Source organism: Bradyrhizobium sp. UFLA05-153, assembly GCF_054185185.1.
Genome location: NZ_JBBIAM010000005.1, coordinates 1 through 54953, shown reverse-complemented (window position 1 = coordinate 54953; position 54953 = coordinate 1). Strand labels below are relative to the sequence as shown.

Sequence of the window (54953 nt, the reverse complement as noted above, 5' to 3'; positions counted from 1 at the left end):
ACCAGCTCGGACGGCTCACCGCGATGGATGTTGCGACCATCAAGGGCGTGATCGACCGGCTCAGCGCCCGCGGGCTGACGGAGACAAGTCAGGATCCGGAGGATGGACGGCGGCTGCTCGTGAGCCTCACGCGCGCCGGTCAGCAGCTTGCGGAGAAGGTCGCGCCGAATGCGCTCGCGATCACCCGCGAGACGCTGGCACCGCTCGACGCCAGGGAGCGCGAGATGCTGATGGCGCTGTTGAACAAGCTGCGCTGAGGCGCGACTAACCTCGATGAGGGTTTTGTCGAGGTTTCCGGCATGAGAGCGGCGACGCGGTTTGCGATGATTTTGAGTCTTGCTACGGCGCTGGCGGGCGGGTGCGCTCGTGCCTGGGCCACGCAGCCTTACGAAGGGTTCTGGGCGTCGACCAAAATGGACTGCCGCGACGAGGACAGTGCCAACCGCATGAGCATCGAAGGCGGCAATCGCCTCTTTTGGTACGAGACGCGGTGCCGCGCCAGCGAGATCACTGCCGATGGGAGGCTGAGCTGGAAGATGCGGCTTGCCTGTGAAGGCGAGGGCGAGAAGTTTCGCTCCAATCCGCGCGTCTCCATCGCTGCGGATGGCAGGCTGGTGATGGACAATGGCCCGGTTGGACAGGCCAAGCGCCAGACCTATGTGCGCTGTGAGATACCCAAGTCTCGCTGATCTTCAGCGCATTACGTCTTCCCCGGCCATTTGGCGCGGTAGCGGATTTCGCTGCCGTCGCTGAGCCGCCGCCACGTTCCGAACTCCGGCGTGTGCGGCGCCCAGGCAGATAGTCCGATCGGATAGACCCGGCTCGGTTGTCCCGCGATGGTGATGGCGAGCTGCCGGTGCGAGGTTCGAAACGCGAGCTCGACTTCGCCTGCGATGACAGGCTGGTCGCCATCGCGATAGAAGGCGGCCGGTGTCACTTCGCCCGGCATGGTGTTGAGGTCGGTCTGCAGTTCGATGGCAATGCCTTGAGCTGAGGTCGGCACCATGACGCCGGCTGGCAAACGAACTTCGAACACGAGCAAGGGGGTGGCGCCGTTCCGATTGAGCCAGGGCGTGGCGGTCATGTACGCGACGGCCAGGTAAGTGGCGCTGGCGCCGACGCAGAGGAGGGCGACGACACCGAGCGACTTCAGGCTGTTGCGGGTGAGGATGCCAGCATTGGCGTCCTTGTGTGTCGTCAGCTTGGTCGCGAGCACCAGGCCTGCAATCGCACCGGCAGGCGCGATGACGAACACCGCAAGCAGGCCCGTCGTGATCGGGTCCGCGCGATTGCCGAAGCCGGTAAGCTCGAGCAGCCCGATCGTGCCGATGAATCCAGCCACCGCACCAGCGACGCCGGCGGCAATCCGTAGTGAACTCTTCATGTCTCCCTCGATGGTCCAGCATTGAACTGCCGCCACCAGGGGCTGCCTGCGTTAGACGCAGCAGGCCCGCGACTTGTTCAATGCTGTCGAGGGACGATGCGGAGCGGCGCGCCGCTCCGGCTGCGTCACTTCGCCACCACCTCCGGCACCTTCCCCGCCGGCGGAGTGTTGCGGCTGCGCTGGGTGCGGACGATGCCGTCGATAATAGTCATGCCGATGCCGGGCAGGTCGCCGAGCTGAACGCTCTCCAGGATGTTCTTGCCCGGCGAATGTTGCGCCTTGTCCATGATGACAAAATCGGCCGAGCGGCCTACTTCAATGAGGCCGCAATCGAGCTCGCGCATCCGCGCGGTGTTGCCGGTGGCGAGGCAAAACGCGATCTCGGCCGGCAGCTCGCCGAGCGAGGACAGCATCGAGACCATGCGCAAAATGCCGAGCGGCTGCACGCCGGAGCCGGCCGGCGCGTCGGTGCCGAGGATGACGCGGTGGAGGTCGCCCATCTCGCGCGCGGTGCGCAGCGTGAACAGCGCCGAGCGCTCATTGCCGTTGTGCACGAGCTCGAGCCCGCGCTTGCAGCCCTCGCAGATACAGCGGATCTGGTCGTCGGGCAGGGCGGTGTGGCCGCCATTGATGTGACCAACCACGTCGGTGTCGGCCTCCAGCACAACATCCTTGTCGATCAGGCCGGAGCCGGGAATCGACGGGCCGCCGGTATGGATCGTGCTCTGGATACCGTATTTGCGCGCCCAGCCGACCATCTTGCGCGCGGTGGGGCCGTCCTTGACGCCGCCGAGGCCGACCTCGCCGAGCAGCTTGACGCCGGCAGCGGCCATCTCCTTGAAATCCTCCTCGACCATCTCGCACTCGATCACGGGCGCACCGGCGTGAACCTTTACGCCGCCCGGACGCAGCGTCCAGAACGCGCGCTGGGCGAATATGGCCATCGCCTTCAACCCGACGACATCGCGGGGCCGGCCGGGCATGTGCACCTCGCCGGCCGAGATCATGGTGGTCACGCCGCCGTGGAGGTAGCTGTCGATCCAGTTGATCTGGTTCTGGCGCGGCGTCCAGTCTCCAGCGACGGGGTGGACGTGGCTGTCGATCAGCCCCGGCGCGACCGTGGTGCCGTTTGCGTCGACGATGGTGGTTGCTCCTTCCGTGTTGACGTCCTTGAATCGGCCGATCGCGGTGATCTTGCCGTTCTCGGCGACGATGGTGTCGCCATCCAGGATCGGCTTCTCCAGCGCGCCCGACAGAATCAGGCCGATATTGCGGATCACGAGCTTCGAAGGCCCGGTGGCCTGGGGTGCGTCATGCGCCATGGAAAGGCTCCTTATTCCTAACTGCAACACTCGCGATCTTGGGCAGCCTTGACCAAAGGATCAAGCCGGATTATTCATTTGTATACGAACGATCGTATACGAATGACGCATAGCTGACAATCGCCTGCGCGCCGGCAAGGGAAGGGTGAGATGAGCAATTTCAACCAGGAAAGCGTCCTCAGCGTCCACCACTGGACCGACACGCTGTTCAGCTTCAAGACCACGCGCAGCCCGACCTTCCGTTTCCGCAACGGCGAATTCACGATGATCGGGCTCAAGGTCGGTGAGAAGCCGCTGCTCCGCGCCTACAGCGTCGCCAGCGCCAATTACGAGGACACGCTGGAGTTCTTCTCGATCAAGGTACCGGATGGCCCGCTGACCTCGCGCCTCCAGCACCTGAAGGAAGGCGACGAGATCATCGTCAGCCGCAAGGCGACCGGCACGCTGGTGATCGACAATCTCGAAGCGGGCCGCAATCTCTACCTGATCGGCACCGGCACGGGTCTCGCGCCGTTCCTGAGCGTGATCAAGGATCCCGAAACCTATGAGCGGTTCGAGAAGGTGGTGCTCCTGCACGGCTGCCGGCACGTCAAGGAGCTCGCCTATGGCGAGATGATCACCGAGACGCTGCCGAAGGACGAGTTGCTCGGCGACTACATCCGCAACCAGCTGATCTATTACCCGACCGTCACCCGCGATCCCTTCCGCAACCGCGGCCGCATCACCGATCTCATCACCTCGGGCAAGCTGTTTGCCGACATCGGCCTGCCGCCGATTGAGGCGGCCCACGACCGCGTCATGATCTGCGGCAGCCCGGCGCTGGTCACTGATACCCGCCTGCTCCTGACCGAGCGCGGCCTCGTCGAGGGCAATCATGGCGAGCCGGCGCAATTCGTGGTCGAGAAGGCCTTTGCCGAGCGCTGAACAGGCTCTTGTTTGGGGCATGATCTTCTCGGAAAACCGCCGTACACTTTTCCGGATCATGCCCACCGCGCAATAAAGCCGCATTTTTGCCGCCCGGCGCCCGTTGCGGCGTCGATTCGGCAGGCGATATTATGGGAACGCCGAATCAGCGGAGTTCCTAAATGGTTGCGGACAACGACAGCAACATCGCCTGGCACCGAGTTCAGGTGAAGAAGAACCGCGCCGAGTTGAAGGCGCTCGAGACGGCGCGCTTCACGATGGGCGAGGTCGCATCATCCAAGCGCAACGGACAGACCCAGAAGGCGATCGTGGAACTCAAGCGCAAGATCACGCAATCCGAACGCGCGATTGCCGACTACGAGAAGCGCACGCGCCGCCCGCTCGCGACCGACCTGCAAAGCCTCAGCAATGGGAGCTGGAGCCATTGGGACGCCTACACCAACCAGCGCAAAGCGGGGCCACGCTCGCCCGGGCGCGGCTGATCGCCTTCTTTTGATCGACGTTCCAGCCCTTGCGCCGGCGACTGCGCACACCATCTGGTTGAGGCGCCATCAACAAGGGCGGTGACCCATGACACCGCGCATCGACTTTACCAGCGACGCCTTTTTTCGCGACCCGCCCAAGGGAATCGCGACGCTGCGCGCCTCCGGGCCCGTGGTCGCGACTCGTTTTCCCCTCATCGGCGACGTCTGGGTCACCACCACCCACGATGCCACGGCGGAAGTGCTCAAGGACAGCGCGACGTTCACACTGCGCAAGGAGGACGGCAAGGTTGCAGGCCTGCGGTGGTGGATGCCGAAACTCGTCACGACCATCGCCAAGAACATGCTGACGATGGACGAGCCGGATCACACGCGGCTGCGCAGCATCGTCGACGAGGCCTTCCGCCGCCGCGCCATCGTCGCGATGGAGCCGCGCATCCGCGCCATCGCCGATGGACTCGCGGGCGAGCTGTTCGCGGCAGGAAGCCCCGCCGATCTCGTCCAGCGCTACGCCCGGATCCTGCCGCTGTCGGTGATCTCCGAGCTGCTCGGCCTGCCGATGGCCGATCGACCCCGATTCATCGCATGGGCCAATGCGATGTCCTCGCTGACGAACGTCGTCAGCTTCTTTCGGCTGCTGTTCGCGTTCCGCAAGATGCGCGCCTATCTCGAAGAGCAATTGCGGATCGCACGTGCGCAGGGCGGCGAGGGTCTGATTGCCGAGCTCGTGCAGGTCGAACGGGAAGGCGGCCGTATTTCGCCGGACGAGATGGTCTCGATGGTGTTCCTGTTGCTGGCCGCGGGCTCGGAAACCACCACGCATCTCATCAGCGGCTCCGTTTATGAGCTTCTCAAAAATCCCGGCCTGCGCGATTGGCTGGAACAGGATTGGTCTCGCGCGGGCCTTGCCGTCGAGGAATTCCTGCGCTTCGTCTCGCCGGTGCAATTCTCAAAGCCGCGCTATGTGCGGCGGGATCTCGAGCTCGAAGGTGTGCGTCTGAACAAGGGCGACCGCGTCATGGTCATGCTCGCGGCCGCAAACATGGATCCTTCGGTGCATGATGCTCCCGAGCGGCTCGATCTCGAACGCAAGCCCAACCGGCACATCTCTTTTGGCACCGGAATCCATTTCTGTCTCGGTCACCAGCTCGCGCGGATCGAGGCGGCCTGTGCGCTTGAGGCCTTGTTCACGCGATGGCCGCGGCTTGGTCTCGCCATCGATGCGTCGCAAGTTCATTGGCGCAAGCGCCCGGGCATCCGCGCCATCGCGAAACTGCCGGTCGTGGCCGACGACGGCGGGAACCGCCCGGCCAAATCCCACTCGGCCGACGTCGAGCAATTGGTTGCAAATTGACATCGCCCTGCCGGTGTATCGGAACCGCGTCGCGACGATCTTCCCGCGTGTTCACGAAACAATCATTGCCGGGCAGGCGTTGGCCCTCATGCGGACAGCAAGGGAGCAATCCATGCCGCACGGAGGCAAGACGCATATTGGATCGGGTACGCATGGCAAGGGCGCGGGGAACGGCGCTTTCACGGAGGTTTCGAAAGACAAGATCGGCGACAACATGATCCTGTCGAACCGCGACAAGGCGCAGCATTCCGACATTCGCGGCATGGACGGAAAATATATCCAGACCGAGCAGTACCAGGACCACTCGGCAAACCGCCTCGCGGAGGACAAGGACGAAGGCGAAGGTTAGGCGGCTTACGAGCCGGTCAGCTTCTTCGAAGCGAGGAGATCGCGCTCCCAGCCGAACACGGATCGGCCGTCGAGCTCCGGTGAAGCCGCGCGTTCGGCCGCAATGAAGGCTGCGACCGATGGACCGCGCGCGGTGCGCTCCAGCCGCCGCGCCTGGTCGTCAAGGCGCTTGATCGCCTGCATTTCCTCCTCGCGCCCGAGCCTTGCATTCTCGATCGCGCCCTTGAGCACACGAATGGTCTCGTCATAAACCTTGATCGGCACGGGGTAAGGGTGGCGGTCCTTGCCGCCATGGGCGAGCGAGAAGCGCGCCGGGTCCTTGAAGCGATAGGGCGCGCCGTGCACGACTTCGGCGACCATCGCGAGTGAGCGCACGGTGCGCGCGCCGACACCGGGCGTCAGCAACAGCTCCGGAAAATCGACCGGACCGCGTTCGGCGGCTGCAGCCAATGTGCCGTGCAGGCGCCGCGCGAAGACGTCCTTCGGCCTTACGTCGTGATGCGCGGGCATGATGAGGTGCGGCAGCATGGCCTGCGCGGGTTCGACGCCGCTCAGGCGTTCGAATTCGGACACGATGCGATCGGGGCCGAGATCGAAGAGCAGCTCGAGCTGCGCCGAGCGCGAGACGTCGGCGCGGTGGTCGGTGAGATTGACGATCTCGCCTTGCACGGGGCCGTCGATCGCACTATGCGGTGCATCGACAAAGCTCTTCAGCGCCTCGGAGTGCCAATGATAACGGCGCGCTTGCCGCTTCTCGCCGTTCATGCCCTGCTGCACCACCGTCCATTTGCCGTCGGCGGTGACAAAGAAGCCATGCAGATAGAGGTCAAAGCCGTCCTGGACCGCAGCGCTGTCGACCTTCGCAACGAGGCGGCTCGCTCGCGTCAGCCTCGCGCCATCGAAGCCGACGCGGTCGCCGAGCGTCAGGAGCTCATCCGGCGTCTTGCGCGAATGCTGCCCACGCCCGCCGCAGACATAGATGCCGAGCTCGTTCTGGAGCGGGGCAAGCCCGCGCTTCAGTGCGCCGATCACGGAGGTGGTGATGCCGGAAGAGTGCCAGTCCATCCCCATCACGGCGCCGAACGACTGGAACCAGAAGGGATGCGACAGCCGCTGCATGAACTCGTCACGGCCGTAGTGGTGGACGATCGCCTGCGTGACGATCGCGCCCAGCGACGCCATGCGGCTTGCGAGCCACGGCGGAACCCGTCCGGTGTGGAGAGGAAGATCGGCGCTGCCGGTGCGTCGGGGCATTGCCCTTGATAGCCGGATTCTGTCCGGGTTGCACGACGGGAAATGCTGAACTCGGCGGCTACGCCGCGGGCCCGAACGATGCGGTGCCGCGCTCCTGTTGCCGGCGCGCCGAGGCCTAATTGCGCCTGGCGTTGACGGCTCCGCGCAAGCCCGCCTGTTGCTCGATCGTTTCGAGCGCGCCGCTGGACTTGATGTCCTGCACGAAACGATCGAGGAGAGGCAGTGCGCTCTCGCGTCCCTTCGGGATTGCGATCGCCATCTGCTCAAGCCCCCAGTTTCCCTCGAGGATGCGCGCGCCCGGCATCTGGTCGGACATCTCGAACAGCGTCGGCTTGTTGGTGGCGTAGAGATCGATCTCGCCGCGGACGAACATCGCGACCGCGATCTTCACGCTCTCGGCGGGAACGATGGTTGCGTTTTTGAACTTGGCCGGCAGCGTGCGCTCCGACGTCGAGCCCTTGGTCACGCCAATCTTCACGCCGGCCCGGTCGATGTCGTCTACCTCTGCGATCGGCGAGTTTGCCGGAACGAGGAATCCGAGCTCGATCGCGAGCACGGGCTCGCTGAAGCTGACGTCGTTGGCGCGGGCAGGGGTCGCGTTGGTGACGGTGAAATCGAGCTGCCCGTCGTGAATCGCGCTGACGATGTCGGCGACACGCTGATACCTGACGTAGTCGACGGGCACGCCAAGCCGCTTTCCGAGCTCCGCACCGAGGTCGTAGCTCAGGCCATGCGGCTTGCCGGCGGCGTCGGTCACCATCGAGGTTGGACTGCCCGGATAGACGCCGACGCGCAGCGTGCCCGACGGCGCCAGGATCTGCGCCTCGACGTCGGCCCTTGCTGTGGCGCCGGCAAGGCCCGACGCAACGACGGCAACGAGTACGGTGCGTGCAAGGCGCGCCAGGCCAAGGCCGGTCATGTCATTGCGCCCGGATGTTCGCGGCCTTCAGCACCGGCTCCCATTTGGTCGCCTCCGCATGCATGTAGGCATCGAACTCCTTCGACGACGAGCCGACCGGCGTCGCACCGATCTTGTCGAGGGTCGACAGCACGCTCGGGTCTTGCAGCGCCGTCTTCAAGTCGGCTTCGAGCTTCGCCACGATCTCAGGCGGCATTTTCGCCGGCGCCAAAAATCCCCACCAGACCGAGACGTCGTAGCCTGATACGCCTGCTTCGGCGACGGTCGGAACATCGGGCAGGGCCTTTGACCGCTGCGTCGAGGTCACGGCGAGCGCACGCACCGGGCCGCCTTCGATCTGGCCGATCGCTTCGGCAAGCGGGTTGAGGCTGAGGGGGATTTCGCCGGCGATCACGGCGGTCAGCGCAGGCGCGCCGCCCTTGTAGGGAATAGAGACGATCTTCACGCCGGCCATGTATTTCAACAGCTCGCCGGCAAGATGCGCGGAGGTGCCGTTGCCGGACATGCCGTAGGAGAGCTTGTCCGGCTCCTTCTTCGCAGCAGCCAGGAGATCGCCGAGGCTCTTGTACGGGCTGTCCTTGGCGACGACGATGGCAAGCGGCGAGGAGGCGATCTCGCTGATCGCGGTGAAGTCCTTGAAGGTGTCGTAGGGCAGGCTCGGATAGATGAACTGGTTGAGCGGATGTCCGCTGGCGACCAGGATCAGCGTGTAGCCGTCGGGCGGCGCCTGGGTCAGCGCTTGCGAGGCGATAATGCCGCCGGCGCCGGGGCGATTGTCGATCACCGGCTGCTGGCCCCAGCTCTTGGCCAGCGCCTGGCCGATCGTGCGGGCGAGCACGTCGACCGCCCCGCCGGCCGCATAGGGCACCAGGATGTGGACCGGCTTGCTCGGGAAATTGTCGGCCTGTGCGCCGCTCGCGGCCAGCAGCAGGCCCGTGCCCAGCAGTAAAGTTGTGATTTTCTTGTTCAAACCCAGCATGTTCCAGCGCTCCTCGGGGCGCGTATCCGGGCGCCCGTCTCGGACCGCCCAGGCGCCGCCCATCGTTTTTGTTGACGAGACCTTATCTTTTGTACGATAGTACAAATAACATGGTACGCAAGCCCACCAGCAAAGAGACGGCCCGCAAGCCGAACATGCGCGAGGCGATCCTCGCTGCAGCAGAAGAGTTGTTCGCGACCAACGGCTTCAACGCCGTGTCGGTGCGCGACATCGCGCAGGCCGCCGGGGCCAACCCCGGCAGCGTCACCTATCATTTCAAGACCAAGGACGGTCTGCTGCTTGAGATCTATCGCCGCCACTGCGGGCCGATGAATCTCCGCCGGTCCGAGCTGCTCGCGGCCGCCAAGCGCGTGCGCGATCTCCAGGACCGGCTGGAAGCGATCGTGCGTGCCTACGTCGTGCCAGCCTTCACCTCGGGCAGCGATCTCGCCGGCGGCGGGGCCCGGTTCACGCGGCTTCGCGCCGTGATGTCGGCGGAGGGTAACGAGGTGGCGCGGCGTATCATCGCGCAGACCTTCGACGATACCAGCCACGCCTTCATCGACGCGATCCACGAGAGCCTGCCACATGTGCCGCGCACCGAGATCGTCTGGCGCAGCCATTTCCTGCTTGGCGCACTCTATTACTCGCTGGTGACGCCGGAGCGCGTCTCGCGCCTTTCACGCGGCGAGGCCGACGGCAGCGATGCGGCCGCTGCGATCGAGCAGCTCGTTCAGGCAACAGTGGCCTCGTTCCAGGCGCCGGCACTCGATCAGGCCGCGCCGGCACGTCGGCGCGCGGCAGCAAGCAACAAGACGTAGACGACCGCCTACGGACAGGGGGCGTAAGGCTCGCCTTGTCCGCAACCGGCGGCATTTGACTGGGGATGCGGAATGAACAGGCGGGCCTGCTTGCAACTCTTGACGGGCGCTTCGATGGCCGCCTGGGCTTCGAGCGCGTGCGGGCAGGCGGCCGAGCCGGCCAAGGCGATCCCGACCATCGATCCGCCGGACCCAAATCCAAAGGTGCCGGCATTCAAGCTGCCGCCGAAATCCTGCGACTCGCATACGCACATCTTTGGGCCGGCCGCCCGCTATCCGTTCGCCGAACACCGTCCCTACAACACCGCTGATGCGCCGCTGGAGGCCTTCCGTGCCGTGCACGAGAAGATCGGTGTCGATCGCTGCGTCATCGTCAATGCCACGGTGCACGGCACCGACAATCGCGTGGTGACCGACGCCATCGCTCAAAGCGAGGGTGCCTACAAGGGTATCGCCAACGTCAAGGACGAGATGTCCGATCACCAGCTCGAGGCGCTGGACAAGGGCGGCATCTGCGGCTGCCGCTTTGCCTTCCTGAAGCGGCTCGGCGGCGTCGGCGACATGACCAAGTTCCAGCGCATCGTGCATCGCGTCGCCGAACTCGGCTGGCACGTCGACGTCTATTTCGAGCCGGGCACGATCGCGGAGTTCGCGCCGATCCTGACCGCGCTGCCGACGCGCTATGTCATCGACCACATGGGCACGGTGCAGGCGGCCAAGGGGCTCGACGATCCAGGCTTCACCGCACTGCTCGATCTCCAGAGGAAAGACGAGAAGTGCTGGGTCAAGATCACCGGTCTTGAGCGCGCGTCCGCCGCAGGCAAGCCGTTCCACGATGCCGTGCCGTTCGCAAAGAAGCTCATCGACAACGCGCCTGATCGCGTGATCTGGGGCACCGACTGGCCGCATCCCAACGTCAAGGTCATGCCCAATGACGGCGAGATCGTCGATCTGATCCCGCTCTATGCGCCCGATGCCGCCATCCAGCAGAAGCTGCTGGTCGACAATCCCGCGCGCCTGTTCAAGTTCACCTGAAGAGACCAGATGTACAAGCCGACCATTCCGCCGCCCGATCCGAACACGCGCAAGCCGAAGTTCAGGCTGCCGCCGCTCGCATGCGATGCGCACTGCCACATCTTCGGTCCGGGCTCAAAATACCCGTACGCGCCGGACCGTTCCTACACGCCGCCCGACGCGCCGCTGGAGGATTTCAAGGCGTTGCACGCCAAGCTCGGCGTCCAGCGCGCCGTGATCGTCAATGCCAGCGTGCACGGCACCGACAACACGGTTGCGCTCGATGCGATCGCGCAGAGCGATGGTGCCTATCGGGCCGTCGCCAATATCGATGATACCATCACCGAGCGGGGCCTGCGCGAGCTGCACGAGGGCGGCTTCCGCGGTTGCCGCTTCAATTTCGTCCGTCATCTCGGCGGCGTCCCGGACAAGGGCGTGTTCGACCGGGTGATTGCCATGGTCGCGCCGCTCGGCTGGCACATCGATCTGCATTTTGACGCGATCGATTTGTCGGAATATGCCGACATGCTGGCAAAGCTTCCGGTGCGTTACACGATCGACCACATGGGACGGGTGAAAGCGTCGGAAGGGCTCGACCAGCTTCCGTTCAAGATCCTGATCGAGCTGATGCAGCGTGACGAGAAATGCTGGGTGAAGATTTGCGGCTCCGAGCGCGTTTCCTCCTCGGGCCCGCCCTTCACCGATGCCGTGCCGTTCGCACGCAAGATCGTCGAGACCGCGGTCGACCGCGTCATCTGGGGTACGGATTGGCCGCATCCCAACGTCAAGCTGATGCCAAACGATGGTGATCTCGTAGACCTCATTCCGCTGTTCGCGCCGGAGGCGGAGTTCCAGCAGAAGATCCTGGTCAGCAATCCCGCGCGCCTGTTCGAGTTCGGGGAATGACGGCGCTCTCGATAGACAAGCCGCGCAGCCGCGCCTGGTGGAAGGAGCTCTGGGTCCAGGTTCTCCTTGCCATGGCAGCCGGCACCGTGCTCGGCATCGTCAATCCCGAACTTGGCGCAAAAATGCAGCCGCTGGGCGATGCCTTCATCAAGGCGATCCGGATGCTGATCGCGCCGATCATCTTCTGCACGGTGGTGCACGGCATCGCGCATATGGCCGACATGGCCCGGGTCGGCCGCGTCGCCACCAAGGCGATCATCTATTTCGAGATCATGACGACGATCGCGCTGGTGATCGGCCTTGTCGCGATCAATCTCTTGAAGCCCGGCGTCGGCATGAATATCGACGCTGCCAGCATCAACACCAGCGCCATCGAGCCCTACGTCAAGCAGACCGGGGCGATCGGCTTTGTGCCGTTCCTGATGAACATCCTCCCCGCCACCTTCGTCGGCGCATTTGCCGAAGGTAACATCCTCCAGGTGCTGTTCATCTCGGTGCTCTGTGGTTTTGCCCTGGTGCAGCTCGGCGAGCGCGGAGCACCACTCGTCAACCTGATCGACGTCGCGGCGAAGATGGTCTTTGCCATCGTCGGCTTCGTGATGTGGGTGGCGCCAATCGGCGCATTCGGTGCCATCGCGTTCACGGTCGGCAAGTTCGGTGTCGGCTCGCTGGCCTCGCTCGGCAAGCTGCTCGGCGGCTTCTATCTTACCTGCCTTGTATTTATCGTGATTGCGCTCGGCCCGGTCGCGCGGCTCTGCGGCTTCAGCCTGCTCAAGCTGATCCGCTATATCTGGGAAGAACTCCTGATCTGCATCGCCACGACGTCGTCGGAGACCGTGCTGCCGCGGATGCTGTCAAAGCTCGAGAATGCCGGCTGCGAGCGCAGCGTGGTCGGGCTCGTGATCCCGACCGGCTACTCCTTCAACCTCGACGGCACCTGCCTTTACCTCGCGGCCGCCTCGGTGTTCCTGGCGCAGGCGACCAACACGCCGCTCGGCCTCACCGAGCAGATCGAGCTGCTGCTGATCCTGCTCGTGACCTCCAAGGGCGCGGCAGGAATTGCGGGCGCCGCCTTCGTCGTGCTGGCGGCAACGCTGTCGGCCACCGGAACCATTCCGGTCGCCAGTGTCGCGCTGGTGCTCGGAATCCACCGTCTGATGTCGCAGGGACTGACGCCGACCAATCTCATCGGGAACGCGGTGGCGACCATCGCGATTGCCAGATGGGAAGGTGCGCTCGATGCGGACCGGCTGAAACGCGTGCTCGATGGCGAGGCGCTGCCGGCCGCAGTGGTGTGATGAATTGGCTGCTTGCGCTTCGCTAGCAGCGGGTCAAGCTTTGAAAAGATGAAAGGGGAGTTTGTCCCATGAAGACAGGTCTTGTGATTACCGCCCATCCCGGCGATTTCGTCTGGCGCGCGGGTGGCGCGATCGCGCTGCACGCCAAGAAGGGCTACCGGATGAAGATCGTCTGCATGTCCTTCGGCGAGCGCGGCGAGAGCCAGTTCGCCTGGAAGGAAAAGGGCGCAACGCTGGAGTCGGTCAAGGCGGGCCGCAAGGACGAGGCCGAGCGCGCCGCCAAACTCCTGGGCGCCGAGATCGAGTTCTTCGATTGCGGCGACTATCCGCTCAAGCTCAACGAAGCGCATTTCGACCGCATGGTCGACATCTACCGCGAGCTCAATCCGAGCTTCGTGCTGACCCATGCGCTGGAGGATCCCTATAATTTCGATCACCCGAATGCGGCGCATTTCGCGCAGGAGACCCGCGTGGTCGCGCAGGCCATGGGCCACAAGCCGGGCGCGCAGTACAAATATGCGGCGCCGCCGGTGTTCCTGTTCGAGCCGCATCAGCCCGAGATGTGCAATTTCAAGCCGAACCTGATCCTGAAGATCGACGAGGTCTGGAAGGAGAAGTACGAGGCGTTCCAGATCCTCGCCGCGCAAAAGCACCTCTGGGGCTACTATGAGCGCGTCGCCCTCAACCGTGGCATCCAGGGCAGCCGCAACACCGGCGTGCCCATGACCTATGGCGAGGCCTATCAGCGCCTGTTCCCGACAGTCGAGGAGGTCCTGGCATGAAGCCCGTCGTCGTCCGCAACATCGAGCGCGCCGATCACGGCGGCATGTCGGTCTATGGCGTCTCCACCGTGCACGAGGCGATGGGGCGCGTCGGCCTCATGAAGCCCTATATGCGTCCGATCTGGCCCGGCGCGCAGATCGCCGGTCCCGCGGTCACCGTGCTGGCGCAGCCCGGCGACAACTGGATGATCCATGTCGCGGTCGAGCAATGCAGGCCGGGCGACATCCTCGTGGTTGGCTGCACCACCGACAATACCGACGGCATGTTCGGCGAGCTGCTTGCAACGTCGCTTCATGCGCGCGGCGTGCAGGGGCTCGTCATCGATGCCGGCTGCCGCGATGTGAAGGCGCTGCACGAGATGAAATTCCCGGTCTGGTCGCGTGCCGTCTCGGCCAAGGGAACGGTGAAGGCGACGCTCGGCTCGGTCAACGTTCCCGTGGTCTGCGCCGGCGTCAATGTCGAGCCCGGCGATATCGTGGTCGCCGATGACGACGGCGTCGTGGTGGTGCCGAAGCGGCTTGCGGTCGAGGTTGCGGAGAAAGCCCGGAAGCGCAATGCGGATGAAGGCGGCAAGCGCAATCGTCTCGCCTCGGGCGAGCTTGGTCTCGACATGTACAACATGCGCGAGGCTCTGGCGAAAGCCGGGCTCGTTTATGTCGACAATCCCGAGGACGTCTGAGCAGGCGAAAAGCGGAGCGGATTGATGGATCGTCTCAAGCTGCGGACCGTGCTCGGCAGTCATCCGCATGTGCTGGCATTGAAGAGCGGAGAGCTCCGCTCCGAGCGCTTCGATCTCGACTTCATCGAGTACACGCCGACCAACACGGCGTTCAAGCCGATGGTGCGCGAGCAGGCCTTCGACGTCTGCGAGATGGCGATCGTCACCTATCTGATGGCGAAAGCCCACGGCAAGCCGCTGGTGCTTCTGCCGGCAACCATGCTCGGCCGCTTCCAGCACGGTTACGCGCTGTACAACTCCGAGCGAGGCGCGCTCCGCCCGTCCAATCTCGAAGGTAAGCGCGTCGGCATCCGGTCGTTCACGACCACGACGGGGGCCTGGATCAGGGGCATTTTGGCCAACGACTACGGCGTCAACCTCGACAAGATAGGTTGGGTTACCTTCGAGGACCCGCACGTGGCCGAATATGTCGACACCACCGAGCGCGCGCCGAAGGACAGGAAGATCCTGCAAATGCTGCTTGACGGCGAACTCGACGCCATGCTCGGCGAGACCTCGAATGATCCGCGCCTCAAGCCGCTGTTCCCCGATCCGGCCGCGGAGGCCGCGACCTGGTACGCCCGGCGTGGCGCGGTCCCGGTCAACCATCTCGTTGTCGTGACCGAGGCTCTGGCAAAATCGCGCCCTGACATCGTCGCCGGCGTCTACGATCTCCTGAAGGCTGGCAAGGCTAAGGCAGGCGCGCCCGCATTACCCGATCTCCTGCCATTCGGGATCGAGGCCAACCGCAAGCCGCTGGAGCTGATCATCGACTACGCCTATCAGCAGGCCCTGATCCCGCGCCGCTATGCGGTCGAGGAGCTCTTTGACGACACCACGCGAAGGATGAACTGATGTCCGGCGATTCCAGGCGATGGCAGATTGGACTTGTCGGCTATGGCGAGGTCGGCAAGATCCTCGCGGAGGACTTGCGCCAGCAGGATATCAAGGTTGCGGCCTTTGACCTCAAGCTCGGGAACGAGCAGGGCGCGGCCTTGCGCAATCACGCCACGAGGCACGGTGTTACGTTAGCTGCCTCGCACGCTGATCTGACCGCAAGATCCGACTTCATCGTCTCCGCCGTGACCGCGAGCCAGGCCGTCTCGGTGGCAAAGGCTTGCGCGGCTGCGATCAACCAGGGCACATGGTTTCTCGACTTCAACTCGGCCTCGCCGGGCGCCAAGCAGCGCGCCGCGAAGCTGATCGACGACGCCGGCGGACGCTATGTCGAGGGCGCGGTGATGACCTCGGTGCCGCCTTATCGCATCAAGGTGCCGCTGCTGCTCGGTGGTCCCGGCGCACGCGAGCTCGAGCCCCTTCTCAACGCGATCGGCTTTGCCGCCAAGGTCGCGAGCGACAAGCTCGGTGTCTCCTCGGCGGTGAAGATGTGCCGCAGCATCATGATCAAAGGCCTGGAGGCTATGGTCATCGAGAGCTTCACCACGGCGCGCGCCTATGGCGTCGAGGATGCGGTGCTGGCCTCGCTCGCGGAAACCTTTCCCGGCATCAACTGGGAGAAGCAGGGCGCCTATTTCTTCCAGCGCGTGATCGAGCATGGCCGCCGCCGCGCCGAGGAAGTGCGCGAGGTTGCCGAGACCGTGCGAGAGGCGGGGCTTACGCCATGGTCGGCACAAGGTACCGGCGAGCGGCAGGCCTGGGTTGCCGATCTTGCCGACCAGGGTCTGTTCGGCGCAAAAGGCACCAAAGAGTTCGCCCGCAGCGCCGACTGGCGCACCGAGGCCGACCGCATCCTGGCAAAGATCAGGCGTGAGGGATGACGGCGCGCGGTTTGCACGAATCTGAGGGCGGAAACAGGACGGCTTGTTGCCGTTCAAAGACCGGCCGGCCGTTCTTGAAGCCCATCATGACATCAGGCAGTTCGGCGATCGCAAAGCGGCTGTCGCGCGTATCGAGCACGACGAGATCGGCCGGGTTGCTGATTTTGAAGCCGTAATTTTTCAGGTTCATCAGCCGCGCCGGCAAATCGGTGACGAGGTCGAGGCAGGTGTCGAACTCGCCGACTGATGCATGCGCGACGTTGGCGTAGAAATTCGCCATCCGCAGCAGCGAGGCATCGCCGAACGGCGTGAAGGGATTGAGCACGTTGTTGGTCGCAACGGAGCACAGCACGCCGTTTGCGACGAGCTTGTGCGCGACCGTGATTCCGCGGGGCACGTTGTGGGTGGTGTCGCGGCCCATCAGATAGAGATCGGTCGCGGGCAGCACCGTGACGGCGACACCGGTTCTTGCGAGACGCTCGACCACCGGTTTCAGTCGATCCGGCGGTAACGCGGAGAGCTTCGTCACATGGCCGATCGCGACACGCCCCTGGTAGCCGCGCTGTTCGGTTTGCCGGCAGACTTCGTCGAGATGCGACCAGGACGTATCGAGGTCGAAGTCGAGATGGAGATCGACATCGACGTCGAACTCCTGCGCGAGGTCGAAGATGCGCTTAAGATGCGCGTTCGGATCGGTGTCGGTATAGGGACAGCCGCCGATCACCTCGCCGCCGTCGCGCAGCGCCTGGATCAATAGCTCCTCGGCTCCGGGATCGTTGGTCAGCCCCTCCTGCGGAAAGACGCAGAGCGACAGATCGAGCGCCCAGGCGTAGTCGCGCTTCAGCGCCTTGATCGCCTCGAAGCTGCGCAGGCCGACCCGTGGGTCGATCTCGACATGGGTGCGCATCCGCGTTGTGCCGTGCACGATTGCGCGCTCCAGTACCCTGGCGCCGCGGGCATAGACGTCCTCGACCGTGAAATTGCGCTTCATCGGCGAGACGGCGCGGATGGCGTCGCTGAGACTGCCGTGGTCGTGCCCGCAGCGACCGAGCAGGCAGGCCTTGTCGAGGTGGATGTGGGTGTCGACGAAGCCGGGCAGCACGAGCCGCCCTTCGAGGTCGATCTCAACGGCTTCGGCCTGAAGGCACGGCTCGATTGCGGCGATGTTACCTTGGGAAATGCCGATATCCGCAGGAGCGGTGACGCCGCGCATCAGCGCGTTGCGAAAGATCAGGTCGAAGGCGGTTCGGCTCGTCATGGCACCAGCACTTTGCGGCGTAAGCGTACAGGAGCGTGCCCTGCGGGGCACCTCCAGATTCCCGGCAATCGAGCGCGGGAATGTTCAAAATATATGCATGCAATCCAGCCGCCCAGGGTTAGTATCCCGCATCTTTCGGAGAAGCGCCATGCCCGTTGCCGCAACTGCCCCAAGCAAAACCATGTCTGACGCCGAGATCGTCGAAGCCTATCTGACGGCCTCGATGATCCCCGATCCGGAGGCCGCGGCGGTCTACATGGCGCCGGGCACGGTGATCACCTTCACCGGCGGACGCGAGTTCGACCATCCGCGCGGGCCGGCCGGCTTCAACGCCAAGCGCTATCGCTGGGTCAAGAAGAAGATGGACCGGTTCGACGTCTGCCCGGGCGAGGGGGAGACCGTGGTCTACAGTGTCGGCACGCTCTATGGCGAATGGCACGACGGCACGCCCTTCGAAGGCAACCGCTACGTCGATCGCTTCGTGGTGCGGGGGGGCAAGATCACCAAGATGGACGTCTGGAACGACAGCGCCGAGCGCATCCTGGTTCAACGCGGCATCGACGCGTAGCGCACAGCCCTCGAGTCCGATGGCGGCGCCGTCGTGCGTGGCGTCATCTCGGATTGGGATGGCCGTCGAGGCGAAGCTGATAGACAAAATAGGTGGGGGTGCAGAACCCAAGCTTGCGGCTCTTCAGGATGCTGAGGGTCTGCGGGCTGACGCCGAACTTCGCGCCAGTCAGGAAATCCGGGATCGCCTGGCAGATATAGTCTTCCCGGCAAAATCGCGACGGCGAACATACGTTCAAGAGCCCGCGGCCGACGCCGGCCGCAAAGGCGGCGCCGTCGAAATAGCCCTTGGCCATCTGTTCGAAGCCCTTGCCGCCGACGACAGCGCAGATCTCGTCAGGCGTGCTGCCAGGCTGAACGGCCGCCAGTTTCGACTCTTCGGGTTTGCACGGACGGGTGATGCGGCCGAGCGGCACGCCGATTTTTGTCGGTCGGCAATTGTAGTCATAGCCGCTCAATTTGCCCTCGGGCACGTGATAGACTAATTCATCCGTGCTCACGCGATCGGCAAAAGAGCGCAGGCTGAAGCTCAACAGATCCTTCGCATTGTTCTTCGCCGTCATGTCCTCGATTGCGTTCGAGCGGCAAGAGAGGCCTGCGTAGATGTTCTGCTGGGGTGGCAGACATTGGCCGAGATGGGAAGAGGCCGCCGCGTTCGTCACCACGGCCTGGCAGGCGAGATGTCGTGCGGCATTGCAGCTCCACTTCGCGCCATCCGCGAGATCGCCGTTCAGGGGGCACGGCATGTTGTCGCCGGCGGCTGAATAAACCGGGCTCGCGTTCTGCCAGGCCGCTGCGGGCGCAGACGGATGCGGGCGGAACGTGTCAGGGGCCTGGCCTCGCGAAAGGCTTTCAACGTAGCTCTTCCGGCGGGCAAGCTCCGCATGGACGTGCGGCGAGAACGGAAGCTGCAGACTGTTGCCGTCGAGCGCGTCCTTGATTGCCCCACCGCCGCTGCCGAAATCGACCCGGTCCACGCCCAGGAAGTGAAATCCCGCCGTCGAGGAGGATTGATGGCAGCCCATGCAGGACGATGTGTTCAGCCGTTCGAGCAGACCTGCGCCGGAGCGCGCGAACTTGACCGACTTCGCGGTCTTTTCCAGCGCCGTGACGATCTGCCCGGCCTGGTCCTTGCTGACCAGCAGGTCGAACGGCCGGTTGGCCACACGCGCGCTTCCGGCCGTGGAAAAACTCAGAGCGATATCGGCCTCGAGGCTCTCCGGCAGATTGAACACGCCGTTGTCGATCTCCTCCGCGTGGCTCGCGAGGTAGTCCTGCAATTGCTTCTGCTTGGAGGGATCCTTCAGGATCGCCTGCACGTCGGGTGTGTTCTCGAGCTTGATGGGCTGAAATTTTCCGCCCCTCAAGGCGAATATCCTCATCCAGTAGATCGCCTGGCCGGCGAATTTGCGGCCCTCCATGTTTTCGAGATCGGAGGGAAAGCGCACCACTTGGGCGTTGATTTCCATCTGCTTGAAGGTCAGCCTCGACAAATCCAGCGGGCCCTGCAGGAGGCGCTGGGCAGTTGAGTGCGGGTCGCCGCCGTCGATGCCATCGATGCGCCAGAGCGCAGCCACATCCTGGCAGCGCTTGCCGTCGTCACGGTAGCTGAAGACCATGTTCACGGTGAGCGGCATGCGCGAGGCGTAGGTCTTGCCGTTCATCCGGACTTCGTATGCGAGCCGGTAGATGAAGCGAAGTTCGCCGCAGTGGGTGGGATCGAAGTCGCGGCGATCGATGCGATTGACCACACCCGCCAGGATGAACAGCCCGTCGCTCGAACCGAGCCATTTTTCGTTGAAGACGCGAGCGACGTTGCCGTTCAGCCGCAAGGTCTTTCCGGCCTCCGTCTTGGCCGATTTTGGATCGTAGGTCTTGAGAATTTCCTTTTCCCAGTCGATCCCAAGGCCCGAAATGATCCGCGTCATGTCCGCGGACATGACGGCCGCAAATTGTCCGTAGGTCTCGCCAAAGCGCAACAAGTCGCTGGCGCGCGTGGGGCCCGGCGCCGGAGCCGGCGACGTGAGCTTTTCCGCCGCGTGGATTTTCTCAAGAAGCGTGATCAGCGAAAGCGCGGATGAATTGTCATGATCGAGTAAGGCGAGCACGGGTGTCTGGTCGATCAGGACCGTGACCGGCGTGGAAGGCTGCAGCGACTGGGCGAAGCAGAGCGGAATTGAGAAGGTCAACCAACAGATGATCGAGACGATGCGCATCTGTGATTTGTACCGCGGCAAAGGACATTTCACAATTTGGAGATGAGCCGCGCTATGACGATACGGCACGTCACCAGGGGTCCGAGTTGGGCCAGCCCTGGATGGTGATGCCTGTACCTTCACCCCTGGCGGCGCAAGAAGCCGGTGATCGTGACTTTCTCCCAGATGCCGGCCGCGGCAAAGGGATCGGCGCGGTTGAAGGCCTCGACCTCGGCCCGTCCGGGGGCCTCGATCAGGAACAGGCTGCCGATCATCTTCTCGCCATCGTCGGAGACGAGCGGGCCGGACATCACGATTTTGACCCCGAAGCGCGAGGTGTCGCTCAGGAACGCCTTGTGCGCGTCGTAATTGGCGAGCCGGGTCGGCAGCGCGCCGGTGCGGTCGAGGGCATGGATGGCAAACAGCATGATGTCTCCGGACAATGTCTTGGGACGGCCGTATTAGACGACCGTCCCGATTTTCGAAGCAGCGAGCCTACTTCGTGCCGAGCTTTTGCGCCTCTTCCCAGGTCGGGCAGGCCCGCTGTTCCAGCGGCACGTCGAACGGCCCGAAATTGTCCTTGGTGATGACGGTGGGTTTCAGCACGATCTCGGCAACGACGGGCTGTTCGCGCAAGTTGCGGATCGCCATCATGGTGCCGAGGCATCCCTGCGCAAAACCACTATAGTCGCCGCTTGCGAGCAGCTTGCCGGACTTGATGGCATCGATGGCTTCCTTGGTGCCGTTGATGCCGATCACCTGCGCCTTGCGATTGGCGCCATCCAGCGCCTCGATCGCGCCGACCGCCATGGCATCGTTGGCGGCGAGCACGCCGTCGATCTGCGAGTTGGACTGCATCAGGTTTTCCATCACCTGGAGCGCCTGGAGCCGCTGGTAGTTGGCGGGCTGCGAAGCAAGCAGCTTTGCGCCCGGAGTTTCCTTCAGCGCATCGTTGAAGCCCCTGATACGGTCGACATTGGTCAGCGAGCCCTTGACGCCCTCGATGATGACGATGTTGCCCTTGCCGCCGAGCGTCTTCAGCAGGTAGCGCGCGGTTTCGAGCCCGAGGCTGTAATCGTCGGCGCCGACGAAGGAGACGAACTTGCCGCCGGCAGAGCGGTCGGTGATGTTGACCACCGGGATCTTGGCGTCGTTGATCTTCTCGACACCGGGCACCATCGCCTTGTAGTCGACGGGAATGAAGACGATCGCGCTCGGCTTCTTCACCACGACGTCCTCGATCTGGCTCAGCTGCTCGGGGATCGAGTCCGGCTTGGTCGGGATGTAGTGCAGCGTTTTGGCGTTCAGCGCCTTGGCCGCGACGTCGGCGCCGACCCGCACGGTCTGAAAGTAGGGGTTGGTCTGGTTCTTGGTGAAGACCGCGATGGTCTCGCCGTCGGCACGGGCCTGCGTGGTGAACGCTGCGGCCATCAGAATCGGCAGTGCAAGGTGGCCCAATTTCGATTTCATATGATCTCCATCCCTCATTTTGGTTTGTTGGATTTTGCGTAAGAACTCATTGCGAGCGGCGGCGGGTCTGCATGTCGAGCCAGACGGCGAGAATGACGATCACGCCGGTGACGAGCGGTTGCCAGTTGGCGCTGACGGACAAGAGGTTCATGCCGTTGAGCACGAGCGTCAGGATCAGCGCGCCGACGAAGGTGCCGAATACCGTGCCGACGCCGCCGAACAGCGAGGTGCCGCCGATCAGCACGGCCGCGATCGCCGGAAGCGTCAGGCTTTCGCCGATATCGGCCTCCGCGGAATTCAGCCGCGACAGGAAGATGATCGACGCAAGCCCCGCCATGGTGCCGGAGACGGCATAGACCAGCAGCAGCCGGCGCGCGACCGGAATTCCGGAGAGTCGCGCGGCAATCGGGTTGGCACCGATCGCATAGATCTCCTGGCCCCAGATCGACCGCTGCGCAAACAGCGTCCCGATCGCGAGGAAGATCAGGAGCAAATAGACCGGAATCGGCAGGCCGAACAGATAGCCGCTGCCGATCTGCCGGAAGCCCGCGGGGAAGCCGTGAATGGTGTCGCCGGCCATGTACCAATAGGTGAGGCCGTTCAGCACCCAGAGCATGCCGTAGGTGGCGATGAAGGAGGGGATGCGCAACGCCGTCACCATGACGCCGTTGAGGAGGCCAACGACGCCACCGACCACCAGCGCGGTGAGAATCCCCAACACCGGCGAGCCGGTCTGATGGATCACCGTGCCGGCAAGGCAGGCCGACAGCGCGACATTGGCGCCGACGGAGAGATCAAGGCCAGCGGTCAGCACCACCAGCGTCAGGCCCGAGGCAATGAAGAAGGTCAGACTCGCCTGCCGCAGCACGTTGAGGACGTTGCCGAGGCTCAGGAAGGAGTCGCTGAGGACTGCGAGCACGGCGCAGATCAGCAGCGCCGCGAGCAGGCGGTAGAACACCTGGATCGCATCCTGCGACAGGAAGGAGCGGGGCGGGGAGATGGCTTCCTTGGTGATGTCGGTCATGCGCGGCTCCTGATGCCGTCCAGGAACAGCGCGACAATGACGAGGACGCCGACGCTCGCGACCTGCACCGAGGATGGCAGCGAGATCAGATTGAGCCCGTTGCGCAGGACGCCCACCGCGATCACGCCGAGCACGGTGCCGAGCAGCCAGCCATTGCCACGCTCGAAGGACGTGCCGCCAACCGCAACCGCCGCGATCGCATCGAATTCGAGACCGAGGCCTGCAGTCGGGTGGCCGGAATTCATGCGCGCGGTCATCAAGAGGCCTGCGACGCCGGCCATGGTGCCGCCGATCGCGTACACCGCGATCAAGAGGCGGTTGGGTGACAGGCCGGCATATCTCAGCGCCTCGCGATTGCCGCCGAGCGCGAAGATGTAGGTGCCGAAGCGGGTGTGATAGAGCAGGGCATGAAAGAACGCGTAAGTCACGAATGCCATCACGATCGGGACCGGCACGCCAACGAGCGTGGACGAGTAGATGTCACGCACACTGTGGGGGATGCCGACCACGCTCTGGCCGTCGGAGACGATCAGCGACAGGCCCTGCGCCATGCCGAGCGTGCCCAGCGTTGCAACGAAGGGCGGGATTCCGAGGATCGCGACCAGCCAGCCATTGACGGTGCCGAAGGCGGCGCCGACCAGGACGCCGACGGCCAGCCCAAGCAGCATCGACTTGGTCGCGAGCGACACGATGGCAACGCAGAGTGAGGTCAGCGTCAGCACCGCGCCCATCGACAGGTCCAAGCCCTCGGTCATGATGATCAGCGTCATCGGCAGCGCCAGCATAGTCAGGATCGTCGACTGCACCAGCACGTTGGAGAGGTTCGCAACCGACAGGAAGCCGGGCGCGATCGTCCCGAACAACGCGATCAGGAGCGCCAGCACGATGGCGACGCCGGGGATGCGCTGGAGCGGATTTGGTTGCGAAACGACCGTGGCCTCACGCATGGTGCATCCCCAGTCGCACGATGTTCTCCTCCGTCAGCTCATTGCGGGCCAGATGTCCGGCGATACGGCCCTCGCGCATCACGTAGGCGCGGTCGCAGACATGGCAGATCTCGACCTGCTCGGATGAGATCATCAGTGCCGCGGCGCCTTCCGCCACCAACCGGTCGATCAGCGCAAAGATCTCGGACTTTGCGCCGATGTCGATGCCGCGCGTCGGCTCGTCGAAGATGAAGAGCTTTGCGCCGGCAGCCAGCCACTTGCCGATCACAACCTTCTGCTGGTTGCCGCCGGAGAGCAGCCCGACAGTCTGCCGCGCGCTCGGAGTCGCGATCCTGAGCTGCCGGATCAGGCTGTCGGAGGTGCGCTGCGCACGACGCGGATCGAACAGGCCGGTCGGAAACAGCTTTCGCAGCGCCGAGACCACGAGATTGTCGCCGACCGAGCGGAGCAGAGCGAGCCCCTCGCTCTTGCGGCTCTCCGGGATCAGCGCGATACCGCGGCGGGCGGCGACGTCCGGCTCGCCGGAGATCGTCTTGCCGTCGAAGATGATCTCGCCGCCTGTTACGGGATTCGCGCCGAAGATGGCGCGCGCGACCTCGCTCCGGCCCGAGCCGACGAGCCCGCAGAGGCCAACGATCTCGCCCTGGCGAACCTCGATGTCGATGTCGGAAATGCCGGTCGGCGAGGTCAGGCCCTTCACGCTGAGCAGCACCTCGCCGGGCTTGTCGGCGAAGTTGCGCGGATAGGTCATGTCGACGGTGCGGCCAACCATCATGCGGACGAGCTGGTCCGGCGTCACGTCGGCGGGCCGGACGCCGTCGATACGGCGGCCGTCACGCAGCACCGTGATACGATCGCCAAGCGCGAACACCTCGGCCATGCGGTGCGAGATATAGACGATGGCAACCCCATCGGCCTTCAGCCGCGCGATCAGCGCGACCAGGAGCTCGGTCTCGCGGTCCGAAAGCGCCGCAGTCGGCTCGTCCATGACCAGGATGCGCGCATTCTGGCTGATCGCTTTCGCAATCTCGACCATCTGCTGCTGGGCGACGCCTAGCTTGTCGACCGTGATGGAGGGATCGATATCGAAGCCGATGGTGTCGAGCACGCGCTTGGCATCGGCCAGGATCCTTCGGCGGTCGATCGTGCCGGGGATGCGGCCCTTCGGCTCGCGGCCGAGGAAGATGTTTTGCGCGATATCGAGGTGGGGAACGAGCGAGAATTCCTGGAAGATGACGGCGATGCCGAGCTTCTGCGCCTCGGTGGTCGATGAAATCGTGACCTTCTCGCCCTTGTAGTAGAACTCGCCGGCGTCGGCCCGGTAGGCACCGCACAGCACCTTCATCAGGCTCGACTTGCCGGCGCCGTTCTCGCCCAGCAGCATATGGACCTCGCCGGGAAACACGGCAAAGGACACCTCATCCAGCGCCTTGACGCCCGGAAATTCCTTGCTGATGCCGCGCAGCTCGAGCAGCGGTGTGTCGGCCTCCTCCATTGTCCGTCCTCTCCAAAAGAATCGGCTTGCCGGACTCTTGTCGGTCCTTTCAGCCGTGATCCGGCTTAAGCAGCTCTCACGCTGCTCGCAAGCTGCTTCAGGCCGAAATCATAGTTGAGATGAAAATAGTCGCCGTCCACCATGCGACCATCCGGCGCACGGCCGGCCGGGTGACGAACGAACGCGCGGATCAGGCTGTCCTTGACGCCGAACACCACGTCGGAGTCGAGGTACTTATCGCCGGCGACGAACACGTGCGTCACGAGCTGTTCGAAGCCTGGCGCGGAGATCATGAAATGCACATGCGCCGGACGCCAGGGATGCCGGCCCTGCGCCTCCAGCATTTCGCCGACCGGCCCGTCATGCGGGATCGGGTAGGCGGCGGGCTTGATCGACCAGAAATGAAAGCGGCCGTTCTGGTCGGTGTGGAAGCGCGCCCGCATGGCGAGATCGCCGATCTTGTCGAGCTGCTGCACGTCGTAATAGCCGTCGTCGTCGGAATGCCAAACATCGACCAAGGCGCCGGCGAGCGGCCGGCCGTCGACGGTCGAGACGGTCCCTGTGACCAGCATCGGATCGCCTTCCATGGCACCGGAGATGTCCTCGCCGCTGGTCTTCCCCGGGGCAGCCTGCACGAAGAAGGGGCCGAGCACCGTCGTCTCGGTCGCGCCCTCCGGCACCGGATGGTTGATGGCGTCGACCAGCATGGAGACGCCGAGCGTGTCCGATAGCAGGATGAACTCCTGGCGCTTGTCGTCGCACATGTGGCCGGTGCGGGTCAGGAAGTCGATGCCATACTCCCATTCCTTCTGGGTCGGCCGCACCTCGCGGACGAAGGCGTGAAGATGGCGCACCAGCGCCTCGCTGACCTGCTTGATCCGCGGATCGGTGGCGCCCTTGATCCGCTCCAGCACGGCATCGGTGATCGTGTTCTCGTTGAAGTTACGCAACGTTGCCTCCGTTGATCAGAGCTTTGGTTCGCCAAGCCCGGACAGCCGTTCCAGATGCTTGACGGTCGCGATGAAGTCGGTCTCGCCATCGCCCTGAGCAACCAGCGAGCCATAGGTCTCGCGCACCTGTGCAGCGAGCTGGAGCGGTACGCCGACGGCGTGGCCGGCGCCCAGGATGAGATCGAGATCCTTGGCCATCTGCTTGCACGAGAAGGTGGACTCGAAGTCCCGCGTCCTGAGCGGCGCAGTCTTGTACTTCACCATGGGCGAGGCGACCGCGCTGTCGTCGAGCACCTTCAGAATGTCGTGCCAGGCGATTCCGCCCTTGCGCGCGAGCGCGAGGCTCTCGGCCATCATGGCGGCCGACACCGCGATCATCAGGTTAACCGCGAGTTTTGCGTAGCGTGCTTCCTCGCCGGGCCCGAGATAGGTTTGCGCGCGGGTGAAGGTTGCGAACAGCGGCTTTGCGGCTTCGAAGACGTCCTTTGGGCCCGAAACGAAGCAGGTCAGCGCGCCCGTGTGGACGATGCTGGCGTTGCCGGAGACCGGCGCACGCAGATAGGCGACGCCGCGCGCCCGTGCGGCGGCGTCGACCTCAGCGGAGGCCTCTGCGCTGACCGTGCTGGTCTCGATCAGCACGGCTCCCGGCGCCATCGCGCCGATGAGGCCGGTTGGGCCGAGCATCACAGCGCGTAGCGCGGCATCGTCGGGCAGGGAGGTGATCACCGCAGCCTGGCCGCTGACCGCGTCGGCCGGCGACGCCGCAACAGGGATGCCCAGTTCACGCGCGGCAGCGATACGAGCCGCACTTGGATCGAAGACGGTCACGGCATAGCCCGCCTTGGCGACGAGCGCCGACATCGGCAGGCCCATCTTGCCGATGCCGATGAAAGCAATGTTTTTCGAAGCGTCTGTCATTCTTGTTGTCCGTTGGCACCTTTAGGCGGCGCGTCCTTGTCGTTCGATGTCCTGCACCAGCCGCCGCCCGGATTGCGCGAGCATCTCCTTCTTCCGCTCCAGCCCGTCAACCAGCAGTCTGCCGTTCCGCTTCTTCCAGACGCCGCCGATCATCACCGCCTCGATGTTGGCAAGACTGGTCTGCATCACGACGGTGGCGACGGGATCGTGAACCGGAAAGAGATTGAGATCGGAGGCATTGATGACCACGAGGTCGGCCAGCTTGCCCGGTGTGAGCGAGCCGATCTGGCTGTCGCGGCCGAGCATGCGGGCGCCCTCCAGCGTGACCCAGCGCAGCGCCTCTCGCGCCGGAATTGTCGTCGTCGCCGGAATGGTGCCGCTGGCCTTGCGCGACTCGGCATTGTCGAGCGCCCGCTGCATCGATAGCGCGACACGGGCGGCGGAGAAGAGATCGCCGGCCAGCACGGATTCGAGATCAATGCCAATCGTCGGCCGGACGCCGCGCTTCAGGAGCCGGCCGGTGATCGGAAAACCGTGACCCTGGATCATCTCGTTTTCCGGCGTCACCGAGAACGACGCGCCGAGATCGACGAGGCGTTGCAGGAGGTCGTCGGAAAGGTCGTTGCCGTGAACGATGTTGACATTGGCCCCGACGAGGCCGGCTTCGATCAGCTTCTCCCAGCCGCCGGGCGTCCTGGCCGGACCGCCGCCCTGGTGCATCGAGACGATCAGGCCATCCTCCCGCGCCAGGCGGAAATCGTGCATGGCGACGTCGAGGGTCGAATAGTGCGGGCCGAGGATGGCAAGTCCAAGCGTGACGAGTCCGTTACGATCGGCGAGGGGGCCCGTCAGCAACCGCTCGACCTCGCGGCGCGGATGCGGGATCTCCGAGAAATGCGGCTCGCCGGGTTTTGGCTCGGGTTTCGGCGAGCCGTGGAAGAACGCGGCGCGGATACCGCTCTCGATCAGGCCGCGCACGGCGGCGTCGGTGTGGTCAGGCGTCGGATTGTTGTGGCACCAGTCGACCAGCGTCGTGGTGCCGCAATTGATCTGGTTCAGTGCGCCGACGAGCGTTGCGATGTAGATGTCGTCGGGCCGGAACACGGTTGCCAGCCCCGCATGCATGCGTCGGAAATACTCGAGCAGCGTCCAGTTCGCGGCAAACCCTCGCAAGCCCGTCTGCCAGGTGTGCATATGGGCGTTGATCAGACCCGGGATGACGATGCGTCCGGTGCCGTCGATGACATCAGTCTCGGCCGTTCCGCTGCCAAGCTCGATGCCGGGGCGCACGTCAATGATCCGGCCGCCCTCGACCAGCACGTCGCCGGCACGGAGATCGCCAAGCGTATCATCCATGCTGATGATGGTTGCCGATTTGATCAGCGTGCGCCGCATCGCTTCAAGCCGCCGCTTTGGTTGCGGTCGGCGGCTCGCCCGCCCAGGCGCGCGCGATCAGGTCGCGGATGGCGTTGCGCTCGAGGGGGCGCGGATTCCAGTAGGCATTGGTGACCGCGAGATCCGCCGCCTTGTCAACGCCGCCCTCGGGCATGCCGATGTCGCGCAGGGCCAGCTTTGCATGCAGCCGCTTGGCAAGGTCGTAGAGTCCCTGCGATGCGTCGGCCGCGCCGATCGCGCGTGAGATCCGCATCATCGCATCGGGTACCGCGGGCGCGTTGTAGGCCAGCGCATGCGGCAGCACGATGGTGTGCGTCTCGGCATGCGGCAGATCGAAGGTGCCGCCGAGCGTGTGGCAAAGCTTGTGATGTAGCGCCATGCCGACGGTGCCGAGGCAGACGCCGCAGAGCCAGGCGCCATAGAGCGCCTCGGTGCGGGCCTCGCGGTCATCGCTCTTCGCGGCAATGGCGGGGAGGGCACGTGCGAGAAAGCGGATGCCTTCCTCCGCCATTAGCGAGGTCACGGGATTGGCGTCGCGCGCGTAAAGCGCTTCCACCGCATGCGCGATCGCATTGATGCCGGAGGTCGCTGCAAGGCCGACCGGCAGCGTCAAGGTCAAGTCGACATCGTAGATCACGGTCTCCGGCAGCACGGCCGCATCGCGCACCGTGGTCTTGAGGCCATTCTCGGTCTGGCCGACGATCGGCGTCATCTCCGAACCGGCATAGGTGGTTGGAATGCAGAGCTGATTGACGCCGGTGCGTAACGCCAGCGCCTTGCCGAGGCCCGTGGTCGAGCCGCCGCCGAGTGACACGACGCAGTCCGCCTCGCAGGCCTTCATCGCCGTGAGCGCCTTCGCGGTGACCTCGACCGGTGTGTGCATGGTGGCGCCGGCAAAGAGGCCGGCATAGAGCGGACCGAGTGCAGCGCCGAGGTTCTTGCCTTGCGCTTCCTGCTGCGGCGTCGTCAGCACCATCGCGCGCTTGCCGCCGAGCCGCTCGACCTCGGCCTTGGCCGCCGCAAGTGTTCCGCTGCCGAACACGACGCGGCAGGGGAGGTTTTCAAAGGTGAACGAACCGATCATGTGCCGGTCTCTTTGATGGGATAATCGACCTGGAAGCGGCCGATCCGCAAGTCGCCGAGCGCCTCGCGCACGCGCAGGTGCTCCGGATGGTTTGCATAGGCCTGCAGCGCGGCGCTGCTCGAGAATTCGGAGAACAGGACGACATCGCAGGCGTAGTCGACATCGCTGACGTCGAGACCGACCTCGATGTGGGTGAGGCCGTCGATCAGGCCTTTGAGGCCCTCGAAAAGGGTTTTGACCTTGAGCCGGGCCGCGGAGCGCTCCGCAGGCGTCTCCCCGCGCAGCCGCCACATCACGATGTGCCTGATCGGGCCCGACATTTCCTGAGTTCCTCGCCACTCATATTGCTTGTTGATGCGCATTTTGCCTTGCAGAAATCGGAAATAAAGGCCAAAAATCGCAAGTCTCTTTTCCGATTTATGCAAAAATGGACTGCCTTCTCCAGCTCGAGGTCTTCGCCAAAACGGCCGAACTCGGCAGCCTGTCCAAGGCCGCCGAAACGTTGCGGATGTCGAATGCGGCCGCGAGCCGTCATCTCAGCGCGCTGGAGGAGAGGCTCGCGGTCCGCCTGATCGAGCGCAACACGCGCCGGCAATGGTTGACGGAAGCAGGACAAGAGCTGTTGCAGCGTTGCAGCACGCTGTTGAACGAGCTCGCCGAGGCCGAAGACGCCGTCTCGGACCGTGCGCTGTCGCCGAAAGGCATGCTGCGTGTCACGAGCTCGCTGTCGTTTGCGATGATCTATCTCGCGCCGATGCTGCCGGCGTTCCGCGCGCTCTATCCAAAGCTCAACGTGCAGATCATCACCGCCAACCGCTATCCCGATTTCATCGAGGCGGGCATCGACGTCGCGATCCGCACCAGGGAGCACGAGCCGGACTCCAATATCGTCGTCCGTCGCATCGGCCAGATGCGGCGCGTGCTGGCGGCAGCACCGTCCTATCTCGCCAGGCAGGGACGGCCTGAGAATCCGGCAGATCTCGCCCGCCACGACATGCTGATCTACAACCTCGCCAACGATCCCTATTCGCTGCGGCTCAGCAAGGACAATGCGGCCCAGACCATCCGCATCGCGCCGACGCTCGACAGCAATGACGGCCAGGTGATCCGCGGCGCTGCGCTCGCAGGCCTCGGCATCCTCATCCAGCCGCTCTATATCGTGCAGGGCGACATTTCCTGCGGCCAGCTCGTACCGTTGTTGATGGATTGGGAGCTGCCCTTGCTCACCATGAACATCGCCTACCAGAACCGCGTCAGATTGCCTGCCAAGATCAGAGTGTTTTCCGACTTCCTGGTCAATCACATCCGCGAGCACTCGCCGGCGGGGATCTGGATGGACGCAAAGGAGCGCGCCCTCGATTCGTCAGGCGCGATATAAAGCACGATAAGCAGCGTCCCATCTGTGCTCGCTTGCGTGCCTGCCACAAGCGAGTGGCGCCGGTTTGGCGCCACTCCTTTGTCCGCGGCAAGCACTGATCAGCAAGCACTGATCAGAACGAGCAGCCATAAGCCGTGAGGGAGGCCTTCGTCGCATCGATGGTCTGCTTGCAAGCCGACTCCATGGTCGCCTTCGTCGACGGATTCTTGGCGAGATCGGTCCACGTCTTGCGCATCTGGTCGATCTGCGACTTGTACGTTGCGCGCTGCTCCGCAGGAATCTTGGAAGTGATGCAGGCGTCGTATTTGGTCAGAAACTCGTCGCAGACGGCGATGCCTGTGCCCTCCGCGTGGGCCGCCGTGACGCCGGCGAGCAAGGCGAGGCCCGTGATGCCCGGCAGTATCCGCCGCCAGTTCGCGCTCGAACCCGCCGCGGCCTTCGATGTTGCTTGACGCATATCTCTCATTTCCTTGTCACAACTCAGTAGCTTCGAACGCCGGCGTGCGCCCGGATTCGCCTTGTCTCCTCCGATCGATGCGCCAGACATCTCGCACCGGCAAATGGTCGGCGTTGCGGATGTAGAGCAGCTCGAGCGATGAGTATTCAGAGGCAAGACCGGGCACTATCTGCCGGCGGCGAACGAATGTTCCGTCAATCGGGCGAGATTGTGGGTGATGACGCAGTGACAATTGCGCAGGGCGCGACATCGTATGGCGAGCCGCGACAACGCAGTGTCGCGGCAAGAGAGCCGATGCACTAGGTGGTGGTGCGCAGGTCTGGGGCTAGCGCGCTCGCGGGAACGGCAGCAATTGACCAGCCAGCGTCGCGCCGCTGGCTGCGATGGCTGCCATCACAAGCGCCCAGACGACGAAGAGCCGATGACCGATCAGCACGCCGCTCAGGAGCGGTGCGGTGATGTTGGCGCCCGACATCAGCGATTGATTGAGGCCCATGATCATGCCTTGTCGATTGATCGCGGTGCTGCGCGACAGCTCCGCCGTCAGCGTGCTGCGGGCGAACATCGTGCCGACGATGATCAGCGTCAGGAATAAGGCGAGCAGGCTGTTGCTGTTTCCGATCGCGAGGCCGGAAAATCCGAGCGCCATGCACGCGAACGCCAGCAGCACGATGCCACGGTCGGATGCAAAGCGGTTCGCGCGCGTAATCAGCAGACCTTGAACGACCATGTTGATGAAGCCGGCATAGGCGAACACCCAGCCGAGCTCGCGCGCGCCGAAGGGATGTCCGTCCCACGAGAACCGCGCCGACAGGAACAGGCCGATTTGCGACAGGAACATCGAGTTGACGAAGAAAAACACGATCAGGAGACCGAGCACCCGCCACGCATGACGCATGCCGACGATCGCACGCGTCACCTTCGCTTGGGGAACACGGTGATGATAGAGCGGCTCGGAGGCGGGATGGTCGGGCGGCAGCAGGGCGACGGTTGCCAAAATGCTGATGAACGATAGTGCCGCGGCGGCCCGTACCGGCGCGGTGTCACCGTAATGGACGAGAAAGCCGGAGAGCGCCGGCCCCAGCAGCAGCCCCGTTCCGATCGCTCCACTGGTCATCCCGAGCGCCTGCTTGCGCGTCGACGGCGCGCTGTGCTCGGCCGCATAGGCATGCGCCACCGAGATATTGCCCGAGGTCAGACCGTCGATGATCCGGGCGAGAAAGACCAGGGTCAGGTTGGTTGCAAGCGCGAGCAGAGCAAAGCCGACGAACGTACCGATCTGGCTGACGAGCAGGACCTTGCGGCGGCCATAGCGGTCCGAGAGCATGCCCACCACTGGTCCGGCTACGAGCTGGCAGACGGCGTAGGCCGAGATCAGCATGCCCAGCACGAACGGTGTTGCACCGAGCCGCTGCGAGTAGAACGGGAGCAGGGGCAGGATGATCCCCAATCCCGTGGCATCCACGGCCACCACGACAAAGGTTGGCACGAGCGACAGGCTGCTGTCGCCCTGCAGCGCGTGGCCGGCCTCTGTCGTGGAACCCGCGCTCATGGTGCGTCGGTCTCGTTCGCTTTCCCGTGATCAGGTGCAATATCCCGGCCTATATAGTTGTCACCTAATAGTTTGCATCCTATCTAATTTGCATGGCTCCCTCGCAGTCGCATATCCACGCCGAGATTGGCCGGCTGATTGCGCGCCTTGGCCGCATCTGGCGTCGCGAGTCGGACCAGGCGCTGTCGGATCACGGCCTGTCGTATGCGACCGCGATTCCACTTCTGGTGCTGTCGCGGCAGGGAACTTCGGTGCGGCAGGGCGTGCTCGCCGAGGAATTGGGGATCGAAGGACCCTCGCTGGTGCGGCTGATCGATCTGCTCGCGGCCGATGGTCTCGTCGAGCGCCGCGAGGACCCGACCGACCGGCGTGCCAAAACGCTACACCTCACAGCAACAGGCGACGCCAAGGTGGAGGAGATCAACCGCGTATTGCGCCGGGTGCGGGCGAGCCTGCTCAAGGATATCGGAGCGGAGGAACTTGCGATAACCTTCGCGACGCTCCAGCGCATCGAGCAGCGCGCCAGCCGCCTGCATGACGCGAAGACTGGTTCAGAGGCGAAATAGTCATGCGCGCTGATGAGCCGTTCCTGGTCCGCCACGCGGACCTCATCTTCGCCTTGAAGACGTTTGCCGCGTCGATGCTGGCGCTCGTTATCGCCCTATGGATGGATCTGCCGCGGCCCTATTGGGCAATGGCGACCGTCTACATCACCTCGCAGCCGCTCGCCGGCGCCACCAGCTCCAAGGCATTCTTTCGCGTCATTGGGACGCTCGTTGGAGCCACGGCGACGGTGGCCATGGTGCCCAATCTCGTCGACGCGCCGGAACTGCTCTGCCTCGCCATCGCGGTTTGGGTCGGTCTTTGTCTTTACGTCTCACTGCTCGACGGCACGCCCCGCAGCTATCTCTTCATGCTGGCGGGCTATACGGTTGCGTTGATCGGCTTCCCCTCTGTCTCCGACCCCGGAAACATCTTTGACACCGCGCTTGCGCGCGTGGAGGAGATTTCGCTCGGCATCATCTGTGCGAGCCTGGTCTCGACCGTCGTGTTTCCCCGCAGCGTCGCGCCGGCCGTCGCGGCGCGTGTCGACAATTGGCTCAGGGACGCGCGCCGCCTCAGCCACGACACATTGCTCGGTCGCGGCACCGACGAAGCCCGCCGCGCGCTCCGGCTGCGCCTTGCCACCGACATCGTCGAGATCGACACGCTTGCGGTCCATCTCGGTTATGACCGCCTGGCGGACGCCGAGGCCGTGACCGGCCTTCGTGAAATCCGCGTACGGATGCTGATGCTCTTGCCGGCGATCGCCTCGATCGAGGATCGGCTGGCCGCGCTCGGCGAACGGGGTCTCCAGGCGCAGCCCGAGCTCAAGCGCCTGCTTGGGGATCTCGGTACATGGGTTTCGGAGAACGCGCGGCTGCCGCCCGAGCCGATCCGCGCCGCGATCGAGGCGCGGCAGGCGGCGCTCGACGGCAACGCCTCCTGGGAGCGGATCATCACGACCAGCCTCCTGTCGCGATTGCGTGAGCTCGTCGATCTCTCCTGTGACTGCCGCGCGCTCAGCGAGGCGATCGCCGCCGGCCGGAGGATTTCCACGGTCGATCTCGTCTTCCATCCCGAGGCTGGTGCTGCAGCCGTGCGTCATCGCGACCGCGGCCTCGCGCTGTGGTCGGCGGCCGGTGCGGTCATCGCCATCCTGATCTGCTGCGCCTTCTGGATCGGGACCGGCTGGCCGGATGGCGCATCGGCGCCGATGATGGCGGCAGTGGCCTGTTGCTTCTTCGCCGCCCAGGACGATCCCGCGCGCTTCATCCGCAGCTTTGGCTTGTGGTCGCTGGTCGCGATCGTCGTGGTCGCGATCTACCTGTTCGCGCTGGTGCCCGCGATCTCCCATATCGAGGTCCTGATCGTCGCGCTGGCGCCGACCTTCCTGCTCTATGGCCTCCTGATCGCGCGGCCCGCGACGACCGGCACCGGCATGGCGCTCGCCGCCAATACGGCGACGCTGCTCGCGCTGCAATCGACCTATAGCGCGGATTTTGCCGCCTATGCCAATTCCGCGCTTGCCTTCTTCGTCGGTGTCGGCATCGCCGAGCTCGTGACCCGGATCGCGCGCGGGGTGGGAGCAGAGTGGGTCGCCAAGCGCCTGGTGCTATCGAGCTGGAAGACGCTGGCGGTCGCCGCCGAGCGCCGCGGCAAGCATGATCGCGCGGAATTCGCAGGTCTGATGCTGCACCGGATGGGATTGCTCGTGCAGCGTATCGCCTTCGTCTCGGAGGCCGACCGTCGCGACACCGAGAGCCTGGCGCAGCTCCGCATCGGGCTCAACATCATACACCTTCGTCGGGCTCGCTACGGCCTCGCTGCATCCACGCTCTTCGTTCTCGACGACATGCTGGATCAGCTCGCTGCCGCATTCCGTCACTATACCGGCGCCGGCATGCCACCAGAGCTGCTCGCGCGCATCGACACCGCGCTCGCCGCGGCCGTCGAGGATCCCAACCCGCAGGCGCGGGAGGACGCCCTGCTCGGGCTCGTCGGCATCCGGCGCGGGCTGTATCCGCAAGCACCCGCCTATCGCCCGCAGCGAGGGGAGAGCTTTGCGGCATGAGGTATGAGATCGACATTTACGGCGTGCTCGTGCCGGCGCTGCTGCTGTGGCTGATCGTGGCCTTTGCGATCAGTGCCGTCTTGCGCCGGCTGATGCAGCGCTTCGGCCTCTACCGGCTGGTCTGGCATCGCGCGCTGTTCAATTTCGCGCTGTTCGTCTGCATTCTCGGCGGCATCGTGTATCTTTCGGAGTTTCTGCCATGAAGGGGAATTTCGCCTGGCTCGGCCGGGTTGCCTTGACGCTGCTTGTCGTCGTTGCGGCGATCGCCGTCGGCCGAGGGCTTTGGGCTTACTACATGGAGGCGCCGTGGACGCGCGACGGGCGCGTCCGCGCCGACGTGGTCCAGGTGGCGCCCGACGTGTCAGGTTTCGTGACGGAGGTTCTGGTCAAGGACAACCAGAAGGTCCATCGCGGCGACGTCTTGTTTCGCATCGATCGGGAGCGCTTTGCGCTGGCGCTGCAACAGGCCGACGCCGCGCTTGCCGGCCACCGCGCCACGCTCGACCAGGCCAATGCCGACTTGAAGCGTTACAGCGCGCTCACTACCGACGCTGTTTCGCAGCAGAAGCAGGAGCAGGTGCTTGCCACGCAGTTGCAGGCCAAGGCGGCCTACGATCAGGTGGTCGCCGACCGGGCGGTGGCCCAGCTCAATCTCGATCGCAGCGACGTGCGGGCCTCGGTAAACGGCATCATCACCAACATGGACTTGCGGCCGGGCGCGTATGTGACGGCCGGAAAGGGCGTGATGGCGCTCGTCGACACCGACACGCTGCATGTCGAAGGCTATTTCGAGGAGACCAAGCTTGCGCGCATCCGCATCGGCGACAAGGTGCAGGTCCGCCTGATGGGCGAGCCCGCGAAGCTCACCGGCCACGTCGAAAGCATCGCGGCCGGGATCGAGGATCGCGACCGCGCCGCGGGCGCGAACTTGCTCGCCAACGTCAACCCGACCTTCAGCTGGGTCCGACTGGCCCAGCGCGTTCCCGTACGGATCGCGCTCGACGAGATCCCGGACAATATCGCACTGGTCGCCGGCCGCTCGGCGACCGTGGAGGTGCTGAACTAGAGCATGATCCGGAAAAGTGTGAAGCGGTTTTCCCTCGCGACAAACGCGGAACGCGTTTGCGCGTAGATCATGCTCAAACAACAAGCTACCAGGTCGCGGTGAAGGCCTTCTGAAGCTCGGCAGGCGCCGTGACGCCGCTCGCGATCAGGAGCTGGGTGAGAACGCGCGCCTTCTGCGGGTTCAGGTCCTCAGACACGACGAAGCCGTTCTTGTCGTCGTCGACCTCGACATTGCGCGTGACGAAGCCCGAGCGGACCCGTGTGGCGCGGACGACGATGATGCCCTTCTTGGCGGCCGCCTCGAGCGCGTCGAGCGCGGGCTTCGACGTGTTGCCGTCGCCGACGCCTGCCAGCACGATGCCCTTGGCGCCGTGCGAAATCGCGTCCTCGATCGGAATGGCGTCCATGTTGGCGTGGGAGTAGACGATCTCGACGCGGGGCAGAGGATCGCTTGCCGGCAGCGCATAGGTCGTGCGCTTCGCACCCGCCTGCGCCAGGAAACGAACGCCGCCGGCGGTGTCGACATAGCCGATCGGACCGTCGTTGGGCGACATGAACGTCTCGACGCTCGTGGTGTTGGTCTTGGTCACCGAGCGGGCGCTCTGGATCTTGTCGTTCAACACGGCCATGACGCCCCGCCCGCGCGAACGCGGATCGGCGGCGACCTGGAAGGCTTCATAGAGATTGCCGGGGCCATCCGCGCTGACCGCCGTAGCGGGCCGCATTGAGCCGACGATGACCACGGGCTTGTCGCCCTTGACCACGTTGTCGAGGAAGAACGCGGTCTCCTCCAGCGTATCCGTGCCGTGGGTGATGACGACCGCATCGGCCTCGTTCTTGTCGAAAGCCTGCTGGATGCGCTGGGCCAGCGCAAACCAGACCTTGTCGTTCATGTCCTGCGATCCGATCGACGAAATCTGTTCGGCATTCACGCTCGCGAGCTTGTCGAGGCCCGGGACCGAGGCGACCAGTTGCTCACCGGTGATCTGGCCGGATTTGTAAGCGCCTGCTGCCCGTGGATCGGCTTGACCGGCGATGGTCCCGCCGGTCGCGAGCACGAGAACGCGCGGCAGATTGTCGGCGGCATATGCGGCCGTATTGATCGTGAATGATGATGCCGCCAGCGCGATCACCGGAATGGAGAGCATCGCGATCAGGCTTTGCCGGCGGCTTGCCGATGTCAGGGTGTCGTTCGTCATTGAAATGATCTCCCGTCAAGGCTTCGATGCCTGAATGGTCCCGCCAGCACCCATCATGTTTTCCATCCCGCGACATTTTGTCAATCGATGATTGCCTTCCGGGATCGACGCGCGTCGCGACGACGGCGGCTGCCGGCCAAAACCGTGTCCACGTTGCGCATCCCGGCTTTTGTGGGCTAACTGGCACGAGTTGTCGAAAGAGCAACGTCCGCTGCGGAGGAAGTATTGATGTCATTGGACAATCACAAGACCGGCACAGCCGGCGCATCCAACATCGACATCGCGACGCTGCGGGCGCGCTATCGCGACGAGCGCGACCGGCGTTTGCGGGCCGAGGGCAAGGCGCAATATGTCGAGGTGACCGGCGAATTCGGCCACTATCTCGACGACCCCTGGGCCGATCCCGGCTTCACGCGAAAGGCGATCAGCGAGGAGACGGAGGTCGTCGTTGTCGGTGGCGGTTTCGGTGGCCTGTTATGCGGCGCGCGCCTGCGCGAGGCCGGCATCGACGATTTCCGCATCGTGGAAAAGGCCGCGGATTTCGGCGGCACCTGGTACTGGAATCGCTATCCGGGGGCGGCCTGCGATACCGAGAGCTACATCTATCTGCCGCTGCTGGAAGAGACCGGCTACATGCCCGTGCGCAAATATGCACGCGCGCCCGAGATCTATGAGCACTCGCGCCGGATCGGCCGTCATTTCGGCCTCTACGAGCGCGCAATGTTTCAGACCGTCATCTCGCGGATGGAATGGCGAGAGGAGGAGGCGCGCTGGCTGGTGGAGACCGATCGCGGCGACAAGATCCGTGCGCGCTTCGTCATTCTCGCCGGTGGCCCGCTCAGCCTGCCGAAGCTGCCGGGCATTCCTGGCATCGAAATGTTCAAAGGCCACAGCTTTCACACCAGCCGCTGGGACTACGCTTACACCGGTGGCACCGCGGAAGGTGGCTTGAGCGGGCTCGCTGACAAGCGCGTCGGCATCATCGGCACTGGCGCGACCGCCGTGCAATGCGTGCCGCACCTCGGGCGTGCGGCCAAGGAACTCTACGTCTTCCAGCGCACGCCATCGGCGATCGGCGTGCGCGACGACCGTCCGACGGATGATACCTGGACCAACAGCCTGAAGCCCGGCTGGCAGCGCGAGCGCATGGACAATTTTACGGCGGTGATATCAGGCGAGCCGTTTGAGGAGGATCTGGTGCAGGACGGCTGGACCGGTCTGCTCGGCGAAATCCTGCTCGCGCCGCGCCGTCAGCCGGAGCCGGTTACCTCGCTCGAGCAGGCGCTCAAGGTAATCGAGCAGGCCGACTACCGGAAGATGGAAGAGATCCGCGCCCGCGTCGATGCCGTGGTGAAGGACCCCGCGGCGGCCGAAGCGCTAAAGCCCTGGTACAAGGCGTTCTGCAAGCGGCCGTGCTTCCACGACGAATATCTCGACACCTTCAATCGCCCCAACGTGCATCTCGTCGATACGAAGGGCCATGGCGTCGAGCGGATCGCGGAAAACGCCGTCGTCGTCGACGGCAAGGCTTATGAACTCGACTGCCTGATCTACGCCAGCGGTTTTGAGGTCGGCACCGATTATGCCCGCCGCATGGGATTTGAACTCCATGGCCGCGGCGGCCTCAGCCTGACCGAGCGCTGGCGCGAGGGCGTGAAGACAATGCACGGCTTTTACAGCCGCGACTTTCCCAACTGCTTTCTGATCGTCACCGTGCAGGCCGGCCAGAGCGCCAACTTCCCGCACATCATCGACGAGCAGTCGCGCCACATCGCCTATGTGATCAAGGAAGCACGCAAGCGCGGCGCGAGAACGCTGGAGCCGACGCTGGCTGCCGAGAACGCCTGGGTCGAGGAGGTCGTCAAGGCCGCGATCGGCCGGCAGACCTATCTCGCCGAATGCACGCCCGGCTATTACAACAACGAAGGCGTGTTCGATCCGATCGCCGCGCGCAACAGCCAGTATTGGCGCGGGCCGGTGGCGTTCCTGCGGCTGCTCGACAAGTGGCGCAAGGAGGGCAATCTGGAGGGGCTGGAATTGACTTATGTGACCGCTGCCGAGCCCGGCAGCTCTCCGGTGCCGGCTTGAGCGGCGTGCCCCCGACGCTCAGCGGCGCGACGCGGCTCTATGTCATCGTCGGCGATCCCATCGCCCAGGTGCGCTCGCCCGCAGGGCTCACGGCCGCTTTCGCCGCACGTGGTCATGACGGCATCCTCGTCCCCGTCCAGGTCGCGCCTGCCGACTTGTCCGATTTCCTTGCGGTGGCGACGCGGCTGAAAAATCTCGACGGCATCGTCGCAACCATCCCGCATAAGTTCGCCTGCTATCAGGCCTGCGCCAGCGCCACCGACCGCGCGCATTTTCTGCGCACCGTGAACCTGATGCGCCGCCGCGCGGATGGCGGCTGGCACGGCGACATGGTGGACGGGCTTGGCTTCGTCGGAGCGGCGCGTGCCAAGGGGATCGACCCTGAGGGGATGCGCTCGCTGCTGGTCGGTGCCGGCGGAGCGGGCTCGGCGATTGCGCTCGCGCTGGTCGAGGCCGGTGTCCGCGAGATTGCCGTTCACGACGCATCAGCTGCGCGGCGCGACGTGCTGATCGAACAACTCAACAGGCTCGGCAAGGGCCGCGCGCTAGCCGGCTCAGTCGATCCCACAGGTTTCGATTTCGTGGCCAACGCCACGCCCGCCGGCATGGGCGAAGGCGATCCGCTGCCGGTCGACGTCGCAAGGCTGGCGCCGTCGACCTATTGCGGCTGTGTCATCACCAAGCCGGAGGTTTCGCCCTTCATCGCAGCGGCGCGAAAGGTCGGCTGCGTCACGGCGACCGGCACCGACATGTATCAGCAGCACCAGAGCATCATGGTGGACTTTCTGCTCGGCGGATGACCTCGAGAATGTCAAGCGTCGAGCCGCGCGTTGTTTGCGCGCGGCGGGGGCTTGAGCGATCGGAGCTGGCGTAGGATCATGCCGTGAAGGCGGGCGAATGCCGGCCGTCGGTTGGTTGCGAGCAGGGCGCATGCCCCGAACAGAGGAACGAAAATGAACAGGGGCAGCATCATTGCAACGGCCGCGCTCGGCGCGATCGCACTGTTCGCACATCTCGGGGCGGCCGGCGCCGCGCAATGCGGCAACGGGCCCGGCGGCTTTGAAGGCTGGAAGCGCGCGTTCGGCGAGGAGGCCCGTGGCAAGGGCATCGGCGCGACCGGCATCGGCGCGTTGATGCAGACCAATTACGCGAGCGCGACCATTGCGGCCGATCGCAGCCAGCACAGTTTTTCGCTCTCGCTCGACCAATTTCTGGCCAAGCGCGGCGCCTCGACCATCGTGGCGCGCGGGCGCTCGCTGAAGCAGTCGCAGGCCGCCTTGTTCGCTTCGATCCAGCAGCGCTACGGCGTGCCGCCGGGGCCGTTGATCGCGATCTGGGGGATGGAGACCGGCTTTGGCAGCCAGCGCGGCAACCAGAACATGCTGTCCTCGATCGCGACGCTCGCCTATGACTGCCGCCGGCCGGAGTTCTTCACTGACCAGCTCTATGCTGCCCTGAAGCTGATTGATCGTGGCTCAATGTCGCCTGGGCAGCGCGGCTCCATGCATGGCGAGGTCGGCCAGACCCAGTTCATGCCCAAGAACATCCTGGCCTATGGTACCGGCAATCTCGATAACGCCGCCAATGCGCTGAGCTCGACCGCGAATTTCCTAAAGGCACATGGCTGGCGAGCAGGAGCCGGCTACCAGCCGGGCGAGCCTAACTTTGCGGCGATCGAAGCCTGGAATGCCGCCGGGGTCTACCAGAAGGCGATCGCGCTGATGGGGCGGCAGATCGATGGGGAGGGGGGGCGCTAAACATGATCCGGACCCGAAGGGCCGCGTTAGCGCAAAGTGCGCAGCGGTTTTCCGAAAAGATCATGCCAAATGAGCGCGCCCCGTCTCAATAGTGTGACGTCCGATAGGCGTCGAGCGCGTGCGCTGCAAAAACGCCGATGCTGCAAAGGGCGAGGAAGGCGGAGATCAGCTCGATCATAGCTCGTCCTCCCGCGGAGGCAGCGCGACGAGGTATTGGCCGCAGGAATAGTCCCAAATCAGGTCGAGGAAGAATTGCATGGTGGCCGTCCCTGTATGATTTTGACGGCCAGCATAATGGACAGTCTGTTTCGAGCGTGTTTCGTGGGTTCGGGGAAAGGGTTTCGTCGGAACCGTTCAGGACGCCGCAGGCGGCGCGGGCCCTCGCACACCCGTTAACCACGCTATCGCAGGTTGCATCGTCGGTTGGGAGCCCTTGCGGCTCTCCCGCGGAGATGGTCAGCTTGTTCCGGGGAAACGGCTGGGAGGACAATATGAAGAAATTGCTTTTCACGATCGCGCTGCTTGCGGGATTTTCAGCGACACCTGTGCTGGCGCAGCAATCCAAGGTCGGCGACTGGACCATCGAGAAGCGCTCGCAGGACACCCACTGCAACGCGAGCCGCGGCTACAAGGACAAGGACGACGAGAACCGCGACTATGTGATCGTGCTGTCCTACTCCGACAAGGCGATCGTCATCGTGATGATCTATGACGGCTGGGAGTGGGACAAGGTAGGCGAGATCTTGAAGGCCGATTTCGCTACTGACGACGCCGACATCATGAAGAGCGCCAAGTGGGAGGTCATGGACAAGACCACCGTGCGCGGCATCTTCGAATTCAACCAATCGATCCTCGACAAGCTGTCGAAGGCGAAGCGCCTCACCGTCGATTTCGAGGATGATGATGAGGACAGCATCGAGATGCAGATCCCGCACGCGGGCGAGGTGCTGGGCGCGCTGAAGTTCTGCGAGGAGAACAGGAAGTAGGGGCGAGGGCGGATTCGTCGCGTGATGTCATCGCCTGACCTCACGGCGCCGCAAAGGCACGCGGATGATTCCGTCTAGAATGACCTCGAAGGCCGCTCCCGCGTCAAGAAAAGCCGACATTGAGTGATCACATCAGGTTCATCCGCCTGGAGCTTCACTGGGCCATTGCCCGGGTGTTGCTTTTGCGAAGTCTGTCGAGGTCCTCATCAATCGATAGAGCCATGGGCGTATTGTACGGAGTCATCCGATACGTCTGCAAAGCTGGTGTGGCCGCAACCAGTGCGGGCCACGCTGCCTCCGCCTGGACGGAGTGGCCGGTACGGACCTGTGACGACAGCCAGATCGCCTTGCAGACGCCCAGCGCAGGTGTTCGATCCATACATTCGCGCGCATATCGCAGCGCATTTTCATAATCCTGCACGGAATAGCGCAGCCTTGCCGCTACGATGGCGTAATGCGGTGGGCGTAGCGGGCTCCAGGAGACCGCCTTCTCGAAGGCTTCAATAGCTGCTTGGGTTCGACCGGCATGGTGCTGTGCGACGGCGAGGGCGAGCCAATTGTCCGGATCGCCAGGGCCGAGTTGAGTCGCGCGCTCGGCCGCGCTCACTGCTGCTTCGGGGTTCTTGCTCGAGTCGATCGCGATGGACAGCACTCGCCACGAGCTGGCAAGCAGCGGATCCAGCGCAGTCGCGTGCTCGATATCAGCGATCGCCTGCGGCAAGTCCTGACGACTGAGCCCAGGATCGTGATGGCCAAAGATCAACAATGTCTTCGCCTGTCCGAGATGCGCCCATGCGGGGGCGTAGTTCGGATCAAGGCGGACCGCCTGTTCCAGCTCCTGCCGCGCCTGGCGAAGGCCCTCAGGACTCGGCGCAATAGTCAACGCGATCGCGCGCAGCACGCGCGCGTGCGCATCAAGCGAGGCTGGCGCACGGTTCCGTAACACGGTCCGGTCCGACTCGCGCACGGTTGCACCAAGTGAGGCGCTAATCCGCGAGATCAACGCCTCGGTAACGTCGGGCAAGTCGTGCGCGGTGGGCTCGAACCGGCCGCTCCAGACGATGCTACTGTCGCCGGAAGCGATCAGTTGCACGTTGAGCTGCAGCCGGTCGCCGCGCCTCTCCGCGCTGCCGTCCACGAGGTAGCGAGCGTGGGTCATCGCAGCGATCTGCGCCGGGGACAGGTTCTTGCCGCGAAGCTCGGCTGTGGCGAGGGTTGAGATGATATGCAGGTCGGGGTTGCGCGCAAGGTCGCTGGCAATCATGTAGGCTAATCCGTTGCCGTCCGGACTGCTTTCGCCAGAGGCGTTGAGCACGCGCAAAGGCAGAACTGCAACATCGGCCACCATCCTGTCGTGTGCGTCGCGGCGCCCGGGGGTTGCCCCGGGGAGTAGAAATTGCCAGGCCAGCACGATCGCCACTACCATCATCGCAATGGCGGCGGCCAAGCTATAGAAGCTCCGCACATCGCGCGGTGCCATGTCGGTCGCGTCGACGATCAGAAGGTAACCACGTCGTGGCATCGTCCGCACGACTTGCTGCCGGGTATCACCGAGGGTGCGCCGGATCTCGACCACGCATTGCACAAGCGAATCGTCGGTCACCGAAACGTCCGGCCAGACTCTCGCACTTAGATCGCGCTTTGTAACCAGCTCTCCGTGCCGGCGCGCCAGTTCGAGCAAAACTGCCAGAGCCTGAGGCCGCAGCTCAACGGCTTGGCCGTGCTGGTCAAACAACTGCGCCTGATCCAAATCGAGCGTATATCCGTTCAGCCGCAGGCAGGCCATGAGCATGCCTCCCACCATCCATCTTAGCGGACCAGCAAGTGCGCCTCAAGGCAACGGCAAACCCTGATTTCGTCTTTCATCGTCCTTTTTCGTCCTGTCTCACCACAGACCTGCGCTACGTTGACAATGAGGGCCGCTGCCCTGAGCCAGCGGTAACCCGAGAAGCTGCAACGCAACAAATAAACGGGCGCGGAGTGTCTCCGGAGCGAACAGCAGGGGGCAATCTCTTATTTTTTTTAAGGAGATTGCAAATGAGGAAGATATTTTCGATGGCTCCCATCACGGCGGCGACGCTGATCGTGCCGCTAGTCTGGCATTTCGTGGCGCACGCGCACGATCATAGTCGCCCCGAACTCAATAGCTGGTTCGAGAGCCTCAAAAGTGGCAAGGGGCCATGCTGTTCCGACACCGACGGCAAGGCGCTATCCGACATCGACTGGGAGGTGAGAGAGGGCCACTACCGCGTGCGCATCGAGCGCCAATGGTGGGACGTACCGGAGGCCGCCGTGATCAAGGAGCCGAACCGCGCCGGTAGGACAATGGTCTGGCCCGTCTACTATTGGGTGCTCGGCGGTAACCTGCGGCGCATCGAAATTCGTTGTTTCATGCCCGGGGTCATGATGTGACCGATTAGCGTTTTCGAACGAAAGCCTGTTCCACAACTGGTAGTCCATTGTTGCCGCTGATCCTTTGAACCCATGCGGGATTTCCGGGACTCAAGTGAAGTGGTTCACATGGTGCGTCCGTGGTCGGGCTGCGGTGCGTACGGAATTCGTGGAGGAAGTATCTCTAATCGAAGAGGTGACCCCATGAGAACCCAGTTCTTGATTGTGACCGTCGCTGCCGCCATCGGACTCGTGGCGACTAATCACGCAAATGCGTGCAGATTGCATCTTCCACCTTTTGAACTTGGGGACTTCCCGATCACCCGGCAGCACCAAGTAGCTCTGCTCGCAGCGGCCCAAGTGGAGGAGAGTACGGTAACGCCAACGCTAATGTTAGCTGGCATCCCCGGCGCCATGCTCGCGCACGATCACAATCGAGCCGATCTGTCGAAGTGGTTTGAGAGGCTCCATGACCGAAAGGGGGATTTGTGCTGCGATGGTAGCGAAGCGATGCATTTGTCGGAGGTGGACTGGGAGATTGACGGCAACCATTACCGCGTCCGCGTGCCGACAACGTCTAGGGGCTTCGAGCGCGCGATGGCCGGCGCCACTAACGTGGAAACCGAGTGGGTTTACGTACCCGACAAGGCCGTCATCGACGAACCGAACAGGGCTAACGTGACACTGGTCTGGCCGCTGTACGGCCCGATGGGTGTGAGCGTTCGCTGCTTCATGCCGGGAACGATGGCGTGAAGCGGACGGCTTGTGTTGCGATCCCGCAATCCTAATTGGCGCTTCGAGCTAGCGTGAACTCCATCTCGGCGACCTTCTGCTCGCCCACCCAGGTCTGGCAGTACCCAGGTGCCGGGAACGGCTTCCCAGTCGTCGTCGAGGCTGTAGCCGTGCAGCACAGTGCTGCCGATGGCCCAGCGCTCGGTGACATCGCTGCGAGAGAAGACCTCGCCCGTGCGCGGATTGCGCATGCCGCCGGGTGGGAAGATGGTGATGCTCCGGACCGGCACGAGCGCTCCATCCGGTTCGCCCGTGAGGCGATATTCATAGCCAAAGCGAATGCCCTTGCGCGCCGGAACCGTCGTGGTGCTCGGCGTGAATTGCCAGGCGACGCGATCGATCGTTCCACTCGGCGGTCCCGCTGATTTGTCGGTGGCGAGGACCCTGGCCTCGTAGATCCCGAACTGCGGGATGTCGGCGCCCGTGACCGTCGGCAACTCGGCAGAGCCCGCTTGCGAGAAGACTGCGAGCACGAGGGCTGCCGTCCACCAAACATATCCCCTCGTACGAAGAGCCCGCATTAATGCTGTCCACGGATTGCTAGATACCGAGCCTTTGTCGGGGCGATCAGGTTTCAAGTTCGGTGGAAATCGCAGGTTCTTCGCCGAGTTGCCAGCCGATGGCGGCAATACGTGACGTTACGATGCGGCATATTGCACATTAAGCTTGCGAAGGACCTGAACGCGTTACGGCGCACGATCGAGTCGCGAAATCGACAAGACTTGTCCGTTGGTGGCTGGAACAAACTTGTTGGCGACCAGCCCGGCGTCGCTTTCAGGCTCCAGCAGTGCGACGGCAAGGCCCGATAAGGGCTGATTGAATGGAATGAAGACATCGTCCGGCGTCAAAGCGATATCGGCCTTCTCCAGCGCAAAAGTCCCCTTGATGATCGCTCCGGCACCTGTGTCGTCGCCGCGCACATCTTCCTTCGCTCCCGAAGTAACGTCGGTTGCCCGATAGTGATCGCCTGGAACCACCGCAGCAGTCGCAACGAGCTGAAAGGTCAGGCCAGCCCGCTTGATCGCGTCGATGGCCCGGGTGTTGTCACGGCTGATGAGATAGCCGGCTGGTCGGGGGCGCGTCAGCGCCGGGTCGATCTTCAGCGCCGAGACCCACGTTACCGTGACGGGTTTATCCGCACCGGTCTTGGGATCGACGAACACCATCTCACGCGATTCCGGATGTCCATGCGCGACGACGACGACGGGCTTGTCGGACGTGGTGGCCTCGATTGAAGCCTGCTTCGACAACTGCATGAATGCGCCGGGATCCTTGGCCGCTAGTTGCAGGATGGCTTCGGCCGCAACGACATGCGTCTCGACCCGCCGCGCCAGATGCGCGCGCCCAAGCCCCACGCCGCGGGTTTCCAGCAGGAAGCTGACGGCATTGCGCAAGCCGGCGACGTTGCGCCCGGTATCCGGTCCGATCCCGCCCATCGCGACGGGCGAGTCGCGACGACTGCCGTCGGTCGTGTGATACCAGTCATGCGTCAGACCGTGCGTATCGAAGGCCTGCAGGATCGCCGGAAGGAAAAGCTGGGATTCGGCCTTCTCCAGGCTCGGCGGAAGATTGGGGACCGTGGCGTATTGGATCATCGCGTCGATGCGTTGGACGCCGCCGACTTTCTCGACCCAGCGGCCGCCCACGGTGAATTCGTGGCAATCCAGCACGAGTTGCGGATGGAATTGGTTGAACAGAGAGCCGATCGTCTGGATTTCCGGGGTTCGCAGCAGCGTATGATCCCGGTTGGGGTCCATGCCGTTCGCCAGTCCGCGGACAAACGCTTCAGCGCCATCCGGATTGGCACGCGGGACAATGATGACGTCGATCGCAGCGAGGAGATCGGCGAGATCGCCGGCGCCGAGGCGCTGCGCCAGAACCAGGGCCGCTTCACCGCCGGCAGGTTCATTGCCGTGCTGCTGGCCGATGATGAGAACCACCGGCTTCGCTCCATTGCCTAACGCGTTCTGATCGCGGGAGAAGAACAGAACGGGGAGCACGCGTGCTTGCTGGGAGCGGGCGCCAATCTCCATCCGCATGGCCGGCGACTTGGCCGCGAGCGCCTCCAGGAAGGCCATCAACTCGCTATGCGAGGTGAAATCCTGCTTTCGGGGCGCAAAGGCCGGCGTGGTGTGGTGCACCTCCGCATCGGGATAGCGCGCGGCGACCTCCGGAGCCTCCTGATCGACGGATGCGGGATTGAATCCCGCAAGCGACAAGGCGGAGGAGGCCAGAAAGACTGCGGCGGCGAACGAGCCGCGGACATAGCGCCGATAAAACATTGGTCACCCCCAGCGACATCGCAACTCTAAAGCAATTGCAGCAGCAGGGCGCCGGGTGATGCGCAGGATATTATCGGCGGTATCGCTGAATAAATTGAAGAATTTCGATGGCTGGGGAACCTGGATTCGAACCAAGACAAACAGAGTCAGAGTCTTAAATCACATATTGAAATTGTTGAATAAATTTCCTTCGTGTTGCGCCTTTGTCGCGCCTCCTGTATACTCCAGCACAATTCAGCAGGAGCGGGCCGATGTCCGTCAGGAAGCGGTTTTGGACGACAGAATCCGGCGAGACGCGCGAAGCCTATGTGGTTCAATATTCAATCCCTGAGCTGGATAGCCGAGGCAAGCGCAAGCGGGTCATCAAGACATTCGATCGCAAAAAGGATGCCGATACCTTCCACGCGCAGGTCCGGGTCGATCTGAGCAAAGGCACCCACGTTCCCGCGTCCAAAAGCCCCACGGTCGAAGCTGCCGGCCGGAACTGGATCGACGCATGCGCGGATCTGGAGCGCACCACGCGTGACGGGTACGAGCAGCACCTTCGGGACCACATCACCCCCTACCTCGGCGGCCTAAAGCTGTCCGCGCTCACCGTTGCCGTTGTGCGTGACTGGCAAGACAAGCTGCGGAAGGGCACGCCTGCCCCTGGCCAATCGGAAGGAGCGCCAAGGTCCGCCGATATGGTCAAGCGCGTAACAGGTTCTCTCGGATCGCTGCTCGCAGACGCTCAGGAACGGGGCAATGTCGGTCAAAATGTCGTGCGAAGCCTCAAGGCAAACCGGAAGCGGGGAAAGGAGCGCAAAGCCGAGCGCCGCGCCAAGGGGAAGTTGAAAGTGGGCGTCGACATTCCCGCTCCGTTGGAAATTGAGGCTTTGCTGCAAGCCGCCGAGGGCCGGTGGCGGCCATTCCTACTGGTGGCAATTCGTTGCGGACTGCGTGCGTCCGAGCTGCGCGGCCTCCGGTGGCAAGATGTCGATTTGAAACAGGGCGAACTTCACGTTCTCCGACGCGCCGACGCATACAATGACATTGGTCCACCCAAATCGGAGGCGGGCCAGCGGACGGTGCGGATTCCCCCAACCACCCTAAAGGCGCTCAAGGAATGGAAATTGAAGTGCCCGCCCGATGTGAACGGGACGCAGCATTTGGTGTTTCCCAATGGCTCGGGAAACGTCGAGTCTCACGCCAACATCATTACGCGTGGGCTCATTCCCACAATGGTGGCAGCCGGCGTGACCGCGCCGGTACTTGACCCCGAGGGAAAGCCCATCCGCGACGAGGCTGGAAAGCCAATGCTCACCGCCAAATACACGGGGCTGCACGCGCTGCGGCACTTCTTCGCGAGCTGGTGCATAAATCGCAAGGCGGACGGTGGCTTAGAGCTGCCGCTTAAGATCGTGAGCGAACGGCTTGGGCATTCGAACATCGCGATCACAGCCGATCTGTACGGCCACCTTTTCCCGCGCGCGGACGACTCGGCAGAACTCGCCGCGGCCGAAAGCAAGTTCGGATAGCTAACGTTTGATTAAGTTTTATCAGGCAGCATTGAACTAGAGTTGTTCTCTACGGGACCAGGGCGGGACGCCTAGCGGTCCTTTACGACAGCGGGACGCTGCCGGGAGCAAGCAAGCACACAGGTGCTCGCTTCCCGGTTTTTTCATGTCCGCGGCGAGCCTCGATGGAGTCTCGCTTTGAAAACCGAAACCCCGAAAGCCATCGCCGCGCCCGACGAGTTCGTTTGGGGCGCGAATGATATCGGCAAGTACCTCGGACGTTCCAAAGAAGCGACGTGGTTCATGCTTGAGCAGGGCAGGGTACCCGGCGCGAAGAAAGTCGCCGGCCGCTGGGGCATGCACGTCCCCACTTTTCTCGCCAGCTTTCAATCAACCAACGGGCCGCGCGCAAGCGCAGCCGCGTAACGACACAGGACCACCCCAACAATGAATCTCAAATACTACGAATTTCTGGACGCCCAAAGCGAGCAGGTGGATCCGGCAGTGAAAGCTGCACTTGCGCGTCGCGTCTCAAAGCTTCATCGCGACTTTCAGACGACAACCGCAAACGTCCGCGGTAACGCCGATCTGAGCGCGCCAGGCAAGCAGAAGGAAGGTCGGTCGATTCTCGCGAAACGCGCATGGGAACTGATCCGCGCCAACGCCATGGTACAGCGGCTCGTCGAGCGGCTCGACGAGAAGCGCGCAAGGATCCAACTCCCGGCAATCGACAGGACCGACGCGGCCGGCGCCGTGCTGCGCAGCCAGGTTCGCGATCGCCTCGCCGGCAAGTCCGCGAAGGAAATCCGGGCGTTGGCTCCCACAATGTCACTGCTCTACGCGACGGCGATCCTCGAAGCGCCCGAGCTGGTGGGCATTGATCAGGAAGCCATCGAAGCGGTGCGCGCCAGGGCCATTGATCTGGTGTGTCCGGGCAAGCCTGCCGAATTGGACGCGGAGCGCGACGCGGCGCGCTTGCTCCAAAACGCGACGACCGCTCTTTCCGACGCAGCCCGCGAGCTTGGCGATCTGCCCAATCGCCCCGCGCTCAACGATTTCATCAACCAGGCGGTCCCCGATCAGCGGCACATCGAAGCACAGGTACAGCGCGAGACGGCGCTCGCCGCGTAATCGCCACAACGTCGATAAGGAAGAATTTTCATGGTCAAGAAGTTAAACGCCGAAACCGCGGCGAAACAGGTAAGCGACGCATTGCAGCCGGCCACCGACTTCCGGATCCCATCCGGTCAGCCGAACGATCCGGGCCAGGCACCACCCACCCCGAAGCCCATGCCGACGCCGTTGGAAAAGGCCCTTGGCATCAATCAGGCTCGGAAGCAGCCATGAGCCCGGCGGAGCTTCGCGCAGAGCGCGACGCCGCGGGCGCGGCCTACGCCGAAGCGTTGGCCGCCTTTCACGACGCATGGGTGCGATTGGCCGCGGCGTTTCTGGACGCGTGGACCGTATTCCTGTCTAAGCGGTCGGAGGCTGATTTCGAAGAATGGCGGGCAGAGCGCGATTGGACTGCGCGGAAGTACGCGGCTTGGGGGCGAGGCGAAAGAGTATTAATCCGGATGAGATGCAGGCCGTAACGCAGGTTGTTGTAAGCTCCCCTTGCTACTTCATCGCGACCGAGTCTTTTCGAATGAACGTCAAAGCCGTTATGGCGAGAATTCTCGAAGCTGAGCTACTGGCACGCGGCGTAACGCTAGGGCCGTCCGACTGCGAACAGATTGTTGAGCGGATGGTAGAGCAAATCGGCGAGTTAGAACTGAAGCTGTCCGCGCGAGACAAGAAAAAGCCGTGAGGGGCTGGCAGCGGGCATTTGACGATCCGATTCCGATGCCTAACGGCCCGGAAGCTGCTCACGCTGCACGACGCAGCGACATTCATCACAAAGCTGCCGAAGCAAGAGCACGACGCGCCTGAATGGCTGGCCGCGATTGAAGCGCTGATGGTCGTTGTGGAGAGAGGCGGCCCGACGATGTTTGCGCACATCGGATTCATGCGTGCGCTGAATCGCGAGAAGAAGACCCAAGAGCTGAAGAGGCAGGCGAAGGCTTACAGGGTGGTGCGATGATCGCTGCTACACAAACACCCTTACCAATGGGATTTCGAGCAGACATTGAGAGAAGGATTCTTCTCGCGCTCTGAGTGAAACCAATAGTCGCCGTCCCGGAATACCGGGGCGGCTTCTTTTTTTGGGGCCGACGTGAACTGCTTCACATTGTTTTTTCGGACCGATCCTAGCAATGACGCGCTACTCGATTAGGACATTGGTCATGGCTATTGCACACGCGACTCCTCTAGTTCGCAGTTTCGACGGCTTGATCATTTTCGGATATGCGGCGTTTGCCGTTGTCGCACTGATCGCAATCTACTTCGCAGCAGGCGGACCAAGCTTCAATGCCGCTGCCCTTTCCCAGATGGATGTCATGCCCTGATGCGGCTGGCTTTGTGGACTTTCGGCTGCTCGCTTTTGATCGCAGTAAGCATATGGGCGCTCTTGGGCCCGCCAGACGCGGACGCGAGCAGCGCGCGTGTGGCTGTTGCGCGACCGCACGGGCCGTGAGCCTTCGAAGAGACCGGCCGCCGTGAGCCGGCCTTGTTCCTGGCTAAGGAACAAGGAATCCATTTGCCGAGCCGCTGCCGCGCGGGCAAACCGTGCTTCAGCAGGGGACAGCAAATGCAAACCAAGGCGCGCGAGTACATTGATTTTTGGGTCGAGAATAGCATTCATGCTGCTGAGCAGTACGGGACTCTCGGCTCTTCGCAGGACGTGGGCGAATTAGTCGTTCGCCTCATTGAGGGGGCGAAGGGTCAAGGCATTTCCCAAGAGGCCATGGAAAAGGAGGTCGGTGACTTGACGGAGTATGTCCGTGACAAGCTCGCGACCGCAAACACAGTCGAAAGGGATCGCCGCGAGTGAGCTAGGCCGGTGGGACCGTTCGCAGTTGCGACGGCTAAGCCAAGCAAAAATGAAAGAGGCCGCCAAATGAGGCGGCCTCATTCGTCTTGTTCCGGATGAAGCGCGACTTTTTCGGCCAGCAAATCAGCAATCAGCTTAGCTATCCCCTCGCTCGCCAACTGATCGGTGACGTGGGAGAGAAGGGCGCGGTAGTGCTCGATCTTCTCATTGAGTTCGTCGCACTTCTCGCACATTGCCGCCTCGTCGCGTCAATGTTCGGAAACCAACATTTTGTTGGGTTCTAAGGACTAGCAACTCGCGGCTTCGCTTGATGACATCTCGCATATATCAACATGCATCATGTCGTAATCTCTGACGGGACGAAAAACCCGTAACGGAAACCACATATTGCGCTCCCCTGATTATGCAGGCGGGAGCGCTATCGGTCTCTCAGCCACCGACGCCTTCAGGCAGAGCCTTGGCCGGTGATGCGGGGTAATAGTCCCTTTTGCTCGTCAGTTCCAATAAGTGTTCGTCTGAGACATTGGGCCGGCACGCAAAAACAGACCGCGAACAGATGACGTTTCTGTTACCCACTAAGGTCTATGAACAAAATTTGACAAAGCGAACGGGTCGCGGCGAAAAGGCGGCGCGTGTCCCTCGGGCAAATTAGGCCGCTGCCAAATTCAGCTTAGGCCACTGGGAGTTAAAATAGGCGAGTGCCAAATACCCCCTAGAAGAACAGAGCCGGAATCGAAAAGGGCCGTTGTAAGGCGGCCCCTGCCGGTTGCAATCTTGTTCGGGATGAAATGCCAGCCCCGGCAACCGGCAAATTATCGGTATCTGAATGCCAAGTGGATTCCGTACAACTACCGTGCGTAGCACTGTCCTAATTTGTGGATTTTCTGCCCCGAATTTCTAACATAAGCTAATCCCACGCGCGGCCCCGGAGGGGTGATGTCTTACGACAAAGAAGCGTTGGCGCGATACATCGCGTCTCGGCAGGATCATAGACGAACTGTAGACGAGCTAACCAGCGGAATGCTGAGTCGCTCCCGGCAGCAACTTGCGCTCTCATATGAACTCCTGAAGATCGAATTGCCCTACCTCTGGCATCCTGAGCCTCCGAAAGAGAGTCGCCCGGTGCTAATTCGCTCGCCATCGGGAACAATAGTGTGAGTTGGTGATCTGGCGTTTCGCCTCGACAACGCAACGCCGACACAAAAGGCCTCAGCTGGCTTCAGCCCCGGAGCTGAGGCCTTTTCATTTGCGCTGCTAAGAACTGGGGACAACTGGCAGTTCGTGGCCCTCTCTGTTCAAAAGCGAACGTTCCGCACTGGAGCCTTCGGTTAGTTTTGATCCGCAGGGCGCGGGCACCGCGTGCGTTCAGCCCAAAAGGACCGCTGGCCAATATCCGGGTGCGACGCCGGGGCCAGTGGCTCCCTAGGGCCCGACCTCTTTCAGCAGCCGCACATAGGTCGCGCTCTCGTGCAGCTCGAGCCAGCCGCGCTCGACCGCGTGTTTGATGCCGGCGCCGAACTCCGGCCCGCTGGCCTTCAGCGCGTAGAGGAACGGCGCGTTGATCTTCTCGATATGGATGCGGCCGTCCTGGACGGCTTCGATGCCGGTGGCGAGCTCGACCAGCTTGCGGGCGCTGTTTCCGGGTTGGCGAAGGGGCGTTCGGCGGTGAGCTTCATGAACCAGCCCTAGCGCGATTCGGGCCTTGCTCGCTCATGGGGCTGGGTTGCATATACTTCCCGATGACAAATAGATGCGAACAGTTCTAAGTCGCTCATTCGCCCGGCCGTAAGCCGAGCGAGGGGGAGCTTGGATGGAAGAGTACAGGGCCAATTGCTCGGGCCTGATGGGCAGATCGTGCAGCGGGTCAATATCATCTGCGCAGACGAGGACACGGCTAAAAAGCGAGCCCAGCAACTTGCGGAGATTGCACTGTCGAGCTTTGGCAGGGAGCCCGCAAGATCGCGGTATATTCAGCGCGCCATTGAACCAGAGCGGGTAGTTATCGCTTAACCCATTGTCACCGGCTTATTCCAGTTGAAGTCCGGCCGGACATCCGCGCCGTGCCTACCGCACTTCTGGCAAACAAAGCGAGGCTCGATGTCCGACAGCCTCACGTGGTCGGCCCAGCGATCGGCAATAAGCGTCACCAAATGGCTGCAACGGTAGTCCGCGCAGTAGACCAGGACGCCGTGCACGCCCATCTCGCGCATCTCACCGAAGGTGATCTTGACCGGGCGGTGACCAGGCGGTGTGCGGTTCTCGCGGCGGACAGGTCTGCGCATGCCGCGATCAAAGCGGCAACGTGCGCGTTCCAGCCGATCGTGATCACCGATTCCAGGCCATCGTGATCACCCATTCCAGAGCATCGTGATCACCATTT

General features: G+C 63.5%; 57 protein-coding genes and 1 pseudogene (1 of these 58 running past the window's edge). 33 read left to right on the top strand and 25 right to left on the bottom strand.

Translation table 11 applies throughout. The features are described 5' to 3' along the window. Positions 1 to 257: the 3' portion of a MarR family winged helix-turn-helix transcriptional regulator gene (locus Q2941_RS05075; protein WP_458191818.1), read on the top strand. It extends 199 nt beyond the left edge of the window; the window shows 257 of its 456 coding nt (coding positions 200-456); its start codon lies off the left edge, out of view; its stop codon occupies positions 255 to 257. Between the two features lie 42 nt (positions 258 to 299). Then, positions 300 to 689 carry a hypothetical protein gene (locus tag Q2941_RS05070; RefSeq protein ID WP_458191817.1) on the top strand — a complete coding sequence of 130 codons (390 nt, stop codon included), beginning with the start codon at positions 300 to 302 and terminating at the stop codon, positions 687 to 689. 11 nt (positions 690 to 700) lie between these two features. On the opposite strand, the gene Q2941_RS05065 is transcribed toward Q2941_RS05070, so the two are convergent. Both Q2941_RS05065 and Q2941_RS05060 read right to left on the bottom strand, forming a co-directional pair. Next, positions 701 to 1384 (bottom strand): hypothetical protein, encoded by a 684-nt coding sequence (locus Q2941_RS05065; protein WP_458191816.1) that lies wholly within the window; start codon positions 1382 to 1384, stop codon positions 701 to 703. Positions 1385 to 1509: 125 nt separating this feature from the next. After that, a complete protein-coding gene (locus Q2941_RS05060) occupies positions 1510 to 2706 on the bottom strand; it encodes an amidohydrolase family protein (RefSeq protein WP_027523691.1) in 1197 nt (398 codons plus the stop codon). A gap of 150 nt (positions 2707 to 2856) precedes the next feature. On the opposite strand from Q2941_RS05060, the gene Q2941_RS05055 reads away from it, so the two are divergent. The 4 genes from Q2941_RS05055 (at position 2857) to Q2941_RS05040 (ending at position 5815) form a co-directional block, all read left to right on the top strand. Next, positions 2857 to 3630 carry a ferredoxin--NADP reductase gene (locus tag Q2941_RS05055; protein ID WP_458191815.1) on the top strand — a complete coding sequence of 258 codons (774 nt, stop codon included), beginning with the start codon at positions 2857 to 2859 and terminating at the stop codon, positions 3628 to 3630. 161 nt (positions 3631 to 3791) lie between these two features. Then, positions 3792 to 4112: a hypothetical protein gene (locus Q2941_RS05050; RefSeq protein ID WP_027523693.1), complete on the top strand. Its 321-nt coding sequence runs from the start codon at positions 3792 to 3794 to the stop codon at positions 4110 to 4112. An 88-nt stretch (positions 4113 to 4200) separates the two neighbouring features. After that, complete coding sequence (locus tag Q2941_RS05045) at positions 4201 to 5466, top strand: cytochrome P450 (protein ID WP_027523694.1); 1266 nt, start codon at positions 4201 to 4203, stop codon at positions 5464 to 5466. A 112-nt stretch (positions 5467 to 5578) separates the two neighbouring features. Further along, positions 5579 to 5815: a hypothetical protein gene (locus Q2941_RS05040; RefSeq protein ID WP_027523695.1), complete on the top strand. Its 237-nt coding sequence runs from the start codon at positions 5579 to 5581 to the stop codon at positions 5813 to 5815. Between the two features lie 5 nt (positions 5816 to 5820). On the opposite strand, the gene Q2941_RS05035 is transcribed toward Q2941_RS05040, so the two are convergent. The 3 genes from Q2941_RS05035 to Q2941_RS05025 form a co-directional block, all read right to left on the bottom strand. Beyond that, positions 5821 to 7068: a DUF763 domain-containing protein gene (locus tag Q2941_RS05035; RefSeq protein WP_027523696.1), complete on the bottom strand. Its 1248-nt coding sequence runs from the start codon at positions 7066 to 7068 to the stop codon at positions 5821 to 5823. A gap of 115 nt (positions 7069 to 7183) precedes the next feature. Then, a complete protein-coding gene (locus Q2941_RS05030) occupies positions 7184 to 7987 on the bottom strand; it encodes an ABC transporter substrate-binding protein (RefSeq protein WP_458191814.1) in 804 nt (267 codons plus the stop codon). A 1-nt stretch (position 7988) separates the two neighbouring features. Beyond that, on the bottom strand, positions 7989 to 8966 hold the full coding sequence (locus tag Q2941_RS05025; RefSeq protein ID WP_458191813.1) for a tripartite tricarboxylate transporter substrate binding protein: 978 nt from the start codon (positions 8964 to 8966) through the stop codon (positions 7989 to 7991). Between the two features lie 110 nt (positions 8967 to 9076). On the opposite strand from Q2941_RS05025, the gene Q2941_RS05020 reads away from it, so the two are divergent. From Q2941_RS05020 to Q2941_RS04985, 8 genes and pseudogenes are all read left to right on the top strand, one after another. Beyond that, complete coding sequence (locus tag Q2941_RS05020) at positions 9077 to 9787, top strand: TetR/AcrR family transcriptional regulator (protein WP_027523699.1); 711 nt, start codon at positions 9077 to 9079, stop codon at positions 9785 to 9787. Positions 9788 to 9859: 72 nt separating this feature from the next. Continuing rightward, positions 9860 to 10822 (top strand): amidohydrolase family protein, encoded by a 963-nt coding sequence (locus Q2941_RS05015; protein ID WP_458191812.1) that lies wholly within the window; start codon positions 9860 to 9862, stop codon positions 10820 to 10822. Positions 10823 to 10831: 9 nt separating this feature from the next. Next, on the top strand, positions 10832 to 11707 hold the full coding sequence (locus tag Q2941_RS05010; RefSeq protein ID WP_027523701.1) for an amidohydrolase family protein: 876 nt from the start codon (positions 10832 to 10834) through the stop codon (positions 11705 to 11707). Further along, positions 11704 to 12924 (top strand): annotated as a pseudogene (gene dctA / locus Q2941_RS05005) (C4-dicarboxylate transporter DctA); the annotation flags it as partial. The gene Q2941_RS05010 and the pseudogene dctA, both read left to right, overlap by 4 nt. A 149-nt stretch (positions 12925 to 13073) precedes the next feature. Continuing rightward, a complete protein-coding gene (locus Q2941_RS05000; RefSeq protein ID WP_027523703.1) occupies positions 13074 to 13787 on the top strand; it encodes a PIG-L deacetylase family protein in 714 nt (237 codons plus the stop codon). Beyond that, a complete protein-coding gene (locus tag Q2941_RS04995) occupies positions 13784 to 14467 on the top strand; it encodes a 4-carboxy-4-hydroxy-2-oxoadipate aldolase/oxaloacetate decarboxylase (protein ID WP_027523704.1) in 684 nt (227 codons plus the stop codon). Before Q2941_RS05000 ends, Q2941_RS04995 begins: the two co-directional genes overlap by 4 nt. A 24-nt stretch (positions 14468 to 14491) precedes the next feature. Further along, positions 14492 to 15361, top strand: coding sequence for a substrate-binding domain-containing protein (locus tag Q2941_RS04990; RefSeq protein WP_458191811.1), 870 nt, complete (start codon positions 14492 to 14494; stop codon positions 15359 to 15361). Then, entirely contained in the window at positions 15361 to 16284 is a 924-nt protein-coding gene (locus Q2941_RS04985) for a DUF1932 domain-containing protein (RefSeq protein WP_458191810.1), read from the top strand. Before Q2941_RS04990 ends, Q2941_RS04985 begins: the two co-directional genes overlap by 1 nt. Here Q2941_RS04985 and Q2941_RS04980 read toward each other — a convergent pair. Then, positions 16268 to 17542, bottom strand: a complete 1275-nt coding sequence (locus tag Q2941_RS04980; RefSeq protein WP_458191809.1) for an amidohydrolase family protein — start codon at positions 17540 to 17542, stop codon at positions 16268 to 16270. The genes Q2941_RS04985 and Q2941_RS04980 overlap by 17 nt on opposite strands. Positions 17543 to 17690: 148 nt before the next feature. On the opposite strand from Q2941_RS04980, the gene Q2941_RS04975 reads away from it, so the two are divergent. Beyond that, the gene (locus Q2941_RS04975; protein WP_458191808.1) at positions 17691 to 18110 is read left to right on the top strand and encodes a nuclear transport factor 2 family protein; all 420 of its coding nucleotides are present in this window, start codon (positions 17691 to 17693) and stop codon (positions 18108 to 18110) included. Between the two features lie 43 nt (positions 18111 to 18153). Here Q2941_RS04975 and Q2941_RS04970 read toward each other — a convergent pair whose 3' ends face one another. From Q2941_RS04970 to Q2941_RS04920, 11 genes are all read right to left on the bottom strand, one after another. Further along, the gene (locus Q2941_RS04970) at positions 18154 to 20325 is read right to left on the bottom strand and encodes a hypothetical protein (RefSeq protein WP_458191807.1); all 2172 of its coding nucleotides are present in this window, start codon (positions 20323 to 20325) and stop codon (positions 18154 to 18156) included. Positions 20326 to 20444: 119 nt separating this feature from the next. Then, positions 20445 to 20732, bottom strand: a complete 288-nt coding sequence (locus Q2941_RS04965) for a YciI family protein (RefSeq protein ID WP_027523709.1) — start codon at positions 20730 to 20732, stop codon at positions 20445 to 20447. A gap of 67 nt (positions 20733 to 20799) precedes the next feature. Further along, on the bottom strand, positions 20800 to 21774 hold the full coding sequence (locus tag Q2941_RS04960) for a sugar ABC transporter substrate-binding protein (RefSeq protein ID WP_027523710.1): 975 nt from the start codon (positions 21772 to 21774) through the stop codon (positions 20800 to 20802). 46 nt (positions 21775 to 21820) lie between these two features. Beyond that, the gene (locus Q2941_RS04955; RefSeq protein WP_027523711.1) at positions 21821 to 22798 is read right to left on the bottom strand and encodes an ABC transporter permease; all 978 of its coding nucleotides are present in this window, start codon (positions 22796 to 22798) and stop codon (positions 21821 to 21823) included. Next, a complete protein-coding gene (locus Q2941_RS04950; RefSeq protein WP_027523712.1) occupies positions 22795 to 23745 on the bottom strand; it encodes an ABC transporter permease in 951 nt (316 codons plus the stop codon). Before Q2941_RS04950 ends, Q2941_RS04955 begins: the two co-directional genes overlap by 4 nt. Then, the gene (locus Q2941_RS04945; RefSeq protein ID WP_458191806.1) at positions 23738 to 25240 is read right to left on the bottom strand and encodes a sugar ABC transporter ATP-binding protein; all 1503 of its coding nucleotides are present in this window, start codon (positions 25238 to 25240) and stop codon (positions 23738 to 23740) included. The genes Q2941_RS04950 and Q2941_RS04945 overlap by 8 nt, the downstream gene beginning before the upstream one ends. A 65-nt stretch (positions 25241 to 25305) precedes the next feature. Beyond that, positions 25306 to 26190: an intradiol ring-cleavage dioxygenase gene (locus Q2941_RS04940; protein ID WP_458191805.1), complete on the bottom strand. Its 885-nt coding sequence runs from the start codon at positions 26188 to 26190 to the stop codon at positions 25306 to 25308. A 15-nt stretch (positions 26191 to 26205) separates the two neighbouring features. After that, positions 26206 to 27108 carry an NAD(P)-dependent oxidoreductase gene (locus Q2941_RS04935; protein WP_458191804.1) on the bottom strand — a complete coding sequence of 301 codons (903 nt, stop codon included), beginning with the start codon at positions 27106 to 27108 and terminating at the stop codon, positions 26206 to 26208. Between the two features lie 21 nt (positions 27109 to 27129). Then, positions 27130 to 28503 (bottom strand): amidohydrolase family protein, encoded by a 1374-nt coding sequence (locus Q2941_RS04930; RefSeq protein WP_458191803.1) that lies wholly within the window; start codon positions 28501 to 28503, stop codon positions 27130 to 27132. Between the two features lie 4 nt (positions 28504 to 28507). After that, a complete protein-coding gene (locus Q2941_RS04925; RefSeq protein ID WP_458191802.1) occupies positions 28508 to 29587 on the bottom strand; it encodes a maleylacetate reductase in 1080 nt (359 codons plus the stop codon). Continuing rightward, on the bottom strand, positions 29584 to 29907 hold the full coding sequence (locus tag Q2941_RS04920; protein ID WP_027523718.1) for a Dabb family protein: 324 nt from the start codon (positions 29905 to 29907) through the stop codon (positions 29584 to 29586). Before Q2941_RS04920 ends, Q2941_RS04925 begins: the two co-directional genes overlap by 4 nt. Before the next feature lie 107 nt (positions 29908 to 30014). On the opposite strand from Q2941_RS04920, the gene Q2941_RS04915 reads away from it, so the two are divergent. Next, positions 30015 to 30965: a LysR family transcriptional regulator gene (locus Q2941_RS04915; RefSeq protein WP_458191801.1), complete on the top strand. Its 951-nt coding sequence runs from the start codon at positions 30015 to 30017 to the stop codon at positions 30963 to 30965. 112 nt (positions 30966 to 31077) lie between these two features. Here the strand turns inward: Q2941_RS04915 and Q2941_RS04910 are convergent, their stop codons facing one another. Both Q2941_RS04910 and Q2941_RS04905 read right to left on the bottom strand, forming a co-directional pair. Next, a complete protein-coding gene (locus tag Q2941_RS04910) occupies positions 31078 to 31422 on the bottom strand; it encodes a hypothetical protein (RefSeq protein WP_458191800.1) in 345 nt (114 codons plus the stop codon). Positions 31423 to 31747: 325 nt separating this feature from the next. Continuing rightward, positions 31748 to 32974, bottom strand: coding sequence for an MFS transporter (locus Q2941_RS04905; protein ID WP_458191799.1), 1227 nt, complete (start codon positions 32972 to 32974; stop codon positions 31748 to 31750). A 92-nt stretch (positions 32975 to 33066) separates the two neighbouring features. Here Q2941_RS04905 and Q2941_RS04900 point away from each other — a divergent pair, with 92 nt between their 5' ends. The 4 genes from Q2941_RS04900 to Q2941_RS04885 are packed head-to-tail and all read left to right on the top strand — an operon-like array spanning position 33067 to position 36654. Continuing rightward, positions 33067 to 33540 (top strand): MarR family winged helix-turn-helix transcriptional regulator, encoded by a 474-nt coding sequence (locus tag Q2941_RS04900; RefSeq protein WP_027523722.1) that lies wholly within the window; start codon positions 33067 to 33069, stop codon positions 33538 to 33540. Positions 33541 to 33542: 2 nt separating this feature from the next. Beyond that, positions 33543 to 35588 (top strand): FUSC family protein, encoded by a 2046-nt coding sequence (locus tag Q2941_RS04895; protein ID WP_458191798.1) that lies wholly within the window; start codon positions 33543 to 33545, stop codon positions 35586 to 35588. Next, complete coding sequence (locus Q2941_RS04890) at positions 35585 to 35791, top strand: DUF1656 domain-containing protein (protein ID WP_027523724.1); 207 nt, start codon at positions 35585 to 35587, stop codon at positions 35789 to 35791. Before Q2941_RS04895 ends, Q2941_RS04890 begins: the two co-directional genes overlap by 4 nt. Next, positions 35788 to 36654 (top strand): efflux RND transporter periplasmic adaptor subunit, encoded by an 867-nt coding sequence (locus Q2941_RS04885; RefSeq protein WP_027523725.1) that lies wholly within the window; start codon positions 35788 to 35790, stop codon positions 36652 to 36654. Before Q2941_RS04890 ends, Q2941_RS04885 begins: the two co-directional genes overlap by 4 nt. 85 nt (positions 36655 to 36739) lie before the next feature. Here Q2941_RS04885 and Q2941_RS04880 read toward each other — a convergent pair whose 3' ends face one another. Further along, positions 36740 to 37852 (bottom strand): asparaginase, encoded by a 1113-nt coding sequence (locus tag Q2941_RS04880; protein ID WP_027523726.1) that lies wholly within the window; start codon positions 37850 to 37852, stop codon positions 36740 to 36742. A gap of 228 nt (positions 37853 to 38080) precedes the next feature. Here Q2941_RS04880 and Q2941_RS04875 point away from each other — a divergent pair, with 228 nt between their 5' ends. The 4 genes from Q2941_RS04875 to Q2941_RS04860 all read left to right on the top strand — a co-directional run bounded on the left by Q2941_RS04875 (position 38081) and on the right by Q2941_RS04860 (position 42683). After that, positions 38081 to 39940 carry a flavin-containing monooxygenase gene (locus Q2941_RS04875; RefSeq protein ID WP_458191797.1) on the top strand — a complete coding sequence of 620 codons (1860 nt, stop codon included), beginning with the start codon at positions 38081 to 38083 and terminating at the stop codon, positions 39938 to 39940. A 5-nt stretch (positions 39941 to 39945) separates the two neighbouring features. Continuing rightward, complete coding sequence (locus Q2941_RS04870) at positions 39946 to 40740, top strand: shikimate dehydrogenase family protein (protein WP_458191903.1); 795 nt, start codon at positions 39946 to 39948, stop codon at positions 40738 to 40740. 153 nt (positions 40741 to 40893) lie between these two features. Beyond that, the gene (locus Q2941_RS04865; RefSeq protein ID WP_027523729.1) at positions 40894 to 41697 is read left to right on the top strand and encodes a lytic murein transglycosylase; all 804 of its coding nucleotides are present in this window, start codon (positions 40894 to 40896) and stop codon (positions 41695 to 41697) included. Positions 41698 to 42188: 491 nt separating this feature from the next. Beyond that, complete coding sequence (locus tag Q2941_RS04860) at positions 42189 to 42683, top strand: hypothetical protein (protein ID WP_458191796.1); 495 nt, start codon at positions 42189 to 42191, stop codon at positions 42681 to 42683. 154 nt (positions 42684 to 42837) lie between these two features. Here Q2941_RS04860 and Q2941_RS04855 read toward each other — a convergent pair whose 3' ends face one another. Beyond that, entirely contained in the window at positions 42838 to 44469 is a 1632-nt protein-coding gene (locus Q2941_RS04855) for a winged helix-turn-helix domain-containing protein (protein WP_458191795.1), read from the bottom strand. Between the two features lie 251 nt (positions 44470 to 44720). Here Q2941_RS04855 and Q2941_RS04850 point away from each other — a divergent pair, with 251 nt between their 5' ends. After that, complete coding sequence (locus tag Q2941_RS04850) at positions 44721 to 45095, top strand: hypothetical protein (RefSeq protein WP_027523732.1); 375 nt, start codon at positions 44721 to 44723, stop codon at positions 45093 to 45095. Positions 45096 to 45706: 611 nt separating this feature from the next. Here Q2941_RS04850 and Q2941_RS04845 read toward each other — a convergent pair. Together Q2941_RS04845 and Q2941_RS04840 are read right to left on the bottom strand one after the other, a co-directional pair. Beyond that, positions 45707 to 46303, bottom strand: coding sequence for a DUF3859 domain-containing protein (locus tag Q2941_RS04845; protein ID WP_458191794.1), 597 nt, complete (start codon positions 46301 to 46303; stop codon positions 45707 to 45709). A 249-nt stretch (positions 46304 to 46552) separates the two neighbouring features. After that, a complete protein-coding gene (locus Q2941_RS04840; protein ID WP_458191793.1) occupies positions 46553 to 48148 on the bottom strand; it encodes a M14 family metallopeptidase in 1596 nt (531 codons plus the stop codon). A 251-nt stretch (positions 48149 to 48399) separates the two neighbouring features. On the opposite strand from Q2941_RS04840, the gene Q2941_RS04835 reads away from it, so the two are divergent. The 7 genes from Q2941_RS04835 to Q2941_RS04805 all read left to right on the top strand — a co-directional run bounded on the left by Q2941_RS04835 (position 48400) and on the right by Q2941_RS04805 (position 52573). Further along, the gene (locus Q2941_RS04835; protein WP_458191792.1) at positions 48400 to 49665 is read left to right on the top strand and encodes a tyrosine-type recombinase/integrase; all 1266 of its coding nucleotides are present in this window, start codon (positions 48400 to 48402) and stop codon (positions 49663 to 49665) included. 177 nt (positions 49666 to 49842) lie between these two features. Further along, entirely contained in the window at positions 49843 to 50070 is a 228-nt protein-coding gene (locus tag Q2941_RS04830; RefSeq protein ID WP_458191791.1) for a hypothetical protein, read from the top strand. 240 nt (positions 50071 to 50310) lie between these two features. Beyond that, positions 50311 to 50775 (top strand): hypothetical protein, encoded by a 465-nt coding sequence (locus Q2941_RS04825; protein WP_458191790.1) that lies wholly within the window; start codon positions 50311 to 50313, stop codon positions 50773 to 50775. Positions 50776 to 50805: 30 nt separating this feature from the next. Further along, a complete protein-coding gene (locus tag Q2941_RS04820; RefSeq protein ID WP_458191789.1) occupies positions 50806 to 50991 on the top strand; it encodes a hypothetical protein in 186 nt (61 codons plus the stop codon). A gap of 298 nt (positions 50992 to 51289) precedes the next feature. Further along, complete coding sequence (locus tag Q2941_RS04815; RefSeq protein ID WP_458191788.1) at positions 51290 to 51451, top strand: hypothetical protein; 162 nt, start codon at positions 51290 to 51292, stop codon at positions 51449 to 51451. Between the two features lie 475 nt (positions 51452 to 51926). After that, complete coding sequence (locus Q2941_RS04810) at positions 51927 to 52088, top strand: hypothetical protein (protein ID WP_458191787.1); 162 nt, start codon at positions 51927 to 51929, stop codon at positions 52086 to 52088. Between the two features lie 242 nt (positions 52089 to 52330). After that, on the top strand, positions 52331 to 52573 hold the full coding sequence (locus tag Q2941_RS04805; protein ID WP_458191786.1) for a hypothetical protein: 243 nt from the start codon (positions 52331 to 52333) through the stop codon (positions 52571 to 52573). A gap of 77 nt (positions 52574 to 52650) precedes the next feature. Here Q2941_RS04805 and Q2941_RS04800 read toward each other — a convergent pair whose 3' ends face one another. Beyond that, positions 52651 to 52806: a hypothetical protein gene (locus Q2941_RS04800; RefSeq protein ID WP_458191785.1), complete on the bottom strand. Its 156-nt coding sequence runs from the start codon at positions 52804 to 52806 to the stop codon at positions 52651 to 52653. Between the two features lie 1234 nt (positions 52807 to 54040). On the opposite strand from Q2941_RS04800, the gene Q2941_RS04795 reads away from it, so the two are divergent. After that, positions 54041 to 54262 (top strand): hypothetical protein, encoded by a 222-nt coding sequence (locus tag Q2941_RS04795; protein ID WP_458191784.1) that lies wholly within the window; start codon positions 54041 to 54043, stop codon positions 54260 to 54262. 317 nt (positions 54263 to 54579) lie between these two features. Here the strand turns inward: Q2941_RS04795 and Q2941_RS04790 are convergent, their stop codons facing one another. Then, on the bottom strand, positions 54580 to 54855 hold the full coding sequence (locus tag Q2941_RS04790) for a hypothetical protein (protein ID WP_458191783.1): 276 nt from the start codon (positions 54853 to 54855) through the stop codon (positions 54580 to 54582). Between the last annotated feature and the right edge of the window lie 98 nt (positions 54856 to 54953).

Coding starts and splice junctions, on each gene's coding strand:
- Q2941_RS05070 (WP_458191817.1), top strand. CDS start 300: ATGAGAGCGGCGACGCGGTTTGCGATGATTTTGAGTCTTGCTACGGCG.
- Q2941_RS05065 (WP_458191816.1), bottom strand. CDS start 1,384: ATGAAGAGTTCACTACGGATTGCCGCCGGCGTCGCTGGTGCGGTGGCT.
- Q2941_RS05060 (WP_027523691.1), bottom strand. CDS start 2,706: ATGGCGCATGACGCACCCCAGGCCACCGGGCCTTCGAAGCTCGTGATC.
- Q2941_RS05055 (WP_458191815.1), top strand. CDS start 2,857: ATGAGCAATTTCAACCAGGAAAGCGTCCTCAGCGTCCACCACTGGACC.
- Q2941_RS05050 (WP_027523693.1), top strand. CDS start 3,792: ATGGTTGCGGACAACGACAGCAACATCGCCTGGCACCGAGTTCAGGTG.
- Q2941_RS05045 (WP_027523694.1), top strand. CDS start 4,201: ATGACACCGCGCATCGACTTTACCAGCGACGCCTTTTTTCGCGACCCG.
- Q2941_RS05040 (WP_027523695.1), top strand. CDS start 5,579: ATGCCGCACGGAGGCAAGACGCATATTGGATCGGGTACGCATGGCAAG.
- Q2941_RS05035 (WP_027523696.1), bottom strand. CDS start 7,068: ATGCCCCGACGCACCGGCAGCGCCGATCTTCCTCTCCACACCGGACGG.
- Q2941_RS05030 (WP_458191814.1), bottom strand. CDS start 7,987: ATGACCGGCCTTGGCCTGGCGCGCCTTGCACGCACCGTACTCGTTGCC.
- Q2941_RS05025 (WP_458191813.1), bottom strand. CDS start 8,966: ATGCTGGGTTTGAACAAGAAAATCACAACTTTACTGCTGGGCACGGGC.
- Q2941_RS05020 (WP_027523699.1), top strand. CDS start 9,077: ATGGTACGCAAGCCCACCAGCAAAGAGACGGCCCGCAAGCCGAACATG.
- Q2941_RS05015 (WP_458191812.1), top strand. CDS start 9,860: ATGAACAGGCGGGCCTGCTTGCAACTCTTGACGGGCGCTTCGATGGCC.
- Q2941_RS05010 (WP_027523701.1), top strand. CDS start 10,832: ATGTACAAGCCGACCATTCCGCCGCCCGATCCGAACACGCGCAAGCCG.
- Q2941_RS05000 (WP_027523703.1), top strand. CDS start 13,074: ATGAAGACAGGTCTTGTGATTACCGCCCATCCCGGCGATTTCGTCTGG.
- Q2941_RS04995 (WP_027523704.1), top strand. CDS start 13,784: ATGAAGCCCGTCGTCGTCCGCAACATCGAGCGCGCCGATCACGGCGGC.
- Q2941_RS04990 (WP_458191811.1), top strand. CDS start 14,492: ATGGATCGTCTCAAGCTGCGGACCGTGCTCGGCAGTCATCCGCATGTG.
- Q2941_RS04985 (WP_458191810.1), top strand. CDS start 15,361: ATGTCCGGCGATTCCAGGCGATGGCAGATTGGACTTGTCGGCTATGGC.
- Q2941_RS04980 (WP_458191809.1), bottom strand. CDS start 17,542: ATGACGAGCCGAACCGCCTTCGACCTGATCTTTCGCAACGCGCTGATG.
- Q2941_RS04975 (WP_458191808.1), top strand. CDS start 17,691: ATGCCCGTTGCCGCAACTGCCCCAAGCAAAACCATGTCTGACGCCGAG.
- Q2941_RS04970 (WP_458191807.1), bottom strand. CDS start 20,325: ATGCGCATCGTCTCGATCATCTGTTGGTTGACCTTCTCAATTCCGCTC.
- Q2941_RS04965 (WP_027523709.1), bottom strand. CDS start 20,732: ATGCTGTTTGCCATCCATGCCCTCGACCGCACCGGCGCGCTGCCGACC.
- Q2941_RS04960 (WP_027523710.1), bottom strand. CDS start 21,774: ATGAAATCGAAATTGGGCCACCTTGCACTGCCGATTCTGATGGCCGCA.
- Q2941_RS04955 (WP_027523711.1), bottom strand. CDS start 22,798: ATGACCGACATCACCAAGGAAGCCATCTCCCCGCCCCGCTCCTTCCTG.
- Q2941_RS04950 (WP_027523712.1), bottom strand. CDS start 23,745: ATGCGTGAGGCCACGGTCGTTTCGCAACCAAATCCGCTCCAGCGCATC.
- Q2941_RS04945 (WP_458191806.1), bottom strand. CDS start 25,240: ATGGAGGAGGCCGACACACCGCTGCTCGAGCTGCGCGGCATCAGCAAG.
- Q2941_RS04935 (WP_458191804.1), bottom strand. CDS start 27,108: ATGACAGACGCTTCGAAAAACATTGCTTTCATCGGCATCGGCAAGATG.
- Q2941_RS04930 (WP_458191803.1), bottom strand. CDS start 28,503: ATGCGGCGCACGCTGATCAAATCGGCAACCATCATCAGCATGGATGAT.
- Q2941_RS04925 (WP_458191802.1), bottom strand. CDS start 29,587: ATGATCGGTTCGTTCACCTTTGAAAACCTCCCCTGCCGCGTCGTGTTC.
- Q2941_RS04920 (WP_027523718.1), bottom strand. CDS start 29,907: ATGTCGGGCCCGATCAGGCACATCGTGATGTGGCGGCTGCGCGGGGAG.
- Q2941_RS04915 (WP_458191801.1), top strand. CDS start 30,015: ATGGACTGCCTTCTCCAGCTCGAGGTCTTCGCCAAAACGGCCGAACTC.
- Q2941_RS04910 (WP_458191800.1), bottom strand. CDS start 31,422: ATGCGTCAAGCAACATCGAAGGCCGCGGCGGGTTCGAGCGCGAACTGG.
- Q2941_RS04905 (WP_458191799.1), bottom strand. CDS start 32,974: ATGAGCGCGGGTTCCACGACAGAGGCCGGCCACGCGCTGCAGGGCGAC.
- Q2941_RS04900 (WP_027523722.1), top strand. CDS start 33,067: ATGGCTCCCTCGCAGTCGCATATCCACGCCGAGATTGGCCGGCTGATT.
- Q2941_RS04895 (WP_458191798.1), top strand. CDS start 33,543: ATGCGCGCTGATGAGCCGTTCCTGGTCCGCCACGCGGACCTCATCTTC.
- Q2941_RS04890 (WP_027523724.1), top strand. CDS start 35,585: ATGAGGTATGAGATCGACATTTACGGCGTGCTCGTGCCGGCGCTGCTG.
- Q2941_RS04885 (WP_027523725.1), top strand. CDS start 35,788: ATGAAGGGGAATTTCGCCTGGCTCGGCCGGGTTGCCTTGACGCTGCTT.
- Q2941_RS04880 (WP_027523726.1), bottom strand. CDS start 37,852: ATGACGAACGACACCCTGACATCGGCAAGCCGCCGGCAAAGCCTGATC.
- Q2941_RS04875 (WP_458191797.1), top strand. CDS start 38,081: ATGTCATTGGACAATCACAAGACCGGCACAGCCGGCGCATCCAACATC.
- Q2941_RS04865 (WP_027523729.1), top strand. CDS start 40,894: ATGAACAGGGGCAGCATCATTGCAACGGCCGCGCTCGGCGCGATCGCA.
- Q2941_RS04860 (WP_458191796.1), top strand. CDS start 42,189: ATGAAGAAATTGCTTTTCACGATCGCGCTGCTTGCGGGATTTTCAGCG.
- Q2941_RS04855 (WP_458191795.1), bottom strand. CDS start 44,469: ATGGCCTGCCTGCGGCTGAACGGATATACGCTCGATTTGGATCAGGCG.
- Q2941_RS04850 (WP_027523732.1), top strand. CDS start 44,721: ATGAGGAAGATATTTTCGATGGCTCCCATCACGGCGGCGACGCTGATC.
- Q2941_RS04840 (WP_458191793.1), bottom strand. CDS start 48,148: ATGTTTTATCGGCGCTATGTCCGCGGCTCGTTCGCCGCCGCAGTCTTT.
- Q2941_RS04835 (WP_458191792.1), top strand. CDS start 48,400: ATGTCCGTCAGGAAGCGGTTTTGGACGACAGAATCCGGCGAGACGCGC.
- Q2941_RS04825 (WP_458191790.1), top strand. CDS start 50,311: ATGGTACAGCGGCTCGTCGAGCGGCTCGACGAGAAGCGCGCAAGGATC.
- Q2941_RS04820 (WP_458191789.1), top strand. CDS start 50,806: ATGGTCAAGAAGTTAAACGCCGAAACCGCGGCGAAACAGGTAAGCGAC.
- Q2941_RS04815 (WP_458191788.1), top strand. CDS start 51,290: ATGAACGTCAAAGCCGTTATGGCGAGAATTCTCGAAGCTGAGCTACTG.
- Q2941_RS04810 (WP_458191787.1), top strand. CDS start 51,927: ATGGCTATTGCACACGCGACTCCTCTAGTTCGCAGTTTCGACGGCTTG.
- Q2941_RS04805 (WP_458191786.1), top strand. CDS start 52,331: ATGCAAACCAAGGCGCGCGAGTACATTGATTTTTGGGTCGAGAATAGC.
- Q2941_RS04800 (WP_458191785.1), bottom strand. CDS start 52,806: ATGTGCGAGAAGTGCGACGAACTCAATGAGAAGATCGAGCACTACCGC.
- Q2941_RS04790 (WP_458191783.1), bottom strand. CDS start 54,855: ATGCGCAGACCTGTCCGCCGCGAGAACCGCACACCGCCTGGTCACCGC.